The 56,486-nt window shown below is 63.8% G+C and carries 50 protein-coding genes, 1 tRNA gene, 2 pseudogenes and 1 CRISPR repeat array (2 of these 54 only partly in view); of the genes and pseudogenes, 27 read left to right on the top strand and 26 right to left on the bottom strand.

From position 1 onward, the window contains the following. The 4 genes in view from nrfD to ABZ720_RS00550 are tightly spaced (at most 9 nt apart) and all read right to left on the bottom strand, a layout consistent with a single transcriptional unit that may run on beyond the window. On the bottom strand, positions 1 to 291 hold the 5' end (the start) of the coding sequence (nrfD, locus tag ABZ720_RS00535; RefSeq protein WP_366552707.1) for an NrfD/PsrC family molybdoenzyme membrane anchor subunit. It extends 660 nt beyond the left edge of the window; the window shows 291 of its 951 coding nt (coding positions 1-291); it begins with the start codon at positions 289 to 291; the stop codon falls past the left edge of the window. A gap of 9 nt (positions 292 to 300) precedes the next feature. After that, positions 301 to 1,194, bottom strand: coding sequence for a 4Fe-4S dicluster domain-containing protein (locus ABZ720_RS00540; RefSeq protein ID WP_366552709.1), 894 nt, complete (start codon positions 1,192 to 1,194; stop codon positions 301 to 303). Continuing rightward, entirely contained in the window at positions 1,191 to 4,373 is a 3,183-nt protein-coding gene (fdh, locus tag ABZ720_RS00545; RefSeq protein WP_366552711.1) for a formate dehydrogenase, read from the bottom strand. Before fdh ends, ABZ720_RS00540 begins: the two co-directional genes overlap by 4 nt. Next, positions 4,370 to 4,594, bottom strand: a complete 225-nt coding sequence (locus ABZ720_RS00550; RefSeq protein WP_366552713.1) for a hypothetical protein — start codon at positions 4,592 to 4,594, stop codon at positions 4,370 to 4,372. The genes fdh and ABZ720_RS00550 overlap by 4 nt, the downstream gene beginning before the upstream one ends. Positions 4,595 to 4,840: 246 nt before the next feature. Here ABZ720_RS00550 and ABZ720_RS00555 point away from each other — a divergent pair, with 246 nt between their 5' ends. Together ABZ720_RS00555 and ABZ720_RS00560 are read left to right on the top strand one after the other, a co-directional pair. Then, a complete protein-coding gene (locus tag ABZ720_RS00555; protein ID WP_366552715.1) occupies positions 4,841 to 5,293 on the top strand; it encodes a hypothetical protein in 453 nt (150 codons plus the stop codon). A 286-nt stretch (positions 5,294 to 5,579) separates the two neighbouring features. Beyond that, on the top strand, positions 5,580 to 6,176 hold the full coding sequence (locus ABZ720_RS00560) for a PRC-barrel domain-containing protein (protein WP_366552717.1): 597 nt from the start codon (positions 5,580 to 5,582) through the stop codon (positions 6,174 to 6,176). Between the two features lie 55 nt (positions 6,177 to 6,231). Here ABZ720_RS00560 and ABZ720_RS00565 read toward each other — a convergent pair whose 3' ends face one another. Then, positions 6,232 to 6,450 carry an exopolysaccharide biosynthesis protein gene (locus ABZ720_RS00565; RefSeq protein WP_366552719.1) on the bottom strand — a complete coding sequence of 73 codons (219 nt, stop codon included), beginning with the start codon at positions 6,448 to 6,450 and terminating at the stop codon, positions 6,232 to 6,234. Further along, the gene (locus tag ABZ720_RS00570) at positions 6,368 to 6,733 is read right to left on the bottom strand and encodes an exopolysaccharide biosynthesis protein (RefSeq protein WP_366553523.1); all 366 of its coding nucleotides are present in this window, start codon (positions 6,731 to 6,733) and stop codon (positions 6,368 to 6,370) included. Before ABZ720_RS00570 ends, ABZ720_RS00565 begins: the two co-directional genes overlap by 83 nt. Before the next feature lie 157 nt (positions 6,734 to 6,890). On the opposite strand from ABZ720_RS00570, the gene ABZ720_RS00575 reads away from it, so the two are divergent. The 11 genes from ABZ720_RS00575 (at position 6,891) to ABZ720_RS00625 (ending at position 19,721) form a co-directional block, all read left to right on the top strand. Continuing rightward, positions 6,891 to 7,997, top strand: a complete 1,107-nt coding sequence (locus tag ABZ720_RS00575) for an NAD-dependent epimerase/dehydratase family protein (RefSeq protein WP_366552721.1) — start codon at positions 6,891 to 6,893, stop codon at positions 7,995 to 7,997. Beyond that, positions 7,948 to 9,150 carry a CgeB family protein gene (locus ABZ720_RS00580; RefSeq protein WP_366552723.1) on the top strand — a complete coding sequence of 401 codons (1,203 nt, stop codon included), beginning with the start codon at positions 7,948 to 7,950 and terminating at the stop codon, positions 9,148 to 9,150. Before ABZ720_RS00575 ends, ABZ720_RS00580 begins: the two co-directional genes overlap by 50 nt. After that, the gene (locus tag ABZ720_RS00585; RefSeq protein ID WP_366552725.1) at positions 9,147 to 10,277 is read left to right on the top strand and encodes a CgeB family protein; all 1,131 of its coding nucleotides are present in this window, start codon (positions 9,147 to 9,149) and stop codon (positions 10,275 to 10,277) included. Before ABZ720_RS00580 ends, ABZ720_RS00585 begins: the two co-directional genes overlap by 4 nt. After that, positions 10,255 to 11,250 (top strand): UDP-glucuronic acid decarboxylase family protein, encoded by a 996-nt coding sequence (locus ABZ720_RS00590; RefSeq protein ID WP_366552727.1) that lies wholly within the window; start codon positions 10,255 to 10,257, stop codon positions 11,248 to 11,250. The genes ABZ720_RS00585 and ABZ720_RS00590 overlap by 23 nt, the downstream gene beginning before the upstream one ends. Before the next feature lie 61 nt (positions 11,251 to 11,311). Then, on the top strand, positions 11,312 to 13,399 hold the full coding sequence (locus tag ABZ720_RS00595) for an NAD-dependent epimerase/dehydratase family protein (RefSeq protein WP_366552729.1): 2,088 nt from the start codon (positions 11,312 to 11,314) through the stop codon (positions 13,397 to 13,399). Continuing rightward, positions 13,396 to 14,685, top strand: coding sequence for a TIGR04295 family B12-binding domain-containing radical SAM protein (locus ABZ720_RS00600; RefSeq protein ID WP_366552731.1), 1,290 nt, complete (start codon positions 13,396 to 13,398; stop codon positions 14,683 to 14,685). Before ABZ720_RS00595 ends, ABZ720_RS00600 begins: the two co-directional genes overlap by 4 nt. After that, a complete protein-coding gene (locus ABZ720_RS00605; protein ID WP_366552733.1) occupies positions 14,673 to 15,770 on the top strand; it encodes a glycosyltransferase family 4 protein in 1,098 nt (365 codons plus the stop codon). Before ABZ720_RS00600 ends, ABZ720_RS00605 begins: the two co-directional genes overlap by 13 nt. 28 nt (positions 15,771 to 15,798) lie before the next feature. Then, positions 15,799 to 16,893 carry a CgeB family protein gene (locus ABZ720_RS00610; RefSeq protein ID WP_366552735.1) on the top strand — a complete coding sequence of 365 codons (1,095 nt, stop codon included), beginning with the start codon at positions 15,799 to 15,801 and terminating at the stop codon, positions 16,891 to 16,893. 23 nt (positions 16,894 to 16,916) lie between these two features. After that, positions 16,917 to 17,942 (top strand): DNA topoisomerase IB, encoded by a 1,026-nt coding sequence (locus ABZ720_RS00615; protein WP_366552737.1) that lies wholly within the window; start codon positions 16,917 to 16,919, stop codon positions 17,940 to 17,942. Positions 17,943 to 17,996: 54 nt separating this feature from the next. Next, entirely contained in the window at positions 17,997 to 18,719 is a 723-nt protein-coding gene (locus ABZ720_RS00620) for a TIGR04290 family methyltransferase (protein WP_366552739.1), read from the top strand. A gap of 180 nt (positions 18,720 to 18,899) precedes the next feature. After that, entirely contained in the window at positions 18,900 to 19,721 is an 822-nt protein-coding gene (locus ABZ720_RS00625) for a hypothetical protein (protein WP_366552741.1), read from the top strand. Positions 19,722 to 19,772: 51 nt separating this feature from the next. Here the strand turns inward: ABZ720_RS00625 and ABZ720_RS00630 are convergent, their stop codons facing one another. The 3 genes from ABZ720_RS00630 to ABZ720_RS00640 form a co-directional block, all read right to left on the bottom strand. Then, on the bottom strand, positions 19,773 to 20,561 hold the full coding sequence (locus ABZ720_RS00630) for an SRPBCC family protein (protein WP_366552743.1): 789 nt from the start codon (positions 20,559 to 20,561) through the stop codon (positions 19,773 to 19,775). 107 nt (positions 20,562 to 20,668) lie between these two features. Continuing rightward, entirely contained in the window at positions 20,669 to 21,520 is an 852-nt protein-coding gene (locus ABZ720_RS00635; RefSeq protein WP_366552745.1) for an SDR family oxidoreductase, read from the bottom strand. A gap of 266 nt (positions 21,521 to 21,786) precedes the next feature. Beyond that, positions 21,787 to 23,754 carry an AsmA family protein gene (locus tag ABZ720_RS00640; protein WP_366552747.1) on the bottom strand — a complete coding sequence of 656 codons (1,968 nt, stop codon included), beginning with the start codon at positions 23,752 to 23,754 and terminating at the stop codon, positions 21,787 to 21,789. Between the two features lie 83 nt (positions 23,755 to 23,837). Between ABZ720_RS00640 and ABZ720_RS00645 the strand changes: the two are divergent. The 3 genes and pseudogenes from ABZ720_RS00645 to ABZ720_RS00655 all read left to right on the top strand — a co-directional run. Further along, a pseudogene (locus ABZ720_RS00645) lies at positions 23,838 to 23,930 on the top strand (transposase); the annotation flags it as partial. A gap of 34 nt (positions 23,931 to 23,964) precedes the next feature. Then, a pseudogene (locus tag ABZ720_RS00650) lies at positions 23,965 to 24,237 on the top strand (DDE-type integrase/transposase/recombinase); the annotation flags it as partial. A 142-nt stretch (positions 24,238 to 24,379) separates the two neighbouring features. Beyond that, a complete protein-coding gene (locus tag ABZ720_RS00655; RefSeq protein WP_366552749.1) occupies positions 24,380 to 24,814 on the top strand; it encodes an Xre family toxin-antitoxin system antitoxin in 435 nt (144 codons plus the stop codon). A gap of 93 nt (positions 24,815 to 24,907) precedes the next feature. Next, positions 24,908 to 26,828: a CRISPR direct-repeat array (repeat unit 31 nt; unit sequence GTTTCAATCCGCGCCCCCGTGAGGGGGCGAC). A gap of 183 nt (positions 26,829 to 27,011) precedes the next feature. On the opposite strand, the gene cas2 is transcribed toward ABZ720_RS00655, so the two are convergent. The 9 genes from cas2 to ABZ720_RS00700 all read right to left on the bottom strand — a co-directional run bounded on the left by cas2 (position 27,012) and on the right by ABZ720_RS00700 (position 35,754). Beyond that, positions 27,012 to 27,314: a CRISPR-associated endonuclease Cas2 gene (gene cas2 / locus ABZ720_RS00660; RefSeq protein ID WP_438264060.1), complete on the bottom strand. Its 303-nt coding sequence runs from the start codon at positions 27,312 to 27,314 to the stop codon at positions 27,012 to 27,014. Next, positions 27,305 to 28,345, bottom strand: a complete 1,041-nt coding sequence (gene cas1c, locus ABZ720_RS00665) for a type I-C CRISPR-associated endonuclease Cas1c (protein ID WP_366552751.1) — start codon at positions 28,343 to 28,345, stop codon at positions 27,305 to 27,307. Before cas1c ends, cas2 begins: the two co-directional genes overlap by 10 nt. 5 nt (positions 28,346 to 28,350) lie before the next feature. After that, positions 28,351 to 28,989, bottom strand: coding sequence for a CRISPR-associated protein Cas4 (cas4, locus tag ABZ720_RS00670; RefSeq protein WP_366552753.1), 639 nt, complete (start codon positions 28,987 to 28,989; stop codon positions 28,351 to 28,353). Then, the gene (gene cas7c / locus ABZ720_RS00675; protein ID WP_366552755.1) at positions 28,976 to 29,884 is read right to left on the bottom strand and encodes a type I-C CRISPR-associated protein Cas7/Csd2; all 909 of its coding nucleotides are present in this window, start codon (positions 29,882 to 29,884) and stop codon (positions 28,976 to 28,978) included. Before cas7c ends, cas4 begins: the two co-directional genes overlap by 14 nt. Beyond that, a complete protein-coding gene (cas8c, locus tag ABZ720_RS00680) occupies positions 29,881 to 31,680 on the bottom strand; it encodes a type I-C CRISPR-associated protein Cas8c/Csd1 (RefSeq protein WP_366552757.1) in 1,800 nt (599 codons plus the stop codon). Before cas8c ends, cas7c begins: the two co-directional genes overlap by 4 nt. Next, positions 31,677 to 32,345 carry a type I-C CRISPR-associated protein Cas5c gene (gene cas5c, locus ABZ720_RS00685; protein ID WP_366552759.1) on the bottom strand — a complete coding sequence of 223 codons (669 nt, stop codon included), beginning with the start codon at positions 32,343 to 32,345 and terminating at the stop codon, positions 31,677 to 31,679. Before cas5c ends, cas8c begins: the two co-directional genes overlap by 4 nt. 11 nt (positions 32,346 to 32,356) lie before the next feature. Next, positions 32,357 to 34,594, bottom strand: coding sequence for a CRISPR-associated helicase Cas3' (gene cas3 / locus ABZ720_RS00690; RefSeq protein ID WP_366552761.1), 2,238 nt, complete (start codon positions 34,592 to 34,594; stop codon positions 32,357 to 32,359). 718 nt (positions 34,595 to 35,312) lie between these two features. Beyond that, a tRNA-Arg gene (locus ABZ720_RS00695) sits at positions 35,313 to 35,389 on the bottom strand. Positions 35,390 to 35,520: 131 nt separating this feature from the next. Beyond that, positions 35,521 to 35,754, bottom strand: a complete 234-nt coding sequence (locus tag ABZ720_RS00700) for a metallothionein (protein ID WP_366552763.1) — start codon at positions 35,752 to 35,754, stop codon at positions 35,521 to 35,523. A gap of 168 nt (positions 35,755 to 35,922) precedes the next feature. On the opposite strand from ABZ720_RS00700, the gene gpt reads away from it, so the two are divergent. Then, positions 35,923 to 36,396 (top strand): xanthine phosphoribosyltransferase, encoded by a 474-nt coding sequence (gpt, locus tag ABZ720_RS00705; protein WP_366552765.1) that lies wholly within the window; start codon positions 35,923 to 35,925, stop codon positions 36,394 to 36,396. A gap of 41 nt (positions 36,397 to 36,437) precedes the next feature. Beyond that, positions 36,438 to 38,132 (top strand): gamma-glutamyltransferase, encoded by a 1,695-nt coding sequence (ggt, locus tag ABZ720_RS00710; RefSeq protein WP_366552767.1) that lies wholly within the window; start codon positions 36,438 to 36,440, stop codon positions 38,130 to 38,132. A 42-nt stretch (positions 38,133 to 38,174) separates the two neighbouring features. Here the strand turns inward: ggt and ychF are convergent, their stop codons facing one another. From ychF to ABZ720_RS00730, 4 genes are all read right to left on the bottom strand, one after another. Continuing rightward, positions 38,175 to 39,269: a redox-regulated ATPase YchF gene (gene ychF, locus ABZ720_RS00715; RefSeq protein WP_366552769.1), complete on the bottom strand. Its 1,095-nt coding sequence runs from the start codon at positions 39,267 to 39,269 to the stop codon at positions 38,175 to 38,177. Between the two features lies 1 nt (position 39,270). Beyond that, on the bottom strand, positions 39,271 to 40,011 hold the full coding sequence (gene pth, locus ABZ720_RS00720) for an aminoacyl-tRNA hydrolase (protein WP_366552771.1): 741 nt from the start codon (positions 40,009 to 40,011) through the stop codon (positions 39,271 to 39,273). Positions 40,012 to 40,185: 174 nt separating this feature from the next. After that, complete coding sequence (locus tag ABZ720_RS00725) at positions 40,186 to 40,824, bottom strand: 50S ribosomal protein L25/general stress protein Ctc (RefSeq protein WP_366552773.1); 639 nt, start codon at positions 40,822 to 40,824, stop codon at positions 40,186 to 40,188. 107 nt (positions 40,825 to 40,931) lie between these two features. Continuing rightward, on the bottom strand, positions 40,932 to 41,879 hold the full coding sequence (locus ABZ720_RS00730; RefSeq protein ID WP_275819933.1) for a ribose-phosphate pyrophosphokinase: 948 nt from the start codon (positions 41,877 to 41,879) through the stop codon (positions 40,932 to 40,934). Positions 41,880 to 42,167: 288 nt separating this feature from the next. Between ABZ720_RS00730 and ykgO the strand changes: the two genes are divergently transcribed. The 6 genes from ykgO (at position 42,168) to glcF (ending at position 48,716) form a co-directional block, all read left to right on the top strand. Then, complete coding sequence (gene ykgO / locus ABZ720_RS00735; protein WP_275819935.1) at positions 42,168 to 42,293, top strand: type B 50S ribosomal protein L36; 126 nt, start codon at positions 42,168 to 42,170, stop codon at positions 42,291 to 42,293. A gap of 195 nt (positions 42,294 to 42,488) precedes the next feature. After that, positions 42,489 to 42,938 (top strand): sugar dehydrogenase complex small subunit, encoded by a 450-nt coding sequence (locus ABZ720_RS00740; RefSeq protein ID WP_366552776.1) that lies wholly within the window; start codon positions 42,489 to 42,491, stop codon positions 42,936 to 42,938. Beyond that, complete coding sequence (locus ABZ720_RS00745; RefSeq protein WP_366552778.1) at positions 42,935 to 44,551, top strand: GMC family oxidoreductase; 1,617 nt, start codon at positions 42,935 to 42,937, stop codon at positions 44,549 to 44,551. Before ABZ720_RS00740 ends, ABZ720_RS00745 begins: the two co-directional genes overlap by 4 nt. A gap of 100 nt (positions 44,552 to 44,651) precedes the next feature. Next, entirely contained in the window at positions 44,652 to 46,139 is a 1,488-nt protein-coding gene (locus tag ABZ720_RS00750) for an FAD-linked oxidase C-terminal domain-containing protein (RefSeq protein ID WP_366552780.1), read from the top strand. 3 nt (positions 46,140 to 46,142) lie between these two features. Further along, on the top strand, positions 46,143 to 47,375 hold the full coding sequence (glcE, locus tag ABZ720_RS00755) for a glycolate oxidase subunit GlcE (RefSeq protein WP_366552782.1): 1,233 nt from the start codon (positions 46,143 to 46,145) through the stop codon (positions 47,373 to 47,375). A gap of 3 nt (positions 47,376 to 47,378) precedes the next feature. Continuing rightward, positions 47,379 to 48,716, top strand: coding sequence for a glycolate oxidase subunit GlcF (gene glcF, locus ABZ720_RS00760; protein ID WP_366552784.1), 1,338 nt, complete (start codon positions 47,379 to 47,381; stop codon positions 48,714 to 48,716). A 9-nt stretch (positions 48,717 to 48,725) separates the two neighbouring features. Here glcF and ABZ720_RS00765 read toward each other — a convergent pair whose 3' ends face one another. The 4 genes from ABZ720_RS00765 to ABZ720_RS00780 all read right to left on the bottom strand — a co-directional run bounded on the left by ABZ720_RS00765 (position 48,726) and on the right by ABZ720_RS00780 (position 53,737). After that, positions 48,726 to 49,298, bottom strand: a complete 573-nt coding sequence (locus ABZ720_RS00765) for an inner membrane-spanning protein YciB (RefSeq protein WP_366552786.1) — start codon at positions 49,296 to 49,298, stop codon at positions 48,726 to 48,728. Then, on the bottom strand, positions 49,295 to 50,212 hold the full coding sequence (locus tag ABZ720_RS00770) for a ketopantoate reductase family protein (protein WP_366553527.1): 918 nt from the start codon (positions 50,210 to 50,212) through the stop codon (positions 49,295 to 49,297). Before ABZ720_RS00770 ends, ABZ720_RS00765 begins: the two co-directional genes overlap by 4 nt. A gap of 11 nt (positions 50,213 to 50,223) precedes the next feature. After that, positions 50,224 to 51,426 (bottom strand): aspartate transaminase, encoded by a 1,203-nt coding sequence (locus ABZ720_RS00775; RefSeq protein WP_366552788.1) that lies wholly within the window; start codon positions 51,424 to 51,426, stop codon positions 50,224 to 50,226. 133 nt (positions 51,427 to 51,559) lie between these two features. After that, the gene (locus ABZ720_RS00780) at positions 51,560 to 53,737 is read right to left on the bottom strand and encodes a mechanosensitive ion channel domain-containing protein (RefSeq protein WP_366552790.1); all 2,178 of its coding nucleotides are present in this window, start codon (positions 53,735 to 53,737) and stop codon (positions 51,560 to 51,562) included. A 282-nt stretch (positions 53,738 to 54,019) separates the two neighbouring features. Here ABZ720_RS00780 and ABZ720_RS00785 point away from each other — a divergent pair, with 282 nt between their 5' ends. The 3 genes from ABZ720_RS00785 to dgcA all read left to right on the top strand — a co-directional run. Then, on the top strand, positions 54,020 to 54,772 hold the full coding sequence (locus ABZ720_RS00785; RefSeq protein ID WP_366552793.1) for a sulfite exporter TauE/SafE family protein: 753 nt from the start codon (positions 54,020 to 54,022) through the stop codon (positions 54,770 to 54,772). A 131-nt stretch (positions 54,773 to 54,903) separates the two neighbouring features. Further along, positions 54,904 to 55,908, top strand: a complete 1,005-nt coding sequence (gene dgcN / locus ABZ720_RS00790) for an N-acetyltransferase DgcN (RefSeq protein ID WP_366552795.1) — start codon at positions 54,904 to 54,906, stop codon at positions 55,906 to 55,908. Between the two features lie 4 nt (positions 55,909 to 55,912). Continuing rightward, positions 55,913 to 56,486, top strand: the 5' portion of a protein-coding gene (gene dgcA / locus ABZ720_RS00795) for an N-acetyl-D-Glu racemase DgcA (RefSeq protein WP_366552796.1). 410 nt of this gene lie beyond the right edge of the window; only the first 574 of its 984 coding nucleotides appear in the window; its start codon is at positions 55,913 to 55,915; its stop codon lies off the right edge, out of view.

Here is a 56,486-nt window from a genome sequence, read left to right on the forward strand (position 1 = left end):
CGGCGAGCTGGCTCGGAAGATCCGCAGCATGTTGTAGAAGCGCTTTGGCGTCTTCAGGTCCCAGATCAGCAGCGGTGCGCAGACCAGCGAGCCCAGGAAGCCAAGGTAGCGCCCGTTGCGCCGCACGCTGCCCGCCTCGCCGGCCATGGTGGCAAGCATCTGGGCGCCGCCCGCGAGCCCGGCCACGAAGATGTAGGAGGAAACGCGCCAGTCCCAGTGCGCCGCCTTCAGCGCCGGCTGGTCGTAGTAGGTTGCCGGCTCGCTGCGCCAGCGGCGCTTCTCGTCCGCCATCGACGCCTCCTAACGCCGGCCGTAGAGCAAGAAGGCAGCCGCCATGAGACCGGCCGCGGCCGCGAGTCCGGCTCCCAGCGAGGGGGCCGCCCGCTCCGCCGGCCGGCTGGGCGCGCGCGGCAGGTTGTAGACCTCCGGCTCGTCGGTCAGCAGGAAGAAGGCATTGAGCCGCTGGAGGCCGCCAGTGGCTCCAGGCGAGTCTGGTGCGCCGTAGAGGTAGGCGCCATCGACGCCGCGGTCGTGAAGGTCGTCAACCCGCGCCCGCGCCCGCCGGTCCAGTTCCTCCAGTTCCCCGAACTGAATTGAGTCGGTGGGACAGGCCTTGGCGCATGCGGGCTCCAGCCCACCCTTGAGCCGGTCGTAGCAGAGCGTGCACTTGTGTGCCTTGCCGTCGTCCGGGCTCACCTCCACAACACCAAAGGGGCAGGCCGGCACGCAGTAGCCGCAGCCGTTGCAGATGTCCTGCTGCACCACCACTGTGTCGAACTCGGTGCGGAAAATCGCACCAGTCGGGCAGGCCTCGAGACAGGGGGCGGGGCTGCAGTGCTTGCAGACGTCGCTCATCATCAGCCAGTTGCTCTGGAAGGCGTCCAGTTCGTGAGCGCGCACGCCGCCCGGGCCCTCCTTCTCGACAAAGGCGACATGGCGCCAGGTGCTGGCACCCAGGCTGCCGGTGTTGTCGTAGCTGTGGCCGCTCAGCTCTCCGGGCTCGCTGGGCAGTGCGTTCCACTCCTTGCAGGCAACCTCGCAGGCCTTGCAGCCGATGCACAGCGTGGTGTCGGTGAAGAAGCCGTAGCGCCGGCCTGGGTTGATCCGCGCCCCCGCGGTCAGCTCCGCTTCCTGGTCGATGGGGGCTGCCAGCCGCGAATTCGGATAATCGCGGGCGCGAGGATGGACGCTCATGCCGTTGCCTCCGTACGCAGCCGGCCCTTCTGCAGACCGCAGGTCAGGGCCTTGTTCTCGTGCATGCTGGTGTTGGCGTCGCCCACGACGGCCGTCAGCACGTTGGCGACGTCGCCCGTGGCATAGCCAGACCAGCCGTAGTGCCAGGGCAGCCCGATCTGGTAGATGCGCCGACCATCGTACTCGAAGGGGCGCAGTCGCGCCGTCACCAGGGCGCGGGCCTCAACTGCTCCGCGCGCGGTCGTCAGCACCACCCAGTCGCGCGTTGACACATCCAGTTCCTTCGCCAGTTCCGGCGGGATCTCGACGAAGCCCTCCGGCTGCAGCTCGGCGGTACTCGGCACGCCGCGGGTGGGGGTGCCGCCGGTGTGGTGCTCGGTCAGGCGGTAGGTCGTTAGTACGTGCGGGTAGCGCGGATCTGCAACCCTGTGCAGCGGGTTGTCGCGTCGCGACCACTTCTTGGCGACCGGACTGTCCTGTTGCCGATACAGCGCGTTGACCAGCGGCGATTCCACCGGCTCGTAGTGGGTCGGCAGCGGCCCGTCCTTCAGTCCCGAGGAGACGAAGAGGGCGCAGCGCCCGTCCGGCAACATGATAAAGGGTTCGGCACCGGAATGAGCGTCCATGCCTTCCGGCTTCTGCGACCAATCGGGGCGGTAGTCGGGTGGCTTGTCCGGTTCAAAATCGATCTCGTCGGGGCTCGTCCAGCGCTTCTCGGCCGCATCCCACCAGACCAGCTTCTTGCGCTCCGACCAGGGGCGGCCCTCGGGGTCGGCGGAGGCACGATTGTAGAGCATGCGGCGATTGGCCGGCCAGGCGAAGGCCCAGCCGAGGTGCGTGCCGGGGCCATCAGGACCGTCAGCAACTCGCGATCGAGCTTGGTTGTGATCTTCCTCCGGAAAAACGCCGCTGTAGAGCCAACTGCCGCAAGCGGTGGAGCCGTCATCCTTCAGCTCCTTGAAGCTGGACACCTGCTGGCGGTCCGGCCAGGTGTAGCCATTGATCTCCTTTAGCACCGCCTCTGCCGAGGGTTCGCCGCGCCCGTCCATCTCCGGGTAGTCCAGGGTCAGGTTCCGGATCGCCTCGTCGCGGGGCAGTTTGCTGTCGGCGTAGAGCTGCTGCAGCCGCCTGCCGAGATGATAGAGGAACCAGAGTTCCGAGCGGCTGTCGCCGGGGGCGTCGACCACCTGGTCATGCCACTGCACCAGACGATGGGTGTTGGTGAAGGTGCCGTCCTTCTCTCCTGCCAGCGACGCCGGCATCAAGAAGATCTCGGTGCCGATCTCGTCCGGGCGAACCTCCCGATCGCGTATTCGGCGCCCCTGGTACCAGAAGGAGGCCGCCTCATTCTCTGAGGTGTCGCGCACAACCAGCCACTCCAGATTGGCCAGCCCCGCCTCGATGAGCCGGGAGTTGCTGCCCCCCATGGTGACATTCTGGCCGAGCAGGAAGAGGCCGCGGACCAGGCCGTCCTTCATCGCCAGGGTCATGGGAAGCTGCGAGTGATCGCCGACGATCTTCGGAATGCGGTTATAGCCCCAGTCGTTGTGCGGGCCCACGCTGTCGCCGTACCAGGCGCGCAGCAGGCTGATCACGTACTTCGGGAAGTTGTGCCACCAGCCGGTGGGCATCGTCTCGGCGTCGAGATAGTCCTTCAGCGTCGCCTGCGGCATGAAGGCATGCGGCTGCGGCATGTAGCTCATCAGCATGTTGTAGAGGGTCGGGATGTCGGTCGAGCCCTGGATGCTGCAGTGGCCGCGCAGCGCAATGATGCCGCCGCCCGGTCGCCCGACGTTGCCCAGCAGGCCCTGGATGATGGCGGCGGCGCGGATCATCTGCACGCCGACGCTGTGATGGTTCCAGCCCACCGCATAGCAGATGGCGGTCGTGCGCTCGCGGCCCGAGTTGCGGGTCATCGCCTCCGCCACCTTCAAAAACACCTCCTTGGGGCAGCCGGTGACCCGCTCCACCATCTCGGGCGTATAGGCCGCGTAGTGGCGCCTCAGTATCTGGTAGACGCAATTGGGATGTTTCAGCGTCGGATCCTGCTGCGGCGGCTCCTCATGTAACTGCTGCGTTTGCTTGCCGAAGGATTCCGAGGTGTCGAGGTAGTGCTCCGCCAGCGCTGAGGGGATAGTGAATCCGTGATACTGCCAGGAGGCCGGGTCGTAGGAACGCGAGTCGGCGTCCCATCCGGAGAAGAAGCCGTCACCCTCGCTGGTGTCGGCGTAGCGCTCGTCGATGATGGTTGCGAGATTGGTGTAGGCGAGCGCGTAGTCACGGAACCAGAGGTCGTGCTCCAGGATGTAATTTATGATGCCACCCAGAAAGGCGATGTCGCTGCCCGCCCGCAACGGCGCGTGGATGTCGGAGAGGGCCGAGGTCCGCGTGAAGCGGGGATCGGCGTGAATCACCGTGGCGCCCTTCTGCTTCGCCTGCAGTACGAAGCGGAAGGCGATCGGGTGGTTCTCCGCCATGTTGGAGCCCATCACCAGGACGCAGTCGGAGTTGGCGAGGTCCCACTGCGGCATCGTCGCTGCGCCGCGGCCATAGCTGGCACCCAGGCTCGGCACCGAGTTGGCGTGGCAGATACGCGCCTGGTTTTCGATCCAGACCATGCCCAGGCCGCCGCCGAAGATCTTTTTGATGAGATAGTTCTCTTCGTTGTCGAGAGTGGCGCCCCCTAGCGAGGCAATGGCCAGGGTGTGGTTGACCGTCTCGCCATCGGGAAGCTGCTCGACGAAGGTCTCGTCGCGGGTCTGCTTGACGCGCTGCGCGATCCGCTCCATCGCCCACTCAAGCGGCTTCTCCTCCCACTCGGTGCTGTAGGGGGCGCGGTAGCGGACCGTCGTGAGGCGTTCCGGATTGGCGAGCAGGCTGGCGGTGGCGGCGCCCTTGGGGCAGAGCGTGCCCTGGTTGATCGGGCTGCGCGGATCCCCCTCCACATGCAGCACCTGATTGTCCCTGGCATAGACAAGCTGTGCGCAGCCGACGGCGCAGTAGGGGCAGATGCTGGTGCCGATGCGGTCGGCGTCCTCCAACCGTGGGCGCAAGCGCTTCGAGCCTTCGCTCTGCGCTGCCTCGGAGGTGCCGCTTTCACCGGCGAACTGGCGGGGCAGCGACCAGTTGCGCAGGAACTCGTCGAGCCGCTTTGAAAGCGTTCGGCTCTGGGGCTTCATGGCGCAACCTTCGCGACATCATGTGCAATTCCCGCAATCAAGCCGGGGCGCTGATGAAAATGCACAGTAACTGGTCCGTCCTCCTGCAGCAGCGGCACCAGATCCTGCGGCTCCAGCGAGGCCTGCGGCGAGAGCAGGAAAAGCATCACTCGCCCCTGAGCACTTACCAGACGAAATCGCCCCTCCTGCACGAGGGTTATCCGGCCCACGAGTTCAGGCATGAGCTCTCCAATGTTCGTATCAATCGAGAATACAATCAGCCCGCAGGGTTGATGTTCCGAGTCCGATTGTTTCGGCGCAGAAACCGCGAATCGGTCGATTGGGTCTTCACCGCCCGTCCGATCCTTTCAGCGTGAGGGATGTTGAGTTGCGCTGCAGTTGTTGGAACCATCGATTGGGGGCTGCATTTTGCTGCAGAGAATTCCCCGGGCATCAGGGGCGCCTGTTCAAGGGCTTGAGGTGTATCGATGGTTTCCACTGCCTCACGGGTTCCCAGTCATACAGCCAGCGAAGTCAATTGCCGGATCAAGAAGGATGTCGAGGCGCGCATAGCTTATTTCGCAGAGCACCCCGATGAAATCCCCGTACGTCTAGGCGAGCTTGACCGGGAATGGGACATTGAGCGCGCCATAGAAGCCAACGCATCCACACTTGCCTTTGCGGGTGTGATCCTCGGCGCAACTCTCGACCGACGCTGGCTCGCACTGCCCGCCGTGGTCACCGCCTTTCTGTTTCAACATTCGATTCAAGGTTGGTGCCCTCCCGTTCCGATCCTTCGGCGCTTGGGATTTCGCACCGCTGACGAAATCAACCGAGAGCGCTACGCACTCAAGGGCCTGCGTGGCGATTTCGAAACCGTTGGTTCCGCACATGACAAAGTAGCGGCTGTACTCAGGGCCACCGGCATTCACGGAAAGTAGGTCGCGGTTTGCGGTTGATTTGAGGTTGGCAGCTGAAACGGCACGAGCTTCCGAGTGAGTTTTCATTTTTTGCATTGATCGAGAACACGCTGACCGCCCTAACAGTCGCGCGTCGTCGCCACGAGCGACATTGGATTTTCCGCTGGAACCGTTGCTTCGCTGCCCTGGTTAACCAAGGTCACGACATCATCAGCATTGCTCCGCTCAAGAGGACTTTAAGCGGGAAATTTAGATTATGAATATACTACCACATCGAATAATAAGAACCGCACGCCTTAATGAAATAATGATCCGTGATCACGAAAACCAGCGGATGGGCATGGTCCATGACGTGGTTCTGGCTATGCCTAGTGGACGAATTCGTTTCCTATTATTAGATCGGACCCGCCAGACTGATTCAAATCATGAGGACCTAACTTTCGCCTGGGACCAGCTCAATTATGATCCGAACAGCGGTCATTTTCAGAGTTTTTCTGAACGAGCACACACGGGAAAATTCGAAGAGGAGTGCAAGGAACAGGAAGGCACAAGCCTGATCCGCGGCCGTAACCTCTCCGGCAGACAGATCCAGGCTGTCGATGGACAGGTATTCGGCGAACTGCGCGAAGTGATCCTCGACGTCGAACGCGGCAAGGCGATCTACGCACTGTTCGCCGACACCAGTGGGAAGCACTACCCTCTACCGTGGGCTGTACTCTCTTACGATGGAGACAAGAGTACCTTCCATCTGCAAGCCCGACAACATCAATTGCGCAGCGCCCCACACTTCGGAAAAATAGGGGGACCACAGGCACCCTTTGACTGGAGCGAACGCGTATGGGCTGAGAGAATCCATGAACACTACGGTGTTCAGCCTTACTGGACGGTCCGTCGTCCTGGATAGCAACTGTGATTTGAGGAAATCAGAGCTCGCAATATAAGTATATCTATAAGTACATCTACTTTTCAGTGAATGCATTGGCCATCGGCACGATCTCCAGTGGAGGCATGGCAAGCGCGAGCAATACGCAGGCGAGCCCAACAATGCGCGGGAAGGGCTTTCGGACCAGACGCGGTAGTCTTGGATGCACAACCTTATCGACGGTTTGAGCCAAGGGTTCGAGATAGCGCATTGTGCGGACGAGCTTCTGGCCGCTTACTTTTCGTTCCAACTGCATAAGATGGAAGCCACTGCTGTTGCCGGCCCAGCAGCATCTGCAAGCCGATCAAAGCAATGATGACGGCACCGAGAGTTGGTGCGCCTGGCACAGCGCCCACCGGCGTCACCAGCAGAACACTGACGACTAGCAACAGCGGCGCAAAGCTTCGCTCACCCACCGAGTGCAGAATGCTACCGATCGTAACCTCCTGGCTCTCGCCAGTGGCCTCGACCCGCTCGACGAGGCGCCGCAAACTCCGCTGCCGTCCTTGCTCATTGGTCACCACTTCACCATTCATCATGGCCAACTAACGGAGCCCCCCATTCGTGGTTCCCGCCTGAAGGGAGCCGATGTTGGAACCATTCCTCATCCAGCAGGTTCGGCTGCAGATGCTGCTACGACGAAGGCATGACCCTCGCATGCAGCTCCTCCAGTTGGCGCTTTAGGGAAAACGAGCCATGGGATTGTTCCTGATCGCAGGCGGCGCCGGCTTTATCGGGAGGCATCTGTGCCGAGAGTTGCTGCAGCACCGGCACGAGGTGCGCGTGCTGGACTGTCTCGTGGAGCAGGTACATGGCTCGACGGACGGTATGGAGGCCTGTCCGGAGGTTGAATTCCTCCAGGCCGACCTACGCGATGCCGCAGCAGTGCGACAGGCACTGACCAAGGTTGACGGCGTTTTCAATCTGGCCGCTGAGGTGGGGGTTGGCCAGAGCATGTACGAAGTCGAACGCTACGTCGCGGCCAACGACCTTGGAACCGCGGTGCTGATGCAGGAGGTGATCGCCCAGCCGGTGAAACGGGTGGTGGTCGCCTCTTCAATGAGCCTCTATGGCGAAGGACTCTACCAGACAGAAGCGGCCGAGCGGATAGAGGTAGGTGCCCGTCCTTCCACGGCCCTTCGCGAAGGCCGTTGGGAGCCGGAATGGGAAGGCGCTCCCTTGCGCCCGATACCAACCGACGAAAGCAAGCGCCCCGATCTATCATCCGTATACGCCTTATCGAAGTACGTTCAGGAACGCCTGACCTTGATGCTCTGTGCAGCCTACGGCATCGAGGGAGTGGCACTGCGGCTGTTCAACGTCTTCGGTTCCGGACAACAACTCTCAAATCCTTACACCGGCGTGCTGGCAATCTTCTCGTCACGCCTCCTCAACGGGGCTGCTCCGCTTGTGTTCGAGGACGGCCAGCAGCGCCGGGACTTCGTCCACGTGTCCGATGTTGCGCGTGCATTCCGACTGGCGATGGAAACCCCCGCAGCCGCCGGTCAGGCGATCAACATTGGCAGTGGCCGCAACCACTCGGTGGCAGAGGTGGCGAGGCTGCTTGCCGCCGAAATGGGGCGCCCGGACATTGCCCCGGAGATCCTCAATAGCGCCCGCAGCGGCGATGTCCGCCACTGTTTCGCCGACATAAGTCGGGCGCGGACCTTGCTCGGCTTCGAGCCGACGCTGGAGCTGGAGGACGGTCTCCCGGAACTGGTCGATTGGCTCTCCGGTCAGCATGCCTTGGACCGTGTCGGCGAGGCCCGGCGCGAACTGGAACAACGAGGGCTGGTGGTATGATCAGCCGCTGCGCCGGAGGCTGATCGTCGTGCGCTTCCTGCTTTTCACGCACTCCCTCGTGAGCGATTGGAACCATGGAAACGCGCACTTCCAGCGCGGGATCCTGCGCGAGCTGTCCGCCAGGGGTCACGAAACGCTGGCCTTCGAACCTGCTGAAGGGTGGAGCCGCCACAACTTGTTGGCGGAGTGCGGCCCCAGGGCGCTCCAGGAATTCGAACGTCGTTTCCCCGAGTTGCAGGTTCAAACCTACAGCGCCTGCCCCGACCTCGATCGACTGCTCGAGGGGGCCGACGTGGTTCTCGTGCACGAATGGACTGACCCGGCGCTCATCGAGGCTTTGGGCCGTCGGCGCGTCGATGGTGGGCGTTTCCTGCTGTTGTTCCACGACACACACCATCGCGGCGTCTCGGCGCAGCGCGACATGGCCGCATTGAGACTCGATGGCTACGACGCTGTGTTGGCGTTTGGCGAGGTGCTGGCCGACCTCTACAGACAGTTCGGCTGGGGGTGCAGAGCGTTCTGCTGGCACGAAGCGGCCGACCTGCGCCTGTTCAGACCCCTCCCGGCTGTGCCGCGCAGGCAGGACCTCGTGTGGATTGGCAATTGGGGAGACGGCGAGCGCGACGCCGAACTGCAGGAGTACCTGCTCGAACCCGCAAACCACATGGGCCTAACCGGCATGGTGCACGGTGTGCGCTATCCAGAGGAGGCGCGAGAATCCCTTCGCATCGCCGGTCTGGACTACTGCGGGTGGCTGCCCAACGCCGAAGTGCCGGTCGTTTACGCCAGCCACCGTATGACCTTGCACGTGCCGCGACGGCCCTATGTGGAGCAACTCCCCGGCATCCCCACCATTCGCGTTTTCGAAGCACTGGCATGCGGCATTCCCCTGATCTGCGCCCCTTGGCGTGACGAGGAATGTCTCTTTCGCGCAGGTCAGGATTTCTTGCTCGCTGCAAATGGTCAGGAAATGAAAAAGCAAATGGCTCAGCTGCTCGCAGAACCGGAGATGGCAAAGGAGATCGCAGAAGCCGGACTTGAGACAATTCGCTCTCGCCACAGCTGCGCCCACCGCGTCGACGAACTCTTCGCCATTCTCCGCAAACTTGAGCTTGAATCGTCCCCGAGCGCCAGGGAGGCAGCGGCAGGATGAGGCCGAAGAAGCTATCGCTCGTCTTTATCGGCCTATCGCTGTCCTCCTCCTGGGGCAATGGACACGCCACCAACTATCGCGCACTCCTTCGCGCGCTCCACGCCCGCGGCCACGATCTGACCTTTCTCGAGCGCGACCAGCCCTGGTACGCCGCCAATCGCGATCTGCCGCAACCGGATTTCTGCCGCCTGGCCTTTTACCGCGATCTGCGCGAGCTGAAGCGCGAGCACGCCCGTGTTATCGCACAGGCGGACGCCGTGGTTCTGGGCTCGTACCTGGCTGACGGCCCAGAGGTGGCGCGCATTGTGCTCGAGACCGCCAGCGGACTGGTGGGATTCTACGATATCGACACCCCGATCACGCTGGCCAAGCTTGCTTCGCAGGATGCGGAGTACTTGACCGCCGAGCTGGTGCCCTGTTTCGACTTCTACCTTTCCTTCACCGGCGGACCCTTGCTCAAGCGCCTGGAAGCGGAATACGCCGCGCGGCTTGCGACAGCTTTCTATTGTCTGGTCGATAGCGATTTCTATTACCCGGTGAGGGAAACGCACCGTTGGGATCTGGGCTATCTCGGCACTTTTGCCTCCGATCGCCAAGCGTCCCTTGAGCGTCTGCTGCTGGAGCCGGCACGCCGGCTCCCGTCGCAGCGTTTTGTCGTCGCCGGCTCACTCTACCCGGATGACATCGACTGGCCCGCTAATGTCGAGCGGATTACGCACCTACCGCCGGGAGAGCATCCGCACTTCTTTGGCCGCCTGCGTTTTACCCTCAACCTGACTCGCGCCGCCATGCTCGACGCAGGATGGTCGCCCAGTGTCCGGCTTTTTGAGGCGGCCGCTTGCGGGTGCCCCATCATTACCGACCGCTGGCCCGGGCTCGAAGACATCTTGCCTCCTGATCGCGCGCTGCTGACAGCGGAGCGCAGTGAAGACGTCGTAACTATCCTGAACCAAGTCCCGGTAAACAGAGCACAGGCTATGGCGCAGAACGCACGACGGATCGTGCTGACCAAGCATACGGGCCCAAAGCGGGCAGATGCGTTCGAAGAGGTTTTGGCAACTGCGGGCATCGCAGTTCGATCGCGAAACAGCGGAGTAGCCAAACATGCCCTCGTCACGCCGAACTGAGGTGCTTACAGTCCTGGTTGCCGGCGGTGCCGGTTTCCTCGGATCCCATCTCTGTGAGCGGCTAGTCGCGGAAGGACGGCGCGTTTACTGCCTGGACAGCCTGCACACAGGCGTGATCGAGAACCTCAGAACCTTCGAGCGGGAAGCACGATTTCAGTTCATCGAAGGCGATGTTCGCAGACCGAGAATTCCACCCGTCGACCAGATTTTCAATCTTGCCAGCCCCGCATCGCCTGTGCACTACCAGCGCGACCCGGTGTACACGCTTACCACCAACGTAACGGGAACCGCGGCTTTACTGCAGGCAGCGCAGGATGTTGGTGCACGCTACCTGCAAGCCTCGACCAGCGAAGTGTACGGCGATCCGCAGGAGCACCCCCAGCGGGAAAGCTACAACGGCAATGTAAATCCTACCGGCCCGCGCGCTTGCTACGATGAGGGCAAGCGCGCCGCAGAAGCTTTATGTTTTGACTTTCTGCGCCACGGTCGGGTCGACGTCAGGGTGGCGCGGATATTCAACACCTATGGCCCGCGCATGCGCGCCGACGACGGCCGCATCGTCTGCAACCTCATTGCCCAGGCGCTGCGGGGCGAGCCTCTGACCATCTATGGCGACGGCACCCAGACCCGCTCTTTCTGCTATGTGTCCGATCTAATCGAAGGTCTCATTCGCCTGATGCAGTTTCCGCAAGTGCCGAAGAGCGCGGTCAACCTTGGCAACCCGGGTGAGTTCTCCATTCTGGAACTGGCTGGAGAGGTTGTCCGGCTCGTGGGGTACCAAGGTTGCTATCTCCACCGCCCACTCCCACAGGACGATCCCCGTCGGCGCCGACCCGATATCTCGCTCGCGGTGCGCCTCCTCAAGTGGCACCCGCAGGTGACGCTACGCGATGGGCTGTCTCCGACGGTGGCATGGTTTCGACGTTCGCCGTCTGCGACGACTGCACAGCCCGCCGCTGTCAGTGGTGCCTGAGGCTGGAACCCTGCTGCTGCCGTCCAGTTTGCCATAGGCAGCCTTCACAGGAACATCGCCCATGCCGGAGACTGGAGAACAGAACTCAAGGCGACCGACGAAGCCAGCCCGGCTCGGCAACGACGGCTTCGGCATTACCGAGTGGTTCCGCCCCTTCGAGTACGAGCGGGTCGAAGATTGTCTGATTCATCTGTCGAACCTCGGGGCTTCCCACCTGCGTACGCATCTCTCGTGGGCGGACTTCCACGTCGGAGGCGTTCCGGAGTGGTACGATTGGCTGATCCCCCGGCTCGCCGAGCATGTCGACCTTCTGCCCTGTATCCATTACACGCCTCCCTCCCTCTCTCGTACCGGCACGACGGCCGGTCCACCGCGGCGCCTGCGCGATCTCGCGGATTTCGTAGACCAGGTTCTGGACCGCTATGGCAATCACTTCACCTATCTCGAACTCTGGAACGAGCCCAACAATCTGCTGGATTGGGATTGGCGCGCGGATCGCGGATGGCACCACTTCTGCGAAATGATCGTGGCTGCAGCTCACTGGACGGAGCACCGCGGCTGGAAAGCGGTCCTGGGCGGGCCCAGCCCTTTCGACATCGAGTGGCTGAAAATGATCGGGCGCCAGGGGGTGCTAGAGCAGGTGTCAGCCGTTGGCATTCATGGTTTTCCCGGGACCTGGGACAGTGAGAATGGCATCTGGACAGGCTGGGAAACGCAGATCGCGCAGCTGCGCCAGGTGCTTTCGGAATACCAGCCTCACGCCGAGATATGGATCACGGAGGCCGGCTACTCCACATGGCGCCACGACGAACTTGAACAGGTGCGGCGTTTCCTTCAGGCGGTCGACGCACCGGCTGAACGGCTCTACTGGTACTCGCTGTGCGACCTACCACTCGATACCGATATCCAGGAAGGACGCCAGTTCGACATCAGGCACTACCATGTCGGCCTGCTCGATCGACGCGGCCGCGACAAGCTACTGGCACAGCTGCTGCGCAAGGGCGGCATAGCCAGTGCGCGTCGCAAACTGTCCATGGTCGGTAGCGGAATCGAGGCGCCGTGCCTCAAATCGTCGGGTAAGCGGCCAGTACTCATCACAGGCGGATCCGGTTTCATCGGCAGCAACCTTGCTCATGCACTCCTGTCTGAGGGCCAGGAAGTAATCCTTTTCGATAATCTCAGTCGGCCGGGAGTGGCATCCAATCTGGAATGGCTGCGGACCCGCCATGGTGAGCGCGCGATCATCCAAACCGCAGATCTGCGCGACACGACAGCCGTGGCCGATTCCGTGGCCGCCTGCAGTGCTGTTGTTCATCTCGCAGCCCAGGTGGCTGTTACTGAAAGCATAATCAGCCCGTTTGAGGATTTCGCCATCAATGCGGGCGGAACCCTTACTCTTCTGGAGGCGCTGCGCCGTCGAAACGAGAAGGTTCCGCTCGTTTTTGCCAGCACCAACAAGGTGTACGGCTGCCTTCAAGACATGGGCGTGCGGCGGTCGAAAGATGGCTATCTGCCCTACGACCCGCACCTTCGAGCCTGCGGCCTTGGCGAGAACCAGCCGTTGCAGTTTGCCACGCCATACGGTTGCTCCAAGGGCGCGGCGGATCAGTACGTTCTCGACTATGCCGCCTCTTTCGACCTGCCTGCAGTCGTGCTGCGCATGAGTTGCATCTATGGCCAACGGCAGTTTGGAACCGAGGATCAGGGTTGGGTGGCACACTTCCTGATCAAGGCGCTCAACAACGAGCCCATCACGCTTTTCGGAGATGGTTTTCAGGTCCGCGACATCCTGCATGTGGACGACGCGGTACGGGCCTATCGACTGCTGCTCAACGACGCGCAAAGCCTCGCTGGCCAAGCCTTCAACCTCGGCGGCGGACCCCAGAACGCCGTCAGTCTGCTCACCATGCTGTCCGAGATCGAAGCCTTGCTCGGCCGGACTGTCGAGCGGCAGCACGCTCTCGCGCGAGCGGGAGATCAGCGCTACTTTGTCGCCGACACGCGCCGGCTGGAAGCGGCCACCGGCTGGCGCGCGAACGTGCCGTGGCGGGACGGGCTGCAGCGGCTTTGCCAATGGCTGCAGCAGCAGTCGCCCGTTGAAGGCCTTCCCAATCACAAGAAAGAACAATCCTGGAGCGTTTCCGCATGAGACTGGCGCTGGTCAATCCGCCTTGGCGCTTCGAGGGCAGCATCTACTTTGGGTGCCGCGAACCGCATCTGCCGCTGGAGTTCGGCTATACCGCCGCGAAGTTGCGCGCCAGCGGACACGAAGTCCTGGTTCTGGACGGCCACCTCACAGCTACACCGGCCGAGCGCCTCGCCGAAGAGATTGCCGCCTTCGCCCCGGACTATACTGTCGTCACCACCGCACCGAGCTATCTTTTCTGGCGCTGCCCGCCTCCTGAGCTACGAGTGCCAGCGGAGTTCATCCGGCTGCTCGAGGGGCGCGGCGGTGGGATCGTTGCCGTGGGCCCCCATGGTTCGACAACGCCCCGTGCTGCACTGACTAAGCTGGGGGCAGACATTGTGGTGCGCGGCGAGTGCGAGGAGGTCGTGGCCAACCTTGCCACGGCGGAGAATTATCGACGGGTTCCCTCGATCGCCTACCTTGAGAAAGGGGAATTGCAGGTCACCGGGGCACCCAATGTCAGTCCCTTCGTGGAGCAGCCACCTTTGGCCTGGCCGGACGAATGGATTGCCAGACACAGCCATCACCATCACCGTTTCGATGCCCGCCCCCCTGGCCCCGGTGCCGAAGTTGAGGCCTCGCGCGGCTGTCCTTTCGCCTGTAGTTTCTGCGCGAAGCTCGACTACAGAGATGGATATCGAAAGCGGGCGCTGAAGCATCTGCTGCCCGAGATCGACGCCCTGATCGACCAGGGGGTCACCTACCTCTACTTCATCGACGAAATCTTCCTGCCGCAGGCGGACCTGCTTCAGGCGCTGGCCGAGCGGCCCGTGCAGTTCGGCGTTCAGACCCGCATCGACCTGTGGAAGCCGGAGATGATCGAACTCTTGGGACGTGCCGGATGCGTCTCGGTGGAGGCCGGGGTGGAAAGCCTCAGCGTCGAGGGACGAGCTGCCTTGAACAAGCGCTGTCGTCTGGGCAACGAAGAACTGGCGGAGCGCCTCCTGCTGGCGCGCCGCTATATCCCCTTCGTGCAGGCGAACCTGTTGGGCACAGAGGAAGACGACCCGCTGGTCATCGCGCAGTGGCGGCAGCGGCTGCAGCAAGCCGACGTCTGGTCAAACGACCCGGTCCCGCTCTTTCCCTATCCAGCTTCGCCGCAGTACCGCATGTTGTGGGGCGAGCCGGACGACCAGGCCTGGGAGCGGGCCCACGAACACTACCTGGCCGCTTTCGCGCGCTTCAGCGACATCCAGGAAGCGCGCCCCGCGGACCTCGGCCAACTGGAGGCCGCGTGTTGCCGCTGAAACTGCCAGGGCACCTCATGATGACCGTCGACAGCGTCGGCGGCGTTTGGCGCTATGGCTTGGACGTCAGTGCAGAACTGGTGCGCCGCGGCGCAACGGTGACGCTGGCGGGCCTGGGTCCGCCGCCTTCGCGGGGGCAGGCGCAGGAAGCCGATGCGGCAGGCGTTGATCTGGTCTGGCTGGACGTGCCGCTGGATTGGGCCGACCCGCACGGAGAAGCATTAGCGCACGGCGCAGCTGCCCTGAATGATCTGCTTTCGGAGCGCCGGGCCGACCTGCTGCATCTGAACACGCCCAGTCTCGCTCCCTTGCTGAAGAGGCGGCCGCCATGCCTCGCTGCGGCGCACTCGTGTCTGGCCACCTGGTGGCGCGCCATGCGCAGCGAGCCGCTCCCGGCCGAATGGCGCCGGCATGCAAAGGACACGGCCTCCGGTCTTGCGGCCGCCGACATCGTGACGGCGCCAACCGCAGGCTTTGCCGCTCAACTTCGCGCGGCCTATGCCAAGCTGCCCCCGGTGCAGGTGGTGCCGAACGGCTGTCGCCCTATTGAGGCGCAAGAGAAGGGGCAGTTTGTCCTCGCGGTCGGGAGGTGGTGGGACGAGTCCAAGAACCTGTGGGCGCTGGAGGCCGCGGCGCGACAGGTCGTATGGCCGGTTCATGCCGCCGGTCCGCTGGCTGGGCCGGGAACCGCCGCCGCTGTTCCGGATCATGCTCACAGCCTTGGCTCACTGGATCACCGCGAACTCACCCGCTGGTTCGCAATGGCACCGATCTTTGTCTCGCCTACCCGCTACGAGCCTTTCGGCTTGGCCGTGCTGGAGGCCGCGAGCGCCGGTGCGGCCCTGGTCCTCTCGGACATAACGCCCTTTCACGAGCTGTGGGACGGCTGCGCCGTCTTTGTCGATCCCCTGCAGCCCGAGGCGATGGCGCGCAGCATCAACGCGCTCATTGAAGACGAGAAGGTACGGGCCCTGCTCGGTGCCCGCGCCCAACGCCGCGCTATGCATTTCACTGTCCCCCGGCAGGTCGACGCCTTGATCGCTGCCTATCATCGTGCGGCAGAGGCGCGCGTCCTGACTGTCTGAGGATCACGGCTGCAAGGAGAGCCTGCGGATGAGGATCGCCTTCTATGGTTCCAGCCTTTTGTCGAGTTACTGGAACGGCGCAGCCACCTATTACCGCGGCTTGATCAAGGCGCTGGCGGCACTGGGCCATGAGGTAACCTTTTTCGAGCCCGATGCCTTCGAGCGCCAGGCCCATGCCGACATCGCGCCACCCGCGTGGTGCCGCGTGGTGGTCTATCCCCCTGACATCACCGGTGTCAGAAGTGTTGCCGCGCGGGCTGCCGATGCAGATGTGGTGATCAAGGCCAGTGGCGTCGGCGTCCTGGATGACGAACTGCTCGTCGCCGTCATGGCGGGCGCCGCGCCGGGTGCCTTGCGCCTCTGGTGGGATGTCGACGCGCCGGCGACGCTGGCGGAGCTTGAACTGCGTCCGAATGCGCCGCTGCTGCGCCTCCTGCCCCAACTTGACGGCGTACTGACCTACGGCGGCGGAGCGGGAGTGGTCGGTGCCTATCGGGCGTTGGGAGCACGGCACTGTCAGCCCGTTTACAACGCGCTTGATCCCGACAGCCACCATCCGGTGGCGCCGGAGCCGCGCTATACCGCCGACATCTCGTTTCTCGGCAACCGCCTGCCCGACCGCGAAGCCCGGGTGGAGAGCTTTCTGCTGGAGCCGGCGCGGCAGGCTCCTCATCTGCGATTCCTGCTCGGGGGCGCTGGCTGGGAAAACAAGAAGTTGCCCGAGAATGTTCGCGCCCTGGGGCATGTGCCGACCGGGGAGCACAACGCCTTCAACGCCAGCCCGCGGGCTGTGCTGAACATAAACCGTGACAGCATGGCCGCTCGCGGCTTCTCGCCGCCAACGCGGATATTCGAGGCTGCGGGTGCCGGCGCGTGTGTCGTGACGGATGCCTGGCCGGGCATCGAGGACTTCCTGCAGCCGGGCAAGGAAGTGCTGGTGGTGCGCAACGGCCAGGATCTGCTCGAGTGCCTCAGTACCCTCACACCGGATCGGGCGGCTGCAATCGGGCAAGCGGCCCTGCGGCGCCTGCTGCGCTCACACACCTACGTACAGCGGGCGCGGCAGGTCGATGAACTGTTGGCGACCTTGGCCGACCGAGCAGCCAGCGCGCCCGTTGCCTGAGGAAGGAGGACGCAAGACGCGCCATGAGCAGTCCCCAGAGGCGCCGGGCTCTGCGTGCTACAGGCTTACGCCTGGCGAAGGTGGAAGGGCTGACCATCCGGCGCCAGCGTTGCGGCCGGGGGTTTACTTACCAGGACGAAGCCGGGCAGCGCATCGACGACGCAGAAACTCTCCAGCGCATCCGCAGTCTCGCGATTCCGCCCGCCTATAAAGAGGTTTGCATTTCCCCCGATCCGCGAGGCCACCTTCAGGCGGTGGGTCGCGATGCCGCCGGTCGGCTTCAGTACCGCTATCATCCGGGCTGGGAGGAAGTCCGCGAGGCCGAGAAGGTGGAGCGCCTTTCCCAATTCTGCGCCAGTCTTCCGCGACTGCGCCGCAGAGTGCGCCGCGATCTGCGGAAGGAAGGCCTTACCCGCGAACGGGTGCTGGCCGGCATCGTGCTGATCATCGACCGCACTCACATTCGCATTGGCTGTGAAGACTATGTCCACTCCGGACGCACGCGCGGCGCAGCAACCCTGCTGAAGCGCAACGTTCACTGTGACGGCAAGCAGCTCAGTCTCACTTTCCGCGGAAAGGGCGGGCGGGAGATCCGCTGTGAACTGGCACACCCCTCCCTCACTGCCCTGGCACGCGAACTGCACGCCCTGCCGGGCAGGCGATTCTTCCAGTATCGCGATGCGCACGGCAAGCGGCACAAGGTCACGGCCGGCGAGGTCAACGCCTATCTGCGTGAAGCTGCGGGGGCGCCGGTGACCGCCAAGGATTTCCGCTCGCTCACGGCCACCGCCGCGGCCGGCCAGAGACTGGCGCGCCTGCAGCCCGAACCGCGGGAACGGGCGCGCAACCGGCAGATTGCCACGGTCATGCACGAAGTGGCGGAGATGCTAAGCAATACGCCGGCGGTTGTGAGACGCAGCTATGTCCACCGCTGTGTGGTGCAGGCGTTCACCGGCGGCACGCTTGCGGGACGCTTCGCGAAGTGCCGCCCAGCCGACAGCCTCTCCCGAGCGGAAACGCTGGTCGCGCAATTGGTCTGGAAGCGATGAGGAATGCAGTGCCGACAACGTCGACCGGGAGGAACGTCGACCGGGAGGTGAGCCATGAACAGAGATGAGATCTCGGCGAAGCAAGACACAGAACGTCGCATACGCGCGCTGGGCGAGTGGTTCCACAACATGGAGTTGGGCGGCGTGTCCACCGCTCCGGAACACTTCCTGGGCGACTATCCCGGATGGATCTGGCGACGGCTACAACCGGCTTTGCCAAGCGATCTTAGCGGCCGCACGGTTCTCGACGTCGGCTGCAACGGAGGTTTCTTCTCGATCGAGATGAAGCGTCTCGGTGCCGAACGGGTGGTGGGAATAGACCCCGATGAACGGTATCTGGCGCAAGCACGCTTCGCAGCGGAGATACTCGATGTGGAGATCGAACTGCACCGCATGTCGGTCTACGAGATCGAAGCGCTGAAAGAGCGGTTTGACGTGGTGCTCTTCATGGGCGTGCTGTACCACCTGCGCCATCCTCTGCTGGCCCTGGACCTGCTGCACGAGCACGCAACCAAGGACCTCTTCATCTGCCAGTCGCTTCAGCGTGGTAGCCGGGATGTCGCGCCACTGGCACCTGACCACCCCTTCGCCGAGGAAGAGGTGTTCAACGACCCGGCCTACCCGCGCCTCCACTTTGTGGAGCAGTCTTTCGCCGGCGATCCAACAAACTGGTGGATTCCGAACCGAGCGTGCTGCGAGGCCATGCTTCGGAGCGCGGGATACAAAGTTGTTCGAAAACCTTCCGACGAATTATATCTATGCCTCCATAAACAATAACTATTCCTCTTCATTTTTAACGCAAGAGCAGCAGCAACACGTTAAGCACCATGACGATGAATCTCACTTTCACCTGCTGCTACTGCACAAACTAACCGCTTATACTTGACACTGATACGGTTGCTGTTGGAATGTTGCGCATCGGCTTGCATTCCGACATTTCTTGAGAGGTTCTTTTTAATGGTGCGTCAGAGCAGTTCTTTCACCGTGACGCGAATCTTGGGTCTGTCACGGAGCGGCAATCACGCCATAATTGACTGGATTCTGGCGCAATTGTCCGGTCGCTGGTTGTTTCTGAATTGCGTTGTTCCGGAACAAGACCCCTTTGCCGGCGCTCGCCCCACCGACCATGGCGCGTGCCACAAGAGCAACATCGCCGGCTTTGGTCCCGAGGCGGCTGAGCCCGGACAGATGGACCATCTGCTTTTTAGTCAAGAAGACTGTTTTCTGCGTTCTGCCTGGGGCGAGCGGGCAACCGAGATTCAGGAAAGCGGGATAAAGCAACGTCTTGGTGGCATTGGAACGCAGATCGACCTCCTCATCCTGCGAGATCCCTACAATCTCTTTGCCAGCCGGCGCCGATTCAATGGCACGTTGCTACCGGAAGCGACGGCTTTGCGGGTCTGGAAGCAACACGCGCGTGCCTTTCTGGGATTGCGCACCTGTCTCAACCGATCCCTCCTGGCGATAAGCTACAACCGGTGGTGCCACGATCCCGGCTACCGTCGACGACTGGCGGAGCAACTGGCTTTGAATTTCACCGATGCCCGAGTTGACGCCGTGCCGGCCGTCGGCGGAGGCAGTTCGTTCGATGGGCACGACTATCACGGCCGGGCTTCCCGGATGGCGGTACACAAACGTTGGCGGCACTTCGCGGACGATCCGGATTTCCGACAGCTTTTCGACGACCAGACCAAGGAACTGGCATACCGTACGCACGGGCCACCGCCGTGGGAGGAGCCAGCCCTTCGCCTCCCACTCCAGGAGGCGCTGCCAGCATAAGGCAATTCGAAACGATGATTGCTAACGCCCCGTAGTACCTTCTCGGCAGCGTCAGGACGATGAAGTCGCACCACCAGTTGATTGTCCGGCACCGTCGTTTCCGGTGCCGCTTTCCTTCATCGGTTCGTTCGAGGCGCGGTTGGAAGAACCGGTCTTGCCCATCTCCGCTTCCGCTGCCTGTTTGAAGCGGTTCACGTCGCTGGCCAGTCGGCTCTCTGCGTTGCCGCCGAACAGACGGGCCGCAAGTCGCCCAAGTGCACCGCTCGGTGGCAGGTAGCGCAAACGCACCTCAATACGCGTCCTGGCCTCGCCCTCAGATTGGAACTCGACGGAACCCTCGTTCTGGACGTCTGCATCCTCGCTGGAGCGCCAGGTTATGCGCCGGTTCGGCTCATCCTGTTCAATGCGTGAGGTAAACTGCAATCGTGCTCCACCGGGACCGGAAACGGTCCAACGAGAGTTGCGTCCATCGAGCGGTTCGACCTTCTCCACGTGGGAGAAGATCTGGGGCAGAGTAGAAACATTTCGCCAACGCGCATAGAGCTCGCTGGCCGGGCGCTCTATCACGGCGCTGGCCTGGGCCTCCTGCCACCCCTGCCCTTGCTCGGCCCCAGCGCCGCCTCCGCGGGAGTTGATGCTCAAGGCCTCATAGAGATGGCAGTGGCCACTGAGGCCGCGGAAAGCGAGAGCTCCACCGAGGATCAGTTTCGCACAGCCTCCGATCCCGTTGTCTCGCCACCCGGACCGGACAAGACAAGCGCCCACCCCGAGCGACAAGAGTCGCTCCAGTGGGTGGACATTGAGCCCTTCAGACGTCAGACGACCTTCGCTGCTGCTCATGATCCAAGCTCCTGGTGGTCAACTGGTTTACTCCAGCGGCAGTCCATCCGGCGCTTCGGCCCGGCAACTGCCGCGCTCAAACTGGGGCGCTCAAACATCGGCGAGCGTCAGCCATTGATGACGCTGCCTCCATTGGGGTGCAGCACCTGACCCGTCATGTACGAAGCCTCTTCGCTTGCCAGGAAGACATAGCAGGGCGCCACTTCATTGGGTTGCCCTACCCGTCCCATTGGGGAACTTTCCCCATGTTGGGAAACCTTGGACTCATCGAAGCTTGCCGGAATGAGAGGAGTCCAGATCGGGCCGGGTGCAACCGCATTCACCCGAATACCGCGCTCCAGCAGCGTCTGGGACAGCGAGCGGGTCAGGGCAACAATGGCACCGCGGGTCGCACTGTAGTCGATCAGCAGAGGGTGGCCCTTATAGGCCGTGATCGATGTGGTGTTGATAATGCAGGCGCCCTCGCCAAGGTGCGGCAAAGTCGCGCGTGTAAGATGGAAGTAGCCGAAGACATTGCTGCCAAAGGTGCGCGCCAGGTCGTCGGCCTCGATCTCCTCAAAAGTGCGGCGGATATGCTGCTCGGCGGCATTGTTGACCAGAATGTCAATCCGCCCGAACTTCGCGATCGTCTGTTCCACGGCCTGCTGGCAAAAGGCTTGCGAAGCAATGTCACCCTTGATGGCAAGGCCTTCGGAACCTTCTTCCTTCAATAGTTCGAGCGTGTCTTGCGCGTCGGCGTCTTCATCCAGGTAGATCAAGGCAACGCGGGCACCTTCCCGCGCCATGGCCAGGGAAACGGCGCGACCGATGCCACTGTCGCCGCCGGAGATCAGCACGACGCGCCCCTTAAGCTTGTCGACCCCGGGATAGCGCGGCCGGAAATCCGGCGTCGGCTCCATCTCGCGCTCGACGCCCGGCTGTTGTTCCTGCTCTTGCGGTGGTGGAGACTTAAGCGACATCGGCTAATCCTCGACAAAAGCGGCCTGGGTTCACAGTCAATGGCCCCCGCCCTGCTTTGTTCCGAGGACACGGGGCGGTGCATTTCCTCGAACCGGTTTGCCTGTTGAGCGGATGCCAGAAGCACCACCAGTTGGGCCGTACTTTGTACGAAAAAGCGGTTCAGTGGGTTGCACTTGATCGCCAGGGCTTGAGATTTCGGATCAAGCTCCTCGGGTCCCGAGCGCTCGACCAACTATCGCGGCCCAAAGCCTGCCCCGAAAGCATTCTAATCGTCGGATTCCACCTCCGCTTCCGCAGCCCCCATAAGCTCAGCGCAGGGGGCATCCTCGGCCAGACCGAGCTCCAGGAAGGGCAGCAGCGCCGCCAGCGGCGTCAGCAGCGTTCCCAGAGCGGCTGCCAGCCCACCGCGGATGGCCAGCTCCGTCGGATCGACGCCGAATGTCGGTTCGACAAAGGTACCACCGAGGGTCACGGCGAGGCGCGAACTGGCGAAGCCCGGATCCTTGGCCTCGCCGGCGATCTTCAGGTCGAGCGCTTCCTCGCCGAGGTCGATCCTTCCCTCCGCCTGGATGGCGCTGTCTACGGTATCGAGCAGCACCGGGCTGCTGGTCAGGACGCCCTCCTTGATGTCGAAAGCACCGATGAAACAGCGGATGTTCATGTCGGCCGGCACCTCATCGGTCAGGACGACGGCAATGGCTTCCAGAAAGCCCGCATCGAGAAGTTGGAGGATGGACCCGGACACCAGGCCGCCATTCATCATGAAGGCCGCGTCCCCCTCCGCGGTGGCAAAGGCGCGCCGGACCGTGTTGCCCAGCGTGGAAAAGCGGGCGCGGCCTTCGATGACCCCCTGGGCCTCGCCCTCCAGCCCCGCCTGATTGAAAATCCTCTGTAGCTGGATGCCAGACAACTGCAGGTCGTAGTCTGTCTCAACGGGATCGACCGTCGCATAAAGCGAGAGGAAGAGGTTGAGCTGTCCTCCGGCGAAGTCGAAAACCACCGGCTGGAGCTGCAGTACACCCTCGTCGATCACAAGATCGAGCGCGACATTGTCCAGCGGCAGCCCCGGCGCGACCACCTGCTCCCCCCGAAAGACGACCTGCGCATCGCTGCTGCGCACCTGCTCGATCTGCAACGGCGCATCGGGCAGCAGGCGGACCTGGCCTTCGGCGTCGCTCTGCTCAGTGACCTGCTCGGCCTGGGGCGGCAGGCCGACGAGCGTGCCCAGGTCTGCGAAGGCCAGTCGCTCCGAAACCAGGTCGGCGACGATCAGCGGTCGCTCCCGATCCACCTCAACGCGCATGTCACCCGCAAGGTCACTCTCTCCGACGGTCCCATTGAAGCCTTCAAAGTACCAGGCCTTATCGTCCCTACGCAGCCGTCCCCTCAGCTCGTAAGGCGGTGTGGAGGGGAGCGGAATGCTCAAGATCGGCGCCAGCTCATCCGGGGTCGGGCCGCTGATCCAGAGTTCCCCATCCATCCCGGCGAGCTGCAGGGGCGCCGTCAGCGTCCCTTCGGCCCGGGCGCGCGTCTGTCCGACGGCGATTTCGATCTCGATCGGATAGGGCTCCTCTTCCTGGCGCAGCAAAGCCAGGGAGCCGCCGCTGGCAGCGATGGAGAAAGGATGGCCTTGGACGCGCCCCTCGCCTTCCAGGCTGACGGGCAGGCTGCCCTCCTCCGGGCTCACAACCTGTGCCGAGGCCACCTGTGCCTCCAGTTGAATATCCCGGGAGGCGTCTTCGAGGGTGAGCCGACTGTCTTCCACCACCAGCTTTTCCAACAGCGGAACCTCGCTGCGCTGCGTGTCCCCATCACCGGCGTCGTCACCTGCGTCGTCACTGGCGTCGCCTGGCATCTCCCAGTTGGCGCGCCCCTCCTCATCGATCTCCAGATGGATGTCCGCGCCGAGGATGCGCGTGTCCATGATCACCAGTTGGCCACGCAAGAGTTCCCGAGCGTCGATCCTCAGCGCGAGTTCTTCGACGTGAACAAGCTCCCCCGCCTGAGCCCAGTCCGCATTCGCCAAGCGGATGTCCCGCGCGCGCATCCAGGGCTGCCAGGAGAACTCGCCCTGCAGATCGCCTTCGATGGCAAAGTCACGGCCGGTTGCCGCTTCCACACGCGCCTCGATCGGCCCGCGCAACATGTTCCACTCGAAAAGAAGAATGGCCGCCGCAACAGCCAAGGCCAGCAAGCCAAAAACGGCGGCAATCCATTTCAGACTTCGTGGCATCCTTTGCTTCTGTCGCCCCCTCGACGCGTCGATATCCACAGCGACAACGCCGAAAGCGTGCAGAAAGCTCCACGCGCCTGCCTCCGCAGGACCGCGACGGTCTGTTTTCGACGCGGCTGTTAGAGCGTTACCAACGCTCCGAGAAGGCCTTGGTGGGAGCTCCGGCGGAGATGTACCCTATCTCTACCTGATCCTGGACGCCCGCTACGAGTGGGTGCGCGACGCCGGCGCAACAAGGAAAAGGGCACGCCGCTTTCCGACGTCACCCAGCCCAACCAGTTCTGGTGCGTCGACTTCAAGGGCGAGTTCAAACTCGGCAACGGGAGCTACTGCTATCCCCTGACCGTGAGCGACCAGGCCTCACTCTACCTCTTGCTGTGCGAAGCCCTGGAAAGCACCCAGGAGCCCCCGGTCATGAAAGCCTTTCGACGACTGTTCAGCGAGCGCGGCCTGCCGGACGCCATCCGCAGCGACAACGGGCTGCCCTTCGCCTCACCCAAAGGCCTGTACAACCTCTCGAGGCTCTCCGTCTGGTGGCTGCGACAGAGCAGCACGATCTATCTGTTGCCCTGTCGAGGCCTTTACGCAAGTCTCTTCCAAGGGCCGATGCTGGGGGACCGAAGGGATGCCAACCAACATTCAGCAGACTTTCCGAGAGCTTGGTGGCGCGGCAACGTTCGGCCGCGAACTTGGTTCCGAATTGGACATTGCGCAGGCCGTGAGCGATGGCCTGCCTCTCACTGCCCTGCGCGCCCTTACGCTCGCTGGTTTCAGTAAATGCGAAATCGCACGTTATGTGATCCGGCCACAAACGCGCTCTCGCCGCGCTGCGCATGACTGTTCTCTAACACCCGCGGAATCGGATCGCGTGATGCGCCTGTTGCGTATGCAGGAGCTGGCGCTCGACACCTTTGGAGACTTAGACAAGGCCTTTTCCTGGCTGCGGCGCCCTCTGATGGCACCTGACGGCGAGATCCCCCTGGGCCTTTCACGCACCGAAGTCGGAGCGAGAGTCATCGAAACCATTCTCGGCAAGATTGCCATGGGTGCCGCCGCCTGAGTCTGACACAGCGACAGGGCGTCCCACTCCTCCAGGGCAAGTCTCCTGAGGCCGCGATCAGCTCCCGGCGGCGCGGGCGCTGTGCGAGCACTTGTGTCAATCCGCGCCCCCGTGAGGGGGCGACCTTCCGCTTCTGCCGCAGGTGCGCGCAGGGCGATGTTTCAATCCGCGCCCCCGTGAGGGGGCGACCTTCCTAATGGACGAGGGGCTGGCCCGGGCGGTGGTTTCAATCCGCGCCCCCGTGAGGGGGCGACGCACCACGTTCTCGGCGTTGCCGATCTGCGCGGTGTTTCAATCCGCGCCCCCGTGAGGGGGCGACAGGAGATTCGGGGCAGGCGCGAATGGAACGCCCGGTTTCAATCCGCGCCCCCGTGAGGGGGCGACCCTCTTCGCTGTCATCGGTGATGGCGTTGGACAGGTTTCAATCCGCGCCCCCGTGAGGGGGCGACTGCCTGCCTTGACGGCGTTTCGTGCCTCTTCAATGGTTTCAATCCGCGCCCCCGTGAGGGGGCGACCATCCCGGTCTGCAAAATCACTTTCATGGGATAAGTTTCAATCCGCGCCCCCGTGAGGGGGCGACTAGGGACAAGCAATCATCAAGGTGCTGGCGTAATGTTTCAATCCGCGCCCCCGTGAGGGGGCGACTGATCTCGCCTTCGGGGATTGAGCCGGTCTGCATGTTTCAATCCGCGCCCCCGTGAGGGGGCGACTTTCGCGCGGCAGGGCGGTGCTTTGTCCTTCGACGTTTCAATCCGCGCCCCCGTGAGGGGGCGACCTACGAGCGCGCCTGAAAGGGAGGGGTAGGGAATGTTTCAATCCGCGCCCCCGTGAGGGGCGACGCTCACTGTGACGGGCAGGCCCTGCGCCTTGATGTTTCAATCCGCGCCCCCGTGAGGGGGCGACCGCCGAGCGGATAGCCCCATTCGAAGATGTAGGTGTTTCAATCCGCGCCCCCGTGAGGGGGCGACCACGAAGCTGCCGTGTGGCGCAGATCATGCCAGCGGTTTCAATCCGCGCCCCCGTGAGGGGGCGACGGATAACCCGCGTCGGGATCGTGTTTTCGTCCAGTTTCAATCCGCGCCCCCGTGAGGGGGCGACCGCACCTTGTCTGCCAGGACAAATGCCATGCCTCGAACGTTTCAATCCGCGCCCCCGTGAGGGGGCGACATCCGCGCCACCGGCGCAACGTCGGCCAGGGGCAGTTTCAATCCGCGCCCCCGTGAGGGGGCGACAGCGGCTGGAGGAGCAGCGTCTGGCCCTGCGCGAGTTTCAATCCGCGCCCCCGTGAGGGGGCGACCACTGAGCAGTTCCTGAAACCGGAGCAGCGCAAGGTTTCAATCCGCGCCCCCGTGAGGGGGCGACCCGCGGTGCCCTCTCCGATGCGGTAGGGGACAGTGTTTCAATCCGCGCCCCCGTGAGGGGGCGACAGGAATCGATCAGGCGCTGTAGCTTCTCGCGGTTGTTTCAATCCGCGCCCCCGTGAGGGGGCGACACCTCACCCCCAGACGCCGGGCGAGCTCGGCGCGCGTTTCAATCCGCGCCCCCGTGAGGGGGCGACAGCCGCGACAACCCGCAGCGGCGCAAGGCCTTCATGTTTCAATCCGCGCCCCCGTGAGGGGGCGACGGTCGATCCGGTCAAGGAAGCCGTGGCCGCAAAAGTTTCAATCCGCGCCCCCGTGAGGGGGCGACGATTTCGGTACTGTCGCGGCGGGATAGCAGAGGAGTTTCAATCCGCGCCCCCGTGAGGGGGCGACCGCCTGCTTGCCGGCACCGGACGATCGGGTGGTGTTTCAATCCGCGCCCCCGTGAGGGGGCGACCCACCGCGGCCGTAGCTCGAACGCCCGCTCGATGTTTCAATCCGCGCCCCCGTGAGGGGGCGACCGCTACGTCAAGCGGATCGAACGCCTGCGCGCACTGTTTCAATCCGCGCCCCCGTGAGGGGGCGACCCGGGCAGCTGTTCGACGAGCAGCAGGCCGAGCAAGTTTCAATCCGCGCCCCCGTGAGGGGGCGACTGTCGATGCCTAGCACACTGATAACTCGGGACAAATGACCCCGACACTGCGAACTGGGCGATCCGGCGGCTTGCAGCTGCTTCGGCTTGTAGGCAGCCAACAGTTCTTCTTGCAAGATCAGACGGTTGGGGAATTTGCGAAACCTACCGAGAAATCGTGTCCGCTGGTGGTTCGCACAAAAAACTAGAATATCAGCGGCCCATCGAAATCGAGTGCCGGCTTGGCGCCGACATGTTCGATCCGCCGGCGCCAGTTTGCACCCAGTGTGTAAAAGCGCAGGCTGTCCTGCTCAGGATCAATGAGCGATATCAAACGATGGCGCAGGGAGGTCCATTGCGCCGGAGCCACGTCGCATTCGAATACCGAATACTGCACGCGTTGACCATAGTCCTGGCAAGCCTTGCCAACTTGCCGCAGGCGCCTTCTCCCGGCGGGACTGTCCGTGCGCACATCATAGGTAATCAGGATTAAAATCGTTACCTCCAAAAATAAGCGGGGTAGCCATCAATCTCTCCGTGCAAATGCCGGGCGAGCAACTGCGCTTGCAGGTGTGGCATCAATCCCAAGGGTACGGTTTCATCGAAAAAGGTATGCCGCAGGGCAACGCGTTTGCGCTCCTGCCAGGATTTCAGAACCGTTGTGCGCCCCTCATCTGTCAGCAATACCGCACCGGTTTCCTCATGCCGGAAATCAGCCGGAGTCAGCTGTCGCCGGTTGAACAGGTTCAAACAGACCCGGTCGGCCATTGGGGCGCGAAACTCTTCCATCAGGTCGAGGGCGAGGCTCATTCGGCCAGGGCGATCACGGTGTAAGAAGCCCATTTGCGGATCGAGACCGACGGTCTCACAAGCCGCTCGGCAATCCTGAGTAAGCAGCACGTACAGAAACGATAGGACTGCATTTACCGGATCGCGCGGCGGCCTGCGGGTTCGACCGGAAAAGCCTAAACTGGAATCGCGGTGGCGCAGGAGTTGGCCAAAAACTTCGAAATAGGCATGACTGGCTTCGCCTTCTCGCCCGCGTAGGCTGTCAGCATCGGGAGCAGAAAGCGCGAGCCGAGCGGCATCGCCAAGTCGCCGCTGAGCCATCTCCAGCCCATCTCGCGCCGCCGATTCCATACTCGCGCCGTAATCTCGGAGATGCCGCCGGATGACACCTCGCTGATTGGCTGCCTTGGCGGCGACCATGGCACAGGCCACTGGCAGCGCTGTTTCGGCATCGGCTGTCTGTCGGTGCTGAGCGCGACGCAACAGTACGTTGCCTGATTGTGCCCCTTCAACGCGAGCGAGATAGCGGCCATAAGGATTGAGCCATGCAATGGAGATTGCTCCTTCGGCACAGAAAACCATCAAGGCCGGCGATACCGCCACCTGTCCGAAGCAAACAATCTGAGCCAGCAAATGCGCCGGCGCCCGCCCGCGCACGGCGCCATCGACCTCCACCACCACGTTCTGGCCGTCCTTGCGCAGCCAAGCGCCTTCGGAGGTGACGTAAAGCGTATTGAGCAGCTTCTTCATATGCGTCACTCCGGAACGGTCTCGGTCGCGACGCCACGCGCCAGCCAGGTGGCGATTCGCGGCGGGGCCTGTAGGCGCGCGGGACGGCAGTGGTACTGCAGCGAGCAGGCATTGCAGCGGCGTGGGTCGTGTATCGGTGCCGGGACGTGCCCGCCGGTGATCGCGGAACGCGCCTCCTGGGCTACCTTTGCAGTAATTGCTCGCAACGCCGCATCAAAGACCACTACCTTGCGGCGCCGGCTCTGCCCATAGAAGAGCGCCCCCTCCGGCACAGAGGAGCCGAGCATCTCTTCGAGGCAGATCGCCTGGGCGCAAAGCTGCACTTCGTCGGCGCGGTGGGGCTTGGGGCGGCCGCGTTTGTACTCTACTGGATAAGGCGCAGGTGGGCGGCCTATCAGTTCCACCACATCAGCCACGCCGTGCACGCCGAGGCTTTCGCTGGCAAGCTGCACCCTGCGCAAGATGCGCCTTGTGCCACGGCTCTCAATAAATCCGCCGTCGGTGCGCTGGTGAAGCACGCGCCCCTCTGCAGTCAGCTGGTTCTCGACCCATAGCCTTTCGACATGGATCAGCGCGCATTGGCGAGGACAAAACAGCCAATGCTGTAAGGCCGAGATAGGCAGGCTGTCATCAGAAGGGCTCAACGATGCTCACACCGGTGGGCAGGCCCTCGGCTTCCAAGGCGATGCTGTAGTCGGAAAATCGACGCGCAGGCGGCCAATTGTGGCTGCGTGGGTCGCCTGCTGGCACGGCCTCGCCACTATGGAGCCGATGGACGGTAACACGCTCAAACAGCTTGTGCGCCTGTGCGTTACCAAGGGCGCTGTCGTGACGAAAGGCGATCAGCCGGCGGCCGGCCATCACCCCGCGAGCGGCCGAGCGGTCGTGATCGAACATGTCGCGGAATGCATCCCACAACAGGTTTAGATCGTCTTCGCCGAACCCGGTGCGCTCGGCTAGCTTGGCGTTGACGAAACCATGCGCGCAATAGAGGCCGTAAGGCACAATGTGCTTACGCCCCATGGTTCTTTCTGTGCCTTTATCCCAATCTTTTTCGTTCGTCACCGAAGAGCGGGTAATCGAAATTTCCAGCGGCATGATCGGCTCGACCGAACGGGCGAAGGAAAGCTGCACCGGTCCACGTACTTGCCCCGCGTTGACTTCGGTGGTCATCACTGCGCCGAAAGTGCGAATATCGAAAAAATTGGCGCACATCCACTTCGTCAAGCCCTGCGCCTCTTCTACCTTCTTTGGTAGCTTCTTGGCTTCGGATTTAATGCCTAGGGCTTCATAGGCCCGGCTATGCTGGCGGTTAAGAACCTCGCGCTCTGCCATATATATCTCATAGCCCGGCTGCCCCCCTCGGGCTTCGGTAACATAGTTCCGCACCTTCCGCTTAAGGCTGACATCCGAAACAAGGCCCTGGTTGGTCTCGGGATCCATGCGCGGCAGATTGCCGGCATCGGGGTCGCCGTTGGGGTTGCCGTTCTCGACATCGAAGAAGAAGACGAAATCGTATCGGTTGGAAAGGGTGGTCATCCTGAAGCTCCCTGATCTTCACTGACTTCTTCGGCATTGGCTTCATGCGTCTGCTTTTTCGCCCAGCGCTGGTGGTAATATCCGGCGACAAAGCGTCCCTGGTCCTCGAGATTCAACGAGCGTGGCAGATCTGCGCCCAGCCCCGCCCAAATACGGCCCATTTCGGCATCCATCCAATGTGCCAATCCACCGCCCTCGCCCTTGCGGAGCAGTGCCAGATGGTGGGTGGCGTTCTTAACTAATACCGGGAACATCCGCGCGGGCGTGGCCGATGCTGCGGCAAAATAACGGTCCTTGATGTTTGCGTTGAGGCCGGGCCGGGCCGCCTGCTGAATGCGCTCCAGCACAGCGAACAGCCGCCCCAGCCGATAGGCCGGATTGACACTGTCAGGATCGAGAGCCACGGGAATCTCCTCTTTGCCGATGTTTCGACGGATGAACGCCTTGCAGATGGCGGCGCGCCGTCCGGATATCTCGCCATCGGCGCGAATGCGGCCGATCACCGCCGACAGCAGCGAGCGTGGGTAGGAGCTGCCGGTGAGCACGGCACGCATCAACTCACCTCCGAGGAGCGGCGGGATGTTCTCGGCCTTGCGCTGAAGCGCAGTCTCGTAAAGCAACGACCAAGCTGTTGGAGACGTTTTCCAGGGCGCGGGTGCGATTTCGAGGTCTTTCCAGAAGCGCGAGACGTTGCGCGCGAAATCGCCAACGGTGCCAGGGTACCAGAATCGCACGGACACGCGCGCTGCATTGGGCGCGAGACCGAGAATATAGACGCGCGTTGTAGGATCGAACTCAGGCGTTTCCGAAGTACTACCCTGCGCCACCGCCTCCAGCCGCGCGCGCAGCTTCGCCGTGGCGCTGTCCTCGTCCTCAACTGGCGGGTCGAAGGACTCGGCCATTAACGCCTCTATCTCTTCCGCTTCGCTCGCTTCGGGAGCCTCGGCCCAGAACACGACCGTGGAATCACCGATGCGCAAATGTCGGCGTTCGCCTTTCGCCAGCAGCGCATTGAGAGCCGTCCCATAGGCAAAGGCAGCCCGTTCTGAGACGGGGGCATTATCGCCCTGGCTCTTGCCATGCGATTCATAGGCCTCACTGTTGAATGCCACCAGCGAGGCGCCGGAGCTTTGCCCTCCGGCCACGCCCTTGATTGAGGGGTGCAGCCGCGCGACTGGCGCCCGCTCACCAGTTACCAGGCACAGCATCCCACCTTCAGTCGCTCCTGGCCGCTGGATCAACTCAATGGCAGCGGGCCGGTCATGCACGAACCGCGGACGGCCCATGTCGTCGCAATCACCATCGAGCCGGAAAACGATGTTCTGGTTGAGCACGGCTATGGGTTGATCGGTGCCTGCGAAATCTTCGGGTTGCCAGCGCTCCAAAAAGCGCCGCAATGCAAGGAGTCCCGGATCATCGGTTTCGGCCAGAAGCTCAGCATGCAGCGTCTTGAACGCAGCATGCTCCTCGGCCGTGCGGCGACCCTGGCCGGGGCGAATTCCGCCATCGTCCCCCGCTTCCGCGATTAGGCCAAGGGTGTAGGCGGTCTTGTCCCATAGCCGGTTCGCAGCAATGCCGGATGCTCGCTTCACCGCTGCCGGTACCGCAAGTGAGCGCGGCAACATGTTTCGGCCCTTTTCATCGGGCACCAACATCGAGGCAATCTTTAAAACCCGCCCGTCGGCATCGATCACCACCTCACCACCGATCCTCTCAATCGAGAATCCGAGGCGCGGCGCCTCTCCCTGGCCGGCCATGCGCTCGTAGAGTGTGGCAAGCGCCGTGAGGATGGTCATTGCACCAGACCTTCCGCCCGGGCCTTTGCCACGTCGACCACCCCACCCACCATCTGCGCGCGGAAGAACAGCGGCTCGCGTCTGGTGGCATAGTCGATGTCATAAAGCATCCAGCCTAGATCACGGTCGTACATTTCGGCCGGCAGCTTGCTCTCGGGAATCTCCTCGGTCAGCTCGAAATGAGCCGGAAATTCGCGTACCCCCAGACAAGGCCGATGGAAGCACTGCCCCGCTGCGGCACGCCGACGAAACATGTCAAGATGCTTGCCTTCGGTATCGTCCGCATCCGCGCGCGGTGTAAGTTCGAAATGCGCTTCGATGCAATAGGCAACGTCCCGTAGCGCCAACATGGCGCGCTGCTGACGATCATTTTCTACCACCTTGCGCAACCCAGCGGTCGTGCCTGCCTTCATTGCCGCGGCGGCAACACGCGCGGATATCTTTGAGCCTACCTCGTTGCGGCGGATGTTCTGAAAGCGGATCGGACGCAACACATGGATACGATCAATCACCCAGCGAATGGCGGGCTTCCAGTGTACCGCCTCAAGAATGCCGCGGGCGGCAGACGGAGTCATTACATCATAGGAGACACGCTCGACCTTCATCTCGGGCCGGGTGAAACAAGCGTGATCGCCCCAGACGTGCAGCTTAATGCCATAGGCCAAGGATACTCTCCTCATGTCTCAAGAAATCCGAGGTCCGTGAAATTGTCCCAACGCAGCCCTGCGCGCGCATCATAGAGCGAGTTGTTCGCCAAAAGTGCGAACTGCGGCCCGAATTCTTGTTCGTGCCAGAACTCAACCGCGCCCTTTGCCAGCATTCTCGCTCGCACCTTGCGCGGCACCTGCACCTGATAAGCCTGCAAGGCGCGAGCGATCACACCAGTGGTACGGAAGCGCAGTCGCTCCAGCTCGTCCGGTGCTATGCCCCAGTCACCCCCGACAATGATCACCGGCAACCCGCCCTCATTGATCAGTTGAAACTTCAACGCGATGTCGGCGAAGGGGTACTGCATTGCATTGCCGGCTTTCGCGATTGCAGTGAGGATGCCGCGGGTATCCCCTATCTCGATGGCGTCCAGACCCTGATCGAGAGACCAGTACACATCGCGGAAATAGGCATTGACCGCTTCTAGAGAGAGAGGGTCATCGAAGCGCTCCAGAACATGCCCGGCCTCTTCGGCGAATTTGGCCAGATCGCGTGGCAGCTTGTGCTCCGCCGGACGAAACACAAACACCTCTCCCATCCCCTCTAGCATCCCCTCGCGGTTGCATCGACCGGCGGCCTGGGCGATGGAGTCGATACCTGCCAGCGCCCGCCAGACCTGTGGAAAATCGACATCCACCCCAGCCTCGATCAGCGATGTCGCCACCAGCCGCACGGGTGCATTGCGCTTAAGCCGGCCCCGGATATCACCCAACACAGCGCGGCGATGCGCGGCGGTCATCGACGTAGTCAGATGCGCCGCGCCGGGCATATCGTGGATCGCCTCGAATAAGCTCCGGGCATGGGCGCGGGTGTTGACAATCATTAGAGTCTGCTCGGCTGCCCGCAGCCGTTCGGCGAGCGCCACGTCATCCATCACGCCCACATCTTGCACCCGCACCCGTCGCAGCGTGGCATGTAAAGATGGAGGGTCGGGGGCTAGCTCGCGCACGTCTTCCAGCGCTGCCTCGCCGAAGCCATCCTCACTCCGAAACGCCGGCTGCGTGGCTGTGCACAGCACCACCGAAGCCCCATAGCCGCGCGCCAACTCGCTCACCGCCCTGAGAGACGGGCGCAGCAGCCGCAGCGGCAAGGTCTGCGCCTCGTCCAGAACCACCACAGATTGCGCGATATTGTGCAGCTTTCGGCAGTGGGAGGGGCGGTTAGCATAAAGGCTTTCGAGAAACTGGACCGCCGTTGTCACGATGACGGGCCGGTTCCAGTTCTGTGTCGCTAAGCGCAGACGCTCTGACTCGCTGTGATCGGTCAAGCCATCCCAATCGAAAGAGGAATGGTGTTCAAGGATCGCGTCATCGTCGCCCAGCGCCTCGCGAAAAACGGCAGCAGTTTGCTCTACGATGGACGTGTACGGGATCACATAGATCACCCGCCGCAGACCGTGAATAAGAGCATGGTCCAATGCGAAGGCTAGCGAAGCCAGAGTCTTGCCCCCGCCTGTCGGCACGTTGAGCGAGAACAATCCCGGTGCCATTGGAGCGTGATCGCGCACATGCTTGAGGATTGCCCGGCGCTGTTCGTTCACGGCGCCCGGCCTGCCCTCCAGCGCACTGAAACGCCCATCCAGACTTTCCCGCAGATCCTCCAATCGTCCGCGCCAGTCGCGCTCGCGTTCATTCCGCCCCTCGGCTTTGTCGTAGAAGGCTTCCGTGGCGATGAAGTCGCCATCCACGAGCGCCGAGAACAGCATTCGGATGAGAAACTGCAGTCGGAAGTGGATATCGGCCTTTTCGCGCGCGCCGCGCAACTGGTCGGGTGGCCACGGTGGCGGAGATGGCGTCGGGATACCTTCCGGCAGTTCGAGGCGACTGGCTGTCTGCAATCGCTCTTCCAGCGGCAGGCCCGGCGCTTCGCCACTCAATCCATTGGGCAAGCCGGTGTGATGCCCCGCGATACAGTAGGCCAACAGCCAGCCCCATTTTCCCAGCTTATCAGAAGCGTATAGCGCGCCCTCGGCACTGTGAGGCTCACCGTTCTTCTCGCCATAAAGTTTTGCCTGAAAGGCCGGTTTGGCTTTGCCCAGGTCATGCAGTAAGCCCGCAGCCCACGCAGAATCCCGAGCATCGAATGTCGCTGCGCGTACGGCAGCAAACTCGGCAACCTCCTTGAGGTGGTCTTCAAGGCGCTCCCAGTGCTGACAATCGGCACCAGCGAGTGAATGCGCAAACAGTGTTTGTGCTGAGGATAACATCCTAAAGTAATGCGTTCACACCAGCATGCGTGTCAATCGATTCCGCACCACACCTCAGGTAGCATGGTGCTCACCCGCCCTGCTCACCAACTCTTCATAGAGCTAAGTTTGGTCCGTTCGTTAGGGACCGAAGGCGGTGACGCTAAAGTGACTGAACGGTCAAATCCTCGGAGGCGCCTTCAGGCGCAATGACTTGCCACCCAGGGCACGCCGCGCCTCCGCCTGCACATATGCTGGTGTTCCTGGCTGGAGGCATTGACCGAGGCTTCTTGCAGGGCTGGCGCGAGAAACGGGGCCAAAGGCAGTCCGACTGACGCGCAAGGGCAATGCGCAGACCAAAGCTTCCGCCCCAAAAATTCCAAGCCCCTGTTCCCATTTCTAACGCAAAACCAATCTTTTGTGCGTACTGGCTGGAAGCTCAACGCCAGGGAGTCCGCTTCGCGATCCAGAACCAGCCCGACTAGCCGCCCGCTCACATCGAAGCGCAGTGGCAGCAGGAACAGGGGGCATTCCAACAGCCACCGGGGGGGATCCACCCCAGTCCGCATTGGACCAGCCTAAGTCGGGCCTTTGACCCCGATTGCGTAGACGTCACCAACGCCTCCGAAAAGGGCGCCCGTCAACAAATTATACTTTGTAGAAGGTTTGTAGAAATGCGAAACGGCGGCCAAATCGCCGCCGTTACGATTCTCTAAGTTCTTGATTTTCTGAGGGTTTTTGGCGCGCCCGGGAAGATTCGAACTCCCAACCTTCTGATCCGTAGTCAGATGCTCTATCCAGTTGAGCTACGGGCGCCGCCGCGGTCGGTGGTGGCCCGTGGTGGGGCGTTTCCGGCCGGCTGCGAGTGTCTAACAAAAGGCCTCGCGCCTTGCAAGCGCACTTCTCGCGCTTTTGCCTTTTGCGCCGAAGCCCCCGATCGGGGTAAATCAGACCCGGTCGCGCAGGCCGGACGCGCCGCTCTTCTCGGCGCAGTGGGCACAGCAATAGATGCTCTCGCCCGCCTCGACACCGTGGCCGATGATGCGGCAGTCGCAGTGGGCGCAGCGCGGGGCGGCCGTGGCGATGGCGCACTCGAAGCTGTCGAAGGTCCAGGTCTGCCCGCCCCGGCTCAGTTGAAAGGCCTTGTCGTAGTCGTTGCCGCAGTGATCGCAAACCGCCATGGTCAGCTCCTCTTGCTGGGGTTCTGGTTGGCACAACGGCCTCGAGCGCATCGCGGTTCCAGGCTGCAAGCCGGCGATTTCCGGCCGCGGGAAGCGTTGCTCTGTGTGGCGCCTTCGGTTTCAATGGCGCCGACCAAGACCTGCAATGACATGAAGGAGCGGCCGCCCGTGGACTCCAGCGCCCCCGACAAGACCTTTCCCGTTTCCTGGTGGGAACTCCACCGCGATGCCAAGGCGCTGGCCTGGCGCCTGATGGCGGCACAGCCCTTCAAGGGCATCATCGCGATCACCCGCGGCGGCCTGGTGCCGGCGGCCATCATCGCCCGCGAACTCGAGGTGCGCCTCATCGACACGCTCTGCATCGCCAGCTACGACGACCGCAGCCAGGGCGATGCCCAGGTGCTCAAGCGTATCTCCGGCGACGGCACCGGCTGGCTTATCGTCGACGATCTGGTGGACACGGGCTCCACCGCGCGGGTGGTGCGCGAGATGCTGCCCAAAGCGCATTTCGCCACCGTCTACGCCAAACCGGCGGGCCGGCCGCTGGTGGACACCTTCGTGACCGAGGTCAGCCAGGACACCTGGATCCTCTTCCCCTGGGACACCGACATGCAGGCGGTGCCGCCACTCATCAAGCGCTGAGTCCTATCCGCCGCCAGGCGGCGCAAGCCGGAGGCCTTCCCATGCTCCTTCCCCGTCGCCGAGCCCTTTCCGCCCTGCTGCTGTTCCTCTCGTTCTGGGTGGTTTCGCCCAGTGCTCAAGCCGAGGAGCACACCGCCGAGGCCATGGTGGCGGCCGCCAATCCCCTCGCCGTGGAGGCCGGCGTCGAGATGCTGCGCGCCGGCGGCTCGGCGGTCGATGCCGCGATTGTGGTGCAACTGGTGCTGGGCCTGGTGGAGCCGCAGTCTTCGGGCATCGGCGGCGGCGCCTTTCTGCTGCACTACGGGGCGCAGGGCGGCGCAATCCAGGCCTATGACGGCCGCGAAACCACGCCCATGGCGGCGGGGCCGGATCTGTTCCTCGATGAGCAGGGCCGAGCGATGGACTTCTGGGAGGCGGTGGTGGGCGGCCGCTCGGTGGGCACGCCCGGCCTGCTGCGCATGCTGGAACTGGCGCATGAGTCCCACGGCACGCTGCCCTGGCGCGCGCTCTTCGACCCGGCTATCCGTCTGGCCGAAGAGGGCTTCGCCATCTCACCGCGGCTGGCCGGGCAGATCGCCGCCGACGAGTACCTGCAGACCGATCCGACGGCGCGCGCCTACTTCTACACCTCCGAGGGCGCGCCCAAGCCGGCCGGCACGTGGCTGCGCAATCCCGACTATGCCGAGAGCCTGCGCCGCATCGCCCGCGAGGGCGCCGACGGCTTCTACCGCGGGGCGATTGCCGCCGACATCGTCGCCAAAGTACAGGGGGCGGAGAACCCCGGCCTGTTGAGCGAAGCGGATCTGGCCGCCTACGAGGCCAAGGAGCGCGCCGCGCTCTGCGGCAGCTACCGCGCCTACAAGGTCTGCGGCATGCCGCCGCCCACCTCCGGCGGGGTGGCCGTGCTCCAGATCCTGGGAATGCTGGAGAACTTCGATCTCTCGGGTTTGGCGCCCGACGGGGCGGAGGCCGTGCATCTGCTCGCGGAGGCGTCCCGCCTCGCCTTTACCGACCGCAACGCCTATCTGGCCGACAGCGACTACGTGGCCGTGCCGCTGGATCGCCTTCTCGACCCCTCCTACCTGAGGCAGCGCGCGGCGCTGATCCAGCGCGACGCGGTGATGCCCGAGGCGGAGCCGGGCCGCCTGCCCCAGCGCGGGGCGCTGGCCCCGGAAGTCGACACGCCCAGCACCTCGCACCTGGTCGTGGTCGATGCCGCGGGCAATTCGGTTTCCATGACCAGTTCCGTGGAATCCGCCTTCGGATCGCGGCTTATGGTGCGCGGCTTTCTGCTGAACAACCAGCTGACCGATTTCTCCTTCCTGCCTGAGATCGAAGGCGAGGAGGTGGCCAATCGCGTTGCGCCGGGCAAGCGACCGCGCAGTTCCATGTCACCCACTCTGGTGTTCGACGAGGACGGCGCGTTCCACCTTGCCGCCGGTTCGCCGGGCGGCGCACGCATCATCGGCTATACCGTCAATGCGCTGCTGGCTATGCTCGAGTGGGACCTGGACCCGCAAACTGCGGTTGCGGGCGCCCATGCCGCCAACCTGAACGGTCCAACCCTGCTGGAAGCCGGCAGCGCGCTGGAGACGCTGGAAGAGGGACTCCAGACGCTCGGCCACGAAACCCGGGTGACGGAGATGACCAGCGGCCTGCACGTCATCCGGCGTGGCGTCGATGGCCTCGAGGGTGGCGCCGACCCGCGCCGGGAAGGCATTGTCGCCCAGCCCTGACCCCCGCTCCTGCCTCTGACCTTGCGGCCAGGGCGCCGCAGGTCAGACGTTGAAGCGGAAGTGGAAGACGTCGCCGTCGACCACCGGGTACTCCTTGCCCTCGGCGCGCATCTTGCCGGCGTCCTTCGCTCCCTGCTCGCCGCCCAGGGCGATGTAGTCGTCGAAGGCGATGGTCTCGGCACGGATGAAGCCGCGCTCGAAATCGCTGTGGATGACACCGGCGGCCTGCGGCGCCCGGGCTCCGCGCTTCACCGTCCAGGCGCGCGCTTCCTTCGGGCCGACCGTGAAGAAGGTGATGAGGTCCAGCAGCGCATAGCCGGCGCGAATCAGCCTGGCGAGCCCGCTTTCCGCCAGGCCCAGCTCCTCAAGGAAGGCCTGCTTCTCCTCACCGTCGAGCGCAGCGATCTCCGCCTCGATGGCGGCCGAGATGACCACAAAGCCGGCGCCTTCCGCCTCGGCCTTCTCGCGCACCTTCTCGGAGAGCGCGTTGCCCTCGGCCACTTCGTGCTCGGCAACGTTCGCTGCGTAGAGCACCGGCTTGGCGGTCAGCAGGTTGAGCGAGCGGAAGAGCGGCTTCTGCTCCTCTGAAATCTCGACGGTGCGCGCGGGGCGGCCATCGCGTAGCGCGGCGAGTACCGGCTCCAACACGGCCATGCGCAGGCGCGCCTCCTTGTCACCTATCTTTGCGCGCTTGGCCGTGGTGTCGGCCTGCCTCTCCAGGCTGTCGAGGTCGGCCATCATCAGTTCGGTCTCGACCGTCTCCGCATCACGTAAGGGATCGACCGAGCCCTCGACGTGGGTCACGTCGCCTTCGAAGCAGCGCAGCACATGCACGATAGCGTCGACTTCGCGGATGTTCGCCAGGAACTGGTTGCCCAGCCCCTCCCCCTTGGAAGCGCCCCGGACCAGACCGGCAATGTCGACGAACTCGAGCTGGGTCGGAATGACCTTGGCCGATTTCGAGATTGTGGCCAGGCGTTCCAGACGTGGGTCGGGCACGGCCACGCGGCCGACATTGGGCTCGATGGTGCAGAAGGGATAATTGGCCGCTTCCGCCGCGGCGGTCTCGGTCAGAGCGTTGAAAAGCGTCGACTTGCCGACGTTCGGCAGGCCGACGATGCCGCATTTGAAACCCATGTCACTCGTCTCTTTGTTTGTCGCCGCTCAGGCGGTGAAGCGCGCCCTTGAGCGCGCGAGCCAGCGCACCCTGCTCTTCCCGTGGAGCGGGGGTGGGCTCTGGAGGTGCGTCGGCAGAAGGCGCCTTGGCTGGCCCTTCGTTGGGAGCCGAGGCCTTCGGCTTGGGTGGTGCCAGGTCCTGCATGACCTTGGAGGTGTAGGCGTTGTCCGCCTGTTCGCTGTTCTCGCCCAGCAGCGCGGCATGGCGGGCCATGGCATCGAAGAGCTGTTCGAACAGGGGCTGCTCGCCCTTGGACAGATCGCCGAGGACGTGACCCAGCACACGCTCCTTGTCGCCGGGGTGGCCGATGCCGATGCGCAGACGCCGGAACTCCGGGCCGATGTGCTGGGCAATGGAGCGCAGACCATTGTGCCCGGCATGCCCGCCACCGCGCTTCAACTTGATCTTGCCCGGCGCTAGGTCGAGTTCGTCGTGCAGCACCAGCACGTCCTCGGGGCCCAACTTGAAGAACCGCAGCGCCTCGCCCACGGCCCGGCCGGACTCGTTCATGTAGGTCATGGGCTTCAGCACCAGGACCTTGTCCGCGCCGAATTGCCCCTCAGCCGCGTCGCTTTGGAAGCGCTGACGCCAGGGAGAAAAGGCGCGACGCCGGGCCATCGCCTCCACGGCCATGAAGCCGACGTTGTGGCGATTCCCGGCGTACTTGGGTCCCGGATTACCGAGCCCGACAAGCAACAGCATCTGTTCCTCTCGTGCCCAGAGCAAAAGCAGGTGTCCGGGCAGCAGCCCTGAAGCCCGCTCCGGACGCACTAGAGCAGACCGCATTCAATCTGAGCCTGTGGTTCAGCTTGAATGCGATCCGGTCTAAGCGCCCTGCAGCCCCGATCTACAGCGGGGCCGCAGGGCACCCAAGGCTCACTCTTCAGCGGCTTCTGTCGACTCCGCTTCCTCTTCGGCTTCCTCTTCCTCGGCAGCCTCGGCCTTCACGGCACTCGGCGCGACGATGGTGGCGATGGTAAAGTCGCGGTCGCTGATCGTCGGCGTCACACCCTTGGCCAGCTTCACGCCGCTGATGTGCAGGCTGTCACCGATATCGGCTTCGGCCAGATCCACGTCGATGTGCTCGGGCATCGTCGTCGGCGAGCATTCCACCTCGACATCGTGGCGCACGATGTTGAGCACGCCGCCACGCTTCAGACCCGGAGAGGTCTCCTCGTTCAGGAAGCGCACCGGAACGGCCACGGTGAACGTCGAACCCTTCGCCACACGCAGAAAGTCGAAGTGCAGCGGCTCCTCCTTGATCGGATGCATCTGCAAATCGCGCGGCAGCACCTGCTCCTTCTTGCCGCCCACCTCGATGGTGAACAGGCGGGCGAAGAAACCCGGGCGATTGAGCTCGCGCTTCATCAGGCGCGTCTCGATGGTCACGGACACCGGATCCTTGCCGGCGCCATAGATCACGGCCGGAACACGGCCGGCGCGGCGAGCGGCACGGGCGGTCCCCTTTCCGGCCCGGTCCCGCAACTCCGCAGGAAGATTGACAGTCTCGCTCATTCTCTCAACTCCTAGTCAGGGTCATTTTCATAGGTCGACGGACCACGCGCCCGCCGCGGGCAAACGAGCCCGGCCTCCAGGGGTGCCGGACCCGAGCGCCGGCCGCCTCAGTTCGAGGACGGCATATCGAACAGGCTGGAAACGGAATGCTCGTCGCTGATCCGGCGAATCGCCTCGCCCAGCAGCGGGGCGATGGAGAGCTGCCGGATGTTCTGCGCCACGCGCATGGCTTCCGTTGCCTGAATGGAATCGGTGGTGACCAGTTCGGTCAGCGGCGAGGAACTGACGCGCGCCACGGCACCGCCGGACAGCACGCCGTGCGTCACATAGGCCGAGACCGACACCGCACCGGCGTTGGTCAGCGCCACGGCGGCGTTGCACAGGGTGCCAGCGCTGTCGACGATGTCGTCCACCAGGATGCAGGTCCGCCCAGCCACGTCACCGATGATGTGCATCACCTCGGAGACTCCGGCCCGCTCGCGCCGCTTATCGATGATGGCCAGTTCTGCATCCAGCCGCTTGGCGATGGCGCGGGCACGCACCACGCCCCCGACGTCGGGGCTGACGATGGTCAGGTCCGCACCGTTGAAACGATCGACGATGTCCTTCACGAAGACCGGCGCGCTGTAGAGGTTGTCGGTCGGAATATCGAAGAAGCCCTGGATCTGCCCCGCGTGCAGATCAAGGGTCAGGACGCGGTCCGCGCCGGCCTTGGTGATCAGGTTGGCCACCAGCTTCGCCGAGATGGGCGTGCGCGGTCCCGATTTACGGTCCTGGCGCGCATAGCCATAATAGGGAAGCACCGCTGTGATGCGCCGGGCCGAGCCGCGCTTGAGCGCGTCGATGGCCACCAGCAGCTCCATCAGATTATCGTTTGCGGGATAGGAGGTTGATTGCACGACGAAAACGTCCTCGCCGCGCACGTTCTCGTGAATTTCGACAAAGACCTCCATGTCGGAGAAGCGCCGCATGGCCGCCTTCGTCAAAGGCAGATTGAGATAGGCCGAAATCGCTTCGGCCAGGGGCCGATTCGAGTTGCCTGTGAGAATTTTCATGTCAGCCGGACCGCCCAGATGGCTTGGAGCGTGGGATGCGCGGGACGCGCGACCGCAGCCGCCGCAGCCCTGCGGCGACGGGCGCGCGGACAATATCAACGCCTCCCACCCCTGTAAACGACGAACACCGACGCGCAAAATGGCGTGCGGAAGGGCCATAGGAAGTGCCGTCTATTTCACTCCGGCCACACGCCTGTGCGTTGACACCCGGCCCGCCGGTGCCTATAAGCCGCGCTCGTTCAGGAAATTACCGGGCTGTACGCCCCATTTGATTTTGGGAAGAGACCGATGAAGATCGTTAACTCGCTCAAGACCGCGAAGCTGCGCGAAAAGGGCTGCCAGATCGTGCGCCGCCGCGGCCGCGTTTACGTCATCAACAAGAAGCAGCCGCGCTTCAAGGCGCGCCAGGGCTGACTCCGGGGCGCTTCACGGCGCCCCATCGCCACAGGCGATACTTGGAAGGCCGTGCCGCTTTTGGCGCGGCCTTTCGCATGCGCGCATTTTGCCTCGATCCAGCGCCTTCAAGCCGCCGGGCATCAGGAGCAGAATCCAGACGCCGGAATCGTAACGCGATTCCCCGCTCTCGCGATTTGCGCTATGCATGCTTCCATGACGGCGAGAACGACACGACGCACCCTCCTGCTGTCCGCGCTGGCCAGTGCCATTGCCGCTGCCGGCGCCAGTGGCTTTCCGGCCCGGCTCTACGCCCAGGCCGAGATCAGCGAATCGCAGTTTCTTGAGCTCTCACAGGCCCTGACCGGGGCCTCACACCTGGATCCAGGCGTTGCGCAAACGCTGCTCGGCGGCTTCCTGTCCATGGGCAAGGGAGCGGAGCTCGAGGCTCTTGCCGCGGACATGCCGACCCCCGATGCGACCGGCAAAGTGGCAGAAGCCCTGATCGCCGCATGGTACTCCGGCATCTTCGTCGGTCCCGACGGACCGGTTGCAGCCGACTACACCGGCGCACTCTTTTGGAACGCACTGGCCTTCACCAAACCCGCCGGCTTTTGCGGAGGGGCGACGAACTACTGGTCGGAACCGCCGGAGTCGCAGCCGTGAACGACGTTGTCGCGGACGTGGTGGTGGTCGGCTCGGGCGTGGCCGGCGCACTCGCCGCAGCTCAACTCGCTGCCAAAGGCGTCGAGGTCGCCATTCTCGAAGCCGGCGCCAGGGTGGATCGCCAGGAGGGCGTGGAGCGCTTCTGGAACGCCGCGATCAAGGTGCCCGAAAGCCCCTACCCGCCCGCGCCCGAGGCGATGCATCCTGTCTCGAATGAACTCGACGGCTGGTACCGGCAGGCGGGCCCGGAGACCTTCGGCAGCACCTATCTGAAGGTCGTCGGTGGCACCACCTGGCACTGGCTCGGCACCACCTTGCGCTACCTGCCAAGCGATTTTCAGCTCGAGACGCACTATGGCCGGGGCGTTGACTGGCCCATCACCTACGATGAACTGGAGCCCTTCTACGCGCGTGCCGAGGAGGAACTGGGGGTCGCCGGCGATGACCGGGACGATCTCGGCTCGCCGCGCAGCAACGGCTATCCCATGCCGCCGGTCGGGCAGACCTATCTGGATCGCCAGGTCGCCGAGGCACTGGCGGGCAGCGAGTATCAATTGCGTGCTACTCCCCAGGCGCGCAACGTGGTCGAGCGGGATGGACGGCCGCCCTGCTGCGGCAGTGCCAGCTGCATTCCCATCTGCCCGGTCCAGGCGAAGTACGATGCGACGGTCCATCTGGACAAGGCCGTTGCGGCGGGTGCCCGCCTCTATGACCGAACCACCGCCATCTTCATCGAGGCGTCGGCCGAAGGGCAGATCACGGCGATTCGCTTTCGGCGCTGGGACGGCAGCAAGGGCATCGCGCGCGCCAAGGTCTTTCTGCTCGCCGCCCATGCCATCGAATCGCCGCGGCTGCTGCTCGCTTCAAAGGGCGAAGCCACACCGCAAGGCGTTGCCAATGCCTCCGACCAGGTCGGGCGGCACCTGATGGATCATCCCGTGCAGCTCTCCTGGGCCCTGACGAAGGAGCCCGTCTGGCCCTATCGTGGTCCCATCTCCACGTCCGGCATCGAGAACCTGCGCGATGGCGCGTTCCGCCGCGAGCGGGGCGCCTTCCGCGTCGAGATCGGCAACGACGGCTGGCTCTGGCCCACGGGCGGCCCAGTCATGGAAGCAGCCGCTCTGGTGCAGCAAGGGCTCCGCGGCGAGGAGCTGGACGCCGCCCTCGCCCATCAGGCTGCACGGCACATCCGCATCGGCTCCCTGGTTGAGCAGCTGCCGGATGCCGACAACCGCGTGACCCTCGATCCTGAGGAGAAGGACGTCTATGGCGTGCCGCTGCCGCGGCTGAGCTACGACGTGGACGCCTACACGCGCAGCGGCATGGCGGTCGCCAGGCAGGCGCACGACGAAATCTTCCAGAGACTCGGCACCACGCTGGTCCAGCACGCGCCCAGTTTCTTCGGTGCCGGCCATATCATCGGCACCACGCGCATGGGCGACAATCCGAAGACCTCGGTGGTTGACCGGGACCTGCGCAGCCACGACCACCCCAACCTCTTTATCCTGGGCTCATCCGTGTTCCCCACCTCAGCGACGGCCAACCCCACTCTGACCATAGCCGCCCTCACCCTTCGGGCCGTGGAGCCGGTGCTGGCCAGCCTTCGGAGCTGATCCCAACGGTCACCGGGTCGCGTTGACCCTCCATGGGCAAGTCCCCATACTCGCGCCCACCGGCGCAGGCAGGGTTCTGCCCGGCCAGGGAGAGATCGCCATGCACATGCCCGAACCGGATGCCGGCACCATTGGCCGCAAAAGCGAGATCGTCGCCGCGCTTCAGGCTCTGGTGCCCGGCGAGGGTGTCATTTTCGACGCCGAGGAACTGGCGGCTTACGAAAGCGATGGGCTGACCGCCTATCGCCAGCCGCCCCTGATCGTCGTCCTGCCCGAAACGGTGGAGCAGGTTTCAGCCGTCCTGCGCTACTGCAATGAGCAGAAGGTCAAGGTGGTGCCGCGCGGTGCCGGTACCTCGCTGTCCGGGGGCTCCTTGCCCCTGGCCGATGGCATTATCCTCGGTCTCGGCAAGTTCAACCGCATACTCGACATCGACTACGACAACCGCTGTGCCGTGGTGCAGCCGGGGGTAACCAACCTGGGCATCACCAAGGCCGTCGAGCATCGCGGCTTCTACTACGCCCCGGACCCCTCCAGCCAGATCGCCTGCTCCATCGGCGGCAACATCGCCGAGAATTCCGGCGGCGTGCACTGCCTCAAGTACGGACTGACCACCAACAACGTGCTGGGCATCGAACTGGTGCTGATGGACGGCACGGTGATGCGCCTGGGCGGCAAGCACATGGAGTCCGAAGGTTACGATCTGCTGGGCCTGCTCACCGGCTCCGAAGGCCTGTTGGGCGTCGTCACAGAGGTCACGGTACGCCTGTTGCGCCAGCCCGCCACTGCACGCGCCCTGCTACTGGGCTTCGAGACCAGCGAGGCAGGCGGCGACTGTGTGGCAGCGGTGATTGCCGCCGGGATCATCCCGGGCGGCATGGAGATGATGGACCGCCCCGCGATCCACGCCGCCGAAGACTTCGTGCAGGCCGGCTATCCCCGCGACGTGGAAGCGCTGCTGATCGTCGAACTGGATGGTCCCGAGGCCGAGGTCGACTACCTGATCGCCCGCTGTTCCGAGATCGCCAAGGCGAAGGGCGCCGTCTATGAACGCGTCTCTCAGAACGAAGAGGAGCGCGCCGTCTTCTGGGCCGGGCGCAAGGCGGCCTTCCCGGCTGTCGGCCGCATCTCTCCCGACTACTACTGCATGGACGGGACCATTCCCCGCCACCGCCTGCCCGAGGTCCTGCGCCGCATGCGCGAGCTGTCCGAGCATTACGGCCTGCGCGTGGCCAATGTCTTTCATGCCGGGGACGGCAACCTCCACCCCCTCATCCTCTATGATGCCAACGTGCCGGGCGAACTGGAGCGCTGCGAGGAGTTCGGCGCCGAGATACTCACGCTTTGCGTCGAGGTTGGCGGCGTCTTGACCGGAGAGCATGGGGTGGGCGTGGAGAAGCGCGATCTCATGCCCACCATGTTCTCCGAGATCGATCTGAAGCAGCAGCAACGCGTCAAGTGCGCCTTCGACCCGGACCATCTGCTCAATCCCGGCAAGGTCTTTCCGCAACTGCACCGCTGCGCCGAACTGGGGCGCATGCACGTGCACCGCGGCAAGATGCCCTTCCCCGACATCCCCCGGTTCTGATCCATGTCCCTTGTGAGCGAAACCCTCAGGCCCGAAACAGCGGAACAGCTGCAGGACGCACTGGTCTGGGCGCTTGCCGAACAATCGCCTTTGGAGATCCTGGGCCAGGGGACCAAGCGGGGCTGGGGCCGCCCGGTCGAAAGCCGCCATCGGCTGGACATGAGCGCGCTGAGCGGCATCACGCTCTACGAGCCAGAGGAACTGGTGCTGTCCGCGCGCGCCGGCACACCGCTGGCCGAGATCCGGGCTGCACTGGCCGAGCGAAACCAGGAACTGGCCTTCGAGCCCGGCGATTGGGCGCCGCTCTGGGGCGGCGCGGCAGGCGCCGGCACCGTGGGCGGCATGATCGGCTGCAATCTGGCGGGCCCGCGCCGCATCCGGCAGGGCGCTGCGCGAGACCATTTCCTGGGCTTCACCGCCGTCACCGGTCGGGGCGAGACGGTCAAGTCCGGCGGCCGCGTGGTGAAGAACGTCACGGGCTATGATCTCTCCAAGCTGCTCTGCGGCTCCTTCGGGACCCTGGCTGCCATGAGCGATGTCACGCTCAAAGTCCTACCGCGAGCGGAGAAGACGCGGACCGTGCTGCTGCTCGGCCTGGACGACCGGCGTGGAGTGCAGGCGCTCAGTGCGGCGCTGGGATCGCCGCACGAGGTTTCCGGCGCGGCACACCTGCCTGAAGAGGCCGCCGCAGGCTCGGCCGTTTCATACGTCAATCAGGCCGGAAGCAGCGTGACCGCGATCCGCGTCGAGGGTCCCGGCCCATCGGTGGACGCTCGTTGTGCTGCCTTGCGGCAGGAACTGGCCGGTTTCGGCGAAAGCGAAGAACTGCACAGCCACAACTCGCTCCAGTTCTGGCGGGAACTTTCAGACCTCGCCCCACTGGCAGCCCGCTCCGAACTGGCCATCTGGCGAGTCTCGGTCAAGCCAACTGATGGCCCCAATGTGGCGGCCGCGGTGCTGGCCAAGCAGAACGCCCTGCACTTCTTCGATTGGGGCGGCGGATTGGTCTGGTTCGGCATGCCGGCCGAAGGCGATGCCGGAGAGGCAGCTGTACGAGGCGCGCTTGCCGAACGCGGCGGCCACGCCACGCTGCTGCGCGCGCCGGAACCCTTGCGCGCCACGCTGCCGGTGTTCCAGCCTCAGGCCCCGGCGCTGGCAGCCCTCAGTCGGCGGGTGAAGGAGGCCTTCGATCCAAAGGCCGTGCTCAACCCGGGCCGGATGTACGCGGAGTTCTAGGCCATGCAGACCAATTTCACCCTGGCCCAGCTCGCCGACCCGGACGTTGCCGAGTCCGAGAAGATTCTGCGCACCTGCGTACACTGCGGTTTCTGCACCGCCACCTGCCCCACCTATGTCCTGCTGGGCGACGAGCTCGATAGCCCGCGTGGGCGCATCTACCTGATCAAGGAGATGCTGGAGCAGGATCGGCCGGCCACGGCACAGACCGTCAAGCACATCGACCGTTGCCTTTCCTGTCTCTCTTGCATGACCACCTGCCCTTCCGGCGTGCACTACATGCATCTTGTGGATCATGCGCGTACCCGCATCGAAGAGACTTACGTGCGGCCCTGGCCCGAGCGCCTGCTGCGCGGCCTCCTGGCCGAGGTGCTGCCCCATCCCGGACGTTTTCGCCTGGCCCTGCTTGGCGCGCAGATCGGGCGCCCCTTCGCTGCCCTCCTGCCCGGGCAGCTGCGCACACTGCTGGACATGGCGCCCAAGCACCTGCCCTCGCCATCGCCCGTCGACAAGCCCCAGACCTTTGCGGCGCAGGGGCCGCGCCGAGCGCGGGTGGCTCTGCTCAACGGCTGCGCGCAGCAGGTGCTGTCTCCGGAAATCAACGAAGCCACCATCCGCCTGCTCACTCGCCATGGCGTGGAGGTGGTGGTCAGCGAGGGAGCGGGCTGTTGCGGCGCGCTGGTCCACCACATGGGCAAGGAGGAGCCCGCGCACGCCGCGGCCAAGGCCAACATCGCCGCCTGGGACCGCACGCGCCGTGACGGTGGGCTGGATGCGGTGATCATCAACGCGTCCGGCTGCGGCACGACCGTGAAGGACTACGGCTTCATGCTGCGCGAGGATTCGGACTGGGCAGACAAGGCGGCCGAAATTTCCGCGATGACCAAGGATATCAGCGAGTTCATGGTCGAACTCGGCCTGAGGGAGCCGACGCGCCCCACGGGACAGATCATCGCCTATCATTCGGCCTGTTCGCTGCAGCATGGACAGAAGGTGCGAAGCCAGCCCAAGGCCTTGCTGCAGGCAGCCGGCTTCGTCGTGCGAGAGCCCTTCAATGCCCACCTCTGCTGCGGTTCGGCGGGCACCTATAACTTGCTGCAGCCGGAACTGGCGGGGCAGCTGCGTGAGCGCAAGCTGGAGACCCTGATGGATACAGGGGCGGTGGCAGTTGCGAGCGGAAACATCGGCTGCCTGACGCAGCTTGCGGACGACGCGGGTCTGCCGACGGTCCACACCGTATCGCTGCTTGATTGGGCTACAGGCGGGCCTTTGCCCCAAGCCTTGCAGGAACACCCGGCCTTCACCGAGGGCGCGCCGGCCATCCAGGCTGCGGCGGAATAACGCCCGTCGCTATTCCTCCGGCTGCTCCAAGCGGTGGCGCATCAGGAAGGGCACCTGGGACAGCACGAAAGCGAAAGTGATCACCATCTGGCCGATGGTGTCGAAGGCCACCCAGAAATCAGTGGACTGCGTGCGCCAGACCACCTCGTTGGCCGCCGCCATCACCAGGAAGAAGATGGCGAAGCGGTGCGTCAGTCCGGCCCAGGCACTGTGCCGCAGTGGGAAGGCCTTGCCGAGAATGAGCCGCAGCACCGGCCGCTGCATCCAGAGCGATATCCACAGCGCCGCGGCGAAGAGCACCTGCATCACCGTCGGCTTGATCTTGATGAAGAGGTCGTCCTGGAAGACCAGGGTCAGCACCCCGAACACGCTGACCACCGCTGCCGCGATCAGGGCCAGGACCGGCAGCTTGCGCGCGACGGCGAGTGACAGCGCCGTGGCGGCGAGGGTCGCCACTACGAGCACGGCCGTTGCCGTCAGGATGTCGCTCAGCAGGTAGGCAGCGAGAAAGAGGCCAAGGGGAACGTAGTCGCAGACCGGCTGCAGCCAGGGTGGCGCGCGTCGGACGTCTTCGCCGCTCATGCCGTGCCGTCGGCGTAGCGCTGCAGCTCGGCGGTTACAGAACTGCTCGCAGGCGTCTCGACGCCGAGTTCAGCGCCAAGTCGCGCGACGGCTCCGGTCAACCAGTGAAGCTCCAGTGGCCGACCGGCCTCCAGATCGTGCAGCATTGAGGCCTTCATGCCATCGGGTAGGCCTCGGGTGAAGGTCAGGACCTGATCAGCGGCGTCCTCCGGCAGGTTCACCTTCCGGGCACGTGCAACTGCGACTGCCTCGCGCACCAGATTTCCGTAGAAGGCCCAGGCGTTGGGTTTCTCCCTCAACGGCCCGATCGCCTGCCGCCACGAGGCCGTTAAACCTGCGAAGGGCGCGAGGAAGACAAACTTGCGCCAGATCGCGGCCTCGATATCCGCAGCAACTTCTGCCTCGATTCCGGCCCGTCGGCAGGCTGCCATCAAGCTGTCGAGGACGGGATGGCTGCCGCCACCGGGCAGCCCGACCACCAGCCGTGCCATCTCCCCAGTATGGCGCACCACTCCCGGCCGCTCCAGCGCTGCCGCGATATAGGCGACTGCCCCCAGCACCCGCTTCGCCCCCAGCCGGTTTTTCAAACGATCTTCGGATTCGACACCATTCTGCATGGCCGCAACCAGACCCTCGGACGCCAGATGCTCCTCAGCGATGTCGATGCCGCCTTCGAGGTCGCGAAGCTTCGTGCAGATCAGGACCAGATCGAAAGGCGCATCACTCTCCCTGTCGAGCAGACGCGGCTCTTGCAGGTGAAGGTCGCCAAGTGGCGAATGCACCCGCAGTCCAGACTCCCGCAGAACCGCCTCGGTCCCTGAACGCACCGCGAAAGTCACGTCCGCACCACCTGCTACCAAGCGTGCCCCGAAATAACCGCCGACAGCGCCCGCTCCCACCACCAGTATTCGCATCGTCAAGGGCCTCAGCTCAACGCCTCACAGGCACGGCGGATGCGCGTGCAGGCTTCTTCCAAGGCTTCCGTGGCGGTAGCGTAGGAGATGCGGAAATAGGGAGCCAGGCCAAAGGCGGAGCCCTGAACCACGGCCACACCCTCGGCTTCCAGCAGGTAGGTGACGAAGTCCTCATCGGTTTCGATCACCTTGCCATCGGGCGTGCGCTTGCCGATCACCCCGGCACAGGAGGGATAGACGTAGAAGGCGCCTTCCGGCTTGTGGCAGGAGAGGCCCGGACAGGCATTCAACGCCTCCACCACCAGGTCGCGGCGGGCCTTGAAGGCCTTGTTGTGTTCGGCAATGAAGTCCTGCGGCCCCTCGAGCGCCGCAACTGCTGCAGCCTGGCTCACCGAGGAGGGATTGGAGGTCGACTGCGACTGGACCTTGGCCATGGCCTTGATCAACTCGGCCGGTCCGCCGGCAAAACCAATCCGCCAGCCGGTCATGCAGTAGGCCTTGGACACGCCATTGACCGTCAGTGTCCGCTCCAAGAGCTCCGGCTCCACCTCAGCCGGCGTGCAGAAGGTGAAGTCGTCGTAGACAAGCTTCTCGTACATGTCGTCGGTCATGACCCAGACATGCGGATGGCGCTTGAGCACGTCGGTCAGCGCCTTCATGTCCTCGCGGGTGTAGCCTGCGCCCGTGGGGTTCGACGGGCTGTTGAGGATCACCCACTTCGTGCGCGGCGTGATCGCCTGCTCCAGGTCTTCGGCGCGGAGCTTGAAGCCATTGTTCTGCGGGCAGGGCACGATCACCGGCTCGCCTTCGGCCAGCAGCACCATGTCGGGGTAGCTCACCCAGTAGGGCGCTGGGATGATGACCTCGTCGCCCGGATTCAGCGTGGCCATCAGCGCGTTGTAGAGCACCTGCTTGCCGCCGGTGCCCACGGTGATCTGTGCCGGGGAGTAGTCCAGGCCGCTGTCCCGCTTGAACTTGGCCGCGATCGCCTGCTTGAGCGCGGGGGTCCCGTCAACGGCAGTATACTTCGTATCGCCGGACTGGATGGCCTCGATGGCCGCCTGCTTGATGTGGTCCGGGGTGTCGAAGTCCGGCTCGCCGGCACCCAGCCCGATAACGTCCCGCCCTGCGGCCTTAAGCTCACGCGCCTTGGCGGTGACGGCAATGGTGGGCGATGGCTTGATGCGCGAAAGGCGTGATGCCAGCACGGACATGATGGTTCCCCGAGAAGGTCGAATGAATGCTTAGAGGCTTCTGTTGAAGGCCGGCGGGAAGCCTAGCCCGCCAACCGGCCCCCTTCAACGGTAAGAGGGCTGCCCGCATGCGCAAACAGCCCTCTTTTGCTCGTCAGGCCGGACGCCCCGGCGGTTCCTCCGGCTCAGGCGCATCAGGAACTTCGCTGGGAATCTCCTGTTGTCCCTCGACCACCGGATGCTCGGGCGGCGGTGGCGCCGCCTTGCGCGGCCGCAACTGGGCACGGGCGATACGCATGGGCGGGGCTTCCCCCTCGCGATCCTCGCCAAAGTAGAGTGTGTGATGCGGGAAGGGAATCTCGATACCGTACTTGTCGAAGGCCATCTTGATGCGCCGGTTGTACTCGCGGCGCACCGCCCACTGCATCAGCGGTACGGTCTTGAAGCGCGCGCGCACCACAACGGCGGAGTCTTCGAAGCGATCCAAGCCGAGGATCTCGAACTCCCCGGTGATATTCGGCCCATAGACCTCATCCGCGATGAGTTCGTCCGCCACTTCGCGCATCACTGCGATGACCTGATCCACGTCCTCACGATAGGCCACCTGCATCTCGATGAGAGAGTAGGAGTAATCCTTCGAGTAGTTCTGGATTGTGTCGACCACGCTGAACGGCAGCGTATGCACATTGCCCTCCAGGTCGCGCAGGAAAATGGACCGGATGGTCAGGCGTTCGACAGTGCCTGAATGTCCGGCAATGAGCACAACATCGCCAACCGAAAGCGCGTCCTCAATCAGGATGAAGACTCCGGTTATGATGTCCTTGACCAGGGTTTGCGCTCCAAAACCGATGGCCAGCCCAACCACGCCGGCACCGGCCAGCAAGGGCGCGATATTGACGCCGATCTCCGAGAGCACGATCAGACCGACGAGCACCACCAGAAGAATCCGCAGTGCATTCTGAGCCAGAGGCAGAAGCGTCCTGATACGCTGGCTGCCGACACCATCGGCGGCCCGGCGCTGGATGGTCGACTCTACATAGGCCGCGAACACTTCCCAGCAAATCAACGCGCCCAGGAGCACGAATCCGATCAGGAAGACAGTGGACAGCAGCCCACGCCCTTCCGGTCCGGCCAGCCACGCGATGGGATGTAGCCCCCAGACTTCCAGCAACGCCAATGCGGCGAAGACCCCAAGCGCTGTGTTGAGGATTCGATGAAAGGCAGGCAGGTATCGATTGGTCCGGGTTTCCAGCAGAGGGTAGCGTTGCTGCAAGTCGATATTGAGGCGGAAAAGCCGCTCGACCAACTGGCCGATTACGTGTGCCAGCAATCGCCAGACCAGCACCACGACCAGCGAGAGCACCGTGGCACGCAGCAGGAACTCGAAGCCGCCTTGGACGTCCAGCATCCAGACAATATAGCAGCCGAGAATGTAGGCGATCGCGAGTACGTGCCACACCTCCGCCAGGCGCAGGCGCAGATTGACGAGCGTCGAGCCGCCCGTCTGTGACCCGCGAAGGGCCTTCGACACCGTTTGCCGCTGCTGGAGTACCAGGACCACCAGCATGGCCGTCAGCACGAGACCCAGTAGCGCCAGCAGCACGGTGTAGGCCGAATAGGCAAGGCCCAGCAACAAGGCGGCGTCGAGGAGGAAATAGCCGTAGACACCGATCACGGTAAAGCGGCGCAGCCAGACCTGGAAGTACGACGCGGTTTCGTCGTTCATGGGCAGGAAGCGCAGGCCCGGGTAGCCAGGCACCAGGAGCATCCCCCCGATCACGCCAATGATTCGAGAGAGGAGATTCGCATTGATCAGGGCTATTGCGACCAGACTGGTGGTGGGCCGGGGTTCCACCAAGGGCAGGATGCTATAGGCCACGAGCGCGAATGCGACGATCGGCAGCGCGTCAAGCAGGGTGCGCAGCAGCAGATACGCCAGACGCAGGACAATGGTGTCGCTGCGCCGGTCACTCAGATTGCGCCGTGGCCGCGCCAGGAGCCGTTTGAGCAGGAACTCGGCAACAAAGCCCCCCAGCAACACCAGGATGACCTTGCCGACCACCTCCATCGTAGTTGTTCGGGTGACTGGATCCTGAAGGCTTTCGATGCCGCGCCAAAGCGCGAGAGGCAGTTCGCTCAATTCGACCGCCGCATCGGTCAGCTCATCGGAAAGATCCCCGACGGCTTCGGAAACCTGACCCATGACGCGTGTGCCAAGGCCATCTGTTTCTTCTGAAGCTTGCGCACGCTCGGCTTCCACCAGTGTTCGCAGATTGTCGATGAAGCGCTGCCGCTCGCCCTCGTCCTCCAGCGTCTGCAGGAGGTTATCCAACTCCGTTTGTGCTGGCAGTGATTCTGAGTTTGTCCCTGTTTCCTGGGCTGCGAGGGGCGCAGAAAGGAGCCCGAGGAAGATCAAGGGGAGGGCGAAAAGCAGCGGCCGCAGACCGCGCACAGCTTTTGACATGATCATGCGAGGATTGTTTACCAATCGCCGCAGATAGGTCAACGTCGCGCCGGCTCCACACCTTTGCGCCCTCGCCTCTCACGCGGCCGACGCGCATTGGGGCAATGGCACGGCCGGGAAATCAAAGGACGGGAAGCGAAGGGTGCAAGCATGCTTGAACTGATCGGCCGGTCTTTATCGGTCGATGTCTTTCCCGTCCTGGTTCTCGTGACGGCGCTTGCTGGCCTGGTGCGTGGCTTCTCCGGCTTTGGATCCGCCATGATCCTGGTACCGGTGGCGAGCGCCCTCACCTCGCCGCAGACGGCCGTGGTGTTGCTGCTGCTCACCGATACGCTGCTCACCATGCCAATGGTGGTGCCCGCTGTGAAACGCTGTGTCTGGCGCGAGGTTCTGCCCCTGGCCGCAGGCGCCATGCTGACGGTCCCGCTGGGCGTTCACCTGCTGATGGTGCTCGACCCGATCGTCATGCGCTGGATCATTTCCACCCTGATCCTGGTCCTGGTGGCCCTGCTGCTCAGCGGGTGGCGCTGGAGTCGCCCGCCCAGCCTGGCGCGTACCGCAGTGGTGGGCGGCGCCTCCGGCCTTACGGGCGGCATGGCGGGCATCGCCGGACCACCAGTCATCCTCTTCTGGATGGCGGGGCATGGCGGCCCGGCAACGATCCGCGCGAACATCATCGTCTTCTTTGCCATGACCGGCCTGTTCAACCTGGTCGCCTACATCCTGAACGGCTTGCTGACCAGCGAGCGGGTGGCGCTTGGGATCGCCTTGATCCCCGTCTACGCACTGGCGCTGCTTATCGGAGCGCGCCTGTTTCGCTTCGCCAGTGAGCGCTTCTTCCGCCTGCTCGCTTTCACGCTCTGCGCCTTTGCAGCACTCAGCGGCCTGCCCCTGCTCGATTGACCACTGGGTGAAGCACGCTTTTGGCGATGACTTTTCCTGCCAGGTGCGAACGGCCGGCTCTGGCACAGGGGCGGCCAAGCGTTCTATAACTGCGCCCCGACGCACAACGGGCCCGAGCAGGAGACCCCCAAATGTCCAGCGAAATTCAGCACCCCTATTTGATGTTTCTCGGCGATGCTCCCGACCAGCTCGCGGCCAAGACCGCGGCCGGTGTCGCCCACTGGCGCCGGGAATGGTGCCTGGGGCAGTTCAGGCTGGACGGCTGCAACGCCGATCTCGGCCTGACGGACATGGACCTGGAGGCGGGACGCGAAGCCGGGTGCAAGACCCTGATCGTCGGTGTCGCCAATCGTGGCGGGCGCTTCTCTCCTGCCTGGATCGATACCTTTCACCGGGCAATCGACCTCGGCTACGACATCGCTTCCGGTCTGCACAACCGCCTCACGTCGGTGCCCGGTCTGGCCGAGAAGGCCATGGACGCCGGCAAGCGTCTCATCGATGTGCGCCACCCCACCCAGGACTTTGAGGTAGCCAATGGCGTAAAGCGCAGCGGCAAGCGGCTGCTGCCCGTTGGCACCGACTGTTCGGTGGGCAAGATGTACACTGCGCTGGCGCTGGAGCAGGAAATGCGCGCCCGCGGCATGAAGGCCGATTTCCGGGCCACCGGCCAGACGGGCATCTTCATTGCCGGCGACGGCGTCTCCGTCGATGCCGTGATTGCGGACTTCATTTCCGGCTCAGTCGAGTGGCTGACCCCGGAGAACGATCCGGACCACTGGGATGTGGTCGAGGGTCAGGGCTCGCTGTTCCACGCCTCCTTCGCCGGTGTGACCACTGGGCTCATCCACGGCGCGCAGCCGGATGCCCTGTTGTTGTGCCACGAGCCAACTCGGCGGCACATGCGCGGTCTGCCCACCTACCCGCTCCCCGACCTTGGGCTCTGCATGGAACGGAACCTGCAGATGGCGCAGCTCACCAATCCCGATGCCCGCTTCGTCGGCATCTCGGTAAACACGCAAGCGCTGGACGCCTCGGCGGCCCGCAAGCTGCTCACTGACCTGGAGCGGCAGTATAAGCTGCCGGCAGTTGATCCCGTGCGCGACGGCGTGTCTTCCATTGTCGATGCGCTGAACTAAAGCCATGCCAGAACTGTCCCTCACTCGCGAATCCTGGCCAATCCGCGGCACCTTCCGCATTTCCCGCGGCGCACGCACAACGGCGGAGGTGCTTTGCGTCACACTCAGCGACGGCACGTTCACCGGGCGCGGCGAGTGCGTGCCCTATGCCCGCTACGGCGAAAGCCTGGACAGTGTGGCGGCCGAAATCGAATCCCAGCGCGGCGTACTCGAAGCCGACCGACTGGATCGACAAGGCCTCCAGCAGGCCCTGCCGGCGGGTGCTGCGCGCAACGCGCTCGATTGCGCCTTCTGGGACCTGGAAGCCAAAGCCAGCGGCCGACGCGTTTGGGAGCTTGCGGGCCTGGAGGCACCGCAACAGGTCACGAGCGCCTTCACCCTCTCGCTCGACAGCGTGGAAGCGATGGCAGCCAACGCCGCGGCCAACGCACAGCGCCCGCTGCTGAAGCTCAAGCTGGCCGGACCGGAGGATCTTGACCGTGTCCGCGCCGTACGGGCCGCGGCGCCGCAAGCGAAGCTGATCGTCGACGCCAATGAAGGCTGGAGCATCGAGGAGTATCGCCGGCTCGCCCCTGCGC

The sequence above is a fragment of the Aquibaculum sediminis genome (assembly GCF_040712085.1).
GTDB classification, from domain to species: Bacteria; Pseudomonadota; Alphaproteobacteria; order Kiloniellales; family DSM-21159; genus Aquibaculum; species Aquibaculum sediminis.

Bases quoted from the DNA above. Each gene is read 5' to 3' on its own strand.
- ABZ720_RS00540 (WP_366552709.1), bottom strand. From the start codon at position 1,194: ATGAGCGTCCATCCTCGCGCCCGCGATTATCCGAATTCGCGGCTGGCA.
- fdh (WP_366552711.1), bottom strand. From the start codon at position 4,373: ATGAAGCCCCAGAGCCGAACGCTTTCAAAGCGGCTCGACGAGTTCCTG.
- ABZ720_RS00550 (WP_366552713.1), bottom strand. From the start codon at position 4,594: ATGCCTGAACTCGTGGGCCGGATAACCCTCGTGCAGGAGGGGCGATTT.
- ABZ720_RS00555 (WP_366552715.1), top strand. From the start codon at position 4,841: ATGGTTTCCACTGCCTCACGGGTTCCCAGTCATACAGCCAGCGAAGTC.
- ABZ720_RS00560 (WP_366552717.1), top strand. From the start codon at position 5,580: ATGATCCGTGATCACGAAAACCAGCGGATGGGCATGGTCCATGACGTG.
- ABZ720_RS00565 (WP_366552719.1), bottom strand. From the start codon at position 6,450: ATGCAGTTGGAACGAAAAGTAAGCGGCCAGAAGCTCGTCCGCACAATG.
- ABZ720_RS00570 (WP_366553523.1), bottom strand. From the start codon at position 6,733: ATGATGAATGGTGAAGTGGTGACCAATGAGCAAGGACGGCAGCGGAGT.
- ABZ720_RS00575 (WP_366552721.1), top strand. From the start codon at position 6,891: ATGGGATTGTTCCTGATCGCAGGCGGCGCCGGCTTTATCGGGAGGCAT.
- ABZ720_RS00585 (WP_366552725.1), top strand. From the start codon at position 9,147: ATGAGGCCGAAGAAGCTATCGCTCGTCTTTATCGGCCTATCGCTGTCC.
- ABZ720_RS00590 (WP_366552727.1), top strand. From the start codon at position 10,255: ATGCCCTCGTCACGCCGAACTGAGGTGCTTACAGTCCTGGTTGCCGGC.
- ABZ720_RS00595 (WP_366552729.1), top strand. From the start codon at position 11,312: ATGCCGGAGACTGGAGAACAGAACTCAAGGCGACCGACGAAGCCAGCC.
- ABZ720_RS00600 (WP_366552731.1), top strand. From the start codon at position 13,396: ATGAGACTGGCGCTGGTCAATCCGCCTTGGCGCTTCGAGGGCAGCATC.
- ABZ720_RS00610 (WP_366552735.1), top strand. From the start codon at position 15,799: ATGAGGATCGCCTTCTATGGTTCCAGCCTTTTGTCGAGTTACTGGAAC.
- ABZ720_RS00615 (WP_366552737.1), top strand. From the start codon at position 16,917: ATGAGCAGTCCCCAGAGGCGCCGGGCTCTGCGTGCTACAGGCTTACGC.
- ABZ720_RS00620 (WP_366552739.1), top strand. From the start codon at position 17,997: ATGAACAGAGATGAGATCTCGGCGAAGCAAGACACAGAACGTCGCATA.
- ABZ720_RS00625 (WP_366552741.1), top strand. From the start codon at position 18,900: ATGGTGCGTCAGAGCAGTTCTTTCACCGTGACGCGAATCTTGGGTCTG.
- ABZ720_RS00630 (WP_366552743.1), bottom strand. From the start codon at position 20,561: ATGAGCAGCAGCGAAGGTCGTCTGACGTCTGAAGGGCTCAATGTCCAC.
- ABZ720_RS00635 (WP_366552745.1), bottom strand. From the start codon at position 21,520: ATGTCGCTTAAGTCTCCACCACCGCAAGAGCAGGAACAACAGCCGGGC.
- ABZ720_RS00640 (WP_366552747.1), bottom strand. From the start codon at position 23,754: ATGCCACGAAGTCTGAAATGGATTGCCGCCGTTTTTGGCTTGCTGGCC.
- ABZ720_RS00655 (WP_366552749.1), top strand. From the start codon at position 24,380: ATGCCAACCAACATTCAGCAGACTTTCCGAGAGCTTGGTGGCGCGGCA.
- cas1c (WP_366552751.1), bottom strand. From the start codon at position 28,345: ATGAAGAAGCTGCTCAATACGCTTTACGTCACCTCCGAAGGCGCTTGG.
- cas7c (WP_366552755.1), bottom strand. From the start codon at position 29,884: ATGACCACCCTTTCCAACCGATACGATTTCGTCTTCTTCTTCGATGTC.
- cas8c (WP_366552757.1), bottom strand. From the start codon at position 31,680: ATGACCATCCTCACGGCGCTTGCCACACTCTACGAGCGCATGGCCGGC.
- cas3 (WP_366552761.1), bottom strand. From the start codon at position 34,594: ATGTTATCCTCAGCACAAACACTGTTTGCGCATTCACTCGCTGGTGCC.
- ABZ720_RS00700 (WP_366552763.1), bottom strand. From the start codon at position 35,754: ATGGCGGTTTGCGATCACTGCGGCAACGACTACGACAAGGCCTTTCAA.
- ggt (WP_366552767.1), top strand. From the start codon at position 36,438: ATGCTCCTTCCCCGTCGCCGAGCCCTTTCCGCCCTGCTGCTGTTCCTC.
- ychF (WP_366552769.1), bottom strand. From the start codon at position 39,269: ATGGGTTTCAAATGCGGCATCGTCGGCCTGCCGAACGTCGGCAAGTCG.
- pth (WP_366552771.1), bottom strand. From the start codon at position 40,011: ATGCTGTTGCTTGTCGGGCTCGGTAATCCGGGACCCAAGTACGCCGGG.
- ABZ720_RS00725 (WP_366552773.1), bottom strand. From the start codon at position 40,824: ATGAGCGAGACTGTCAATCTTCCTGCGGAGTTGCGGGACCGGGCCGGA.
- ABZ720_RS00730 (WP_275819933.1), bottom strand. From the start codon at position 41,879: ATGAAAATTCTCACAGGCAACTCGAATCGGCCCCTGGCCGAAGCGATT.
- ykgO (WP_275819935.1), top strand. From the start codon at position 42,168: ATGAAGATCGTTAACTCGCTCAAGACCGCGAAGCTGCGCGAAAAGGGC.
- ABZ720_RS00740 (WP_366552776.1), top strand. From the start codon at position 42,489: ATGACGGCGAGAACGACACGACGCACCCTCCTGCTGTCCGCGCTGGCC.
- ABZ720_RS00750 (WP_366552780.1), top strand. From the start codon at position 44,652: ATGCACATGCCCGAACCGGATGCCGGCACCATTGGCCGCAAAAGCGAG.
- glcE (WP_366552782.1), top strand. From the start codon at position 46,143: ATGTCCCTTGTGAGCGAAACCCTCAGGCCCGAAACAGCGGAACAGCTG.
- glcF (WP_366552784.1), top strand. From the start codon at position 47,379: ATGCAGACCAATTTCACCCTGGCCCAGCTCGCCGACCCGGACGTTGCC.
- ABZ720_RS00765 (WP_366552786.1), bottom strand. From the start codon at position 49,298: ATGAGCGGCGAAGACGTCCGACGCGCGCCACCCTGGCTGCAGCCGGTC.
- ABZ720_RS00770 (WP_366553527.1), bottom strand. From the start codon at position 50,212: ATGCGAATACTGGTGGTGGGAGCGGGCGCTGTCGGCGGTTATTTCGGG.
- ABZ720_RS00775 (WP_366552788.1), bottom strand. From the start codon at position 51,426: ATGTCCGTGCTGGCATCACGCCTTTCGCGCATCAAGCCATCGCCCACC.
- ABZ720_RS00785 (WP_366552793.1), top strand. From the start codon at position 54,020: ATGCTTGAACTGATCGGCCGGTCTTTATCGGTCGATGTCTTTCCCGTC.
- dgcN (WP_366552795.1), top strand. From the start codon at position 54,904: ATGTCCAGCGAAATTCAGCACCCCTATTTGATGTTTCTCGGCGATGCT.